42 protein-coding genes and 1 pseudogene are annotated in these 52,859 nt (G+C 66.2%); 24 read left to right on the top strand and 19 right to left on the bottom strand.

Annotated features, from left to right (window positions below; all coding sequences use genetic code 11):
* Positions 1 to 18: 18 nt before the first annotated feature.
* The 3 genes from HY699_08595 to HY699_08585 all read right to left on the bottom strand — a co-directional run bounded on the left by HY699_08595 (position 19) and on the right by HY699_08585 (position 2,413).
* Complete coding sequence (locus HY699_08595) at positions 19 to 267, bottom strand: phage integrase N-terminal SAM-like domain-containing protein (GenBank protein ID MBI4515858.1); 249 nt, start codon at positions 265 to 267, stop codon at positions 19 to 21.
* A gap of 758 nt (positions 268 to 1,025) precedes the next feature.
* The gene (locus HY699_08590; GenBank protein MBI4515857.1) at positions 1,026 to 1,208 is read right to left on the bottom strand and encodes a hypothetical protein; all 183 of its coding nucleotides are present in this window, start codon (positions 1,206 to 1,208) and stop codon (positions 1,026 to 1,028) included.
* On the bottom strand, positions 1,205 to 2,413 hold the full coding sequence (locus tag HY699_08585) for a M24 family metallopeptidase (protein ID MBI4515856.1): 1,209 nt from the start codon (positions 2,411 to 2,413) through the stop codon (positions 1,205 to 1,207). The genes HY699_08590 and HY699_08585 overlap by 4 nt, the downstream gene beginning before the upstream one ends.
* A gap of 104 nt (positions 2,414 to 2,517) precedes the next feature.
* Here HY699_08585 and HY699_08580 point away from each other — a divergent pair, with 104 nt between their 5' ends.
* Entirely contained in the window at positions 2,518 to 3,570 is a 1,053-nt protein-coding gene (locus HY699_08580; GenBank protein ID MBI4515855.1) for a ribonuclease Z, read from the top strand.
* Between the two features lie 11 nt (positions 3,571 to 3,581).
* On the opposite strand, the gene HY699_08575 is transcribed toward HY699_08580, so the two are convergent.
* From HY699_08575 to HY699_08565, 3 genes are all read right to left on the bottom strand, one after another.
* Entirely contained in the window at positions 3,582 to 4,646 is a 1,065-nt protein-coding gene (locus HY699_08575) for a lipoate--protein ligase family protein (protein MBI4515854.1), read from the bottom strand.
* A 96-nt stretch (positions 4,647 to 4,742) separates the two neighbouring features.
* A complete protein-coding gene (locus HY699_08570; protein ID MBI4515853.1) occupies positions 4,743 to 6,242 on the bottom strand; it encodes a carboxypeptidase M32 in 1,500 nt (499 codons plus the stop codon).
* Positions 6,243 to 6,274: 32 nt separating this feature from the next.
* Positions 6,275 to 7,462, bottom strand: a complete 1,188-nt coding sequence (locus HY699_08565; protein MBI4515852.1) for an acyltransferase — start codon at positions 7,460 to 7,462, stop codon at positions 6,275 to 6,277.
* A 175-nt stretch (positions 7,463 to 7,637) separates the two neighbouring features.
* Here HY699_08565 and HY699_08560 point away from each other — a divergent pair, with 175 nt between their 5' ends.
* The 9 genes from HY699_08560 to HY699_08520 all read left to right on the top strand — a co-directional run bounded on the left by HY699_08560 (position 7,638) and on the right by HY699_08520 (position 18,951).
* Positions 7,638 to 8,675 carry a radical SAM protein gene (locus HY699_08560; GenBank protein ID MBI4515851.1) on the top strand — a complete coding sequence of 346 codons (1,038 nt, stop codon included), beginning with the start codon at positions 7,638 to 7,640 and terminating at the stop codon, positions 8,673 to 8,675.
* Positions 8,676 to 8,698: 23 nt separating this feature from the next.
* Positions 8,699 to 9,844, top strand: coding sequence for an acyl-CoA dehydrogenase family protein (locus tag HY699_08555; GenBank protein ID MBI4515850.1), 1,146 nt, complete (start codon positions 8,699 to 8,701; stop codon positions 9,842 to 9,844).
* A gap of 160 nt (positions 9,845 to 10,004) precedes the next feature.
* Entirely contained in the window at positions 10,005 to 11,459 is a 1,455-nt protein-coding gene (locus HY699_08550; GenBank protein ID MBI4515849.1) for a cobalamin B12-binding domain-containing protein, read from the top strand.
* Between the two features lie 120 nt (positions 11,460 to 11,579).
* On the top strand, positions 11,580 to 12,602 hold the full coding sequence (locus HY699_08545; protein MBI4515848.1) for an LLM class flavin-dependent oxidoreductase: 1,023 nt from the start codon (positions 11,580 to 11,582) through the stop codon (positions 12,600 to 12,602).
* 32 nt (positions 12,603 to 12,634) lie between these two features.
* Positions 12,635 to 13,666 carry an alcohol dehydrogenase catalytic domain-containing protein gene (locus HY699_08540; protein ID MBI4515847.1) on the top strand — a complete coding sequence of 344 codons (1,032 nt, stop codon included), beginning with the start codon at positions 12,635 to 12,637 and terminating at the stop codon, positions 13,664 to 13,666.
* A 69-nt stretch (positions 13,667 to 13,735) separates the two neighbouring features.
* Complete coding sequence (ettA, locus tag HY699_08535) at positions 13,736 to 15,418, top strand: energy-dependent translational throttle protein EttA (protein ID MBI4515846.1); 1,683 nt, start codon at positions 13,736 to 13,738, stop codon at positions 15,416 to 15,418.
* A 45-nt stretch (positions 15,419 to 15,463) separates the two neighbouring features.
* Positions 15,464 to 16,549: a chorismate synthase gene (gene aroC, locus HY699_08530; protein ID MBI4515845.1), complete on the top strand. Its 1,086-nt coding sequence runs from the start codon at positions 15,464 to 15,466 to the stop codon at positions 16,547 to 16,549.
* Between the two features lie 66 nt (positions 16,550 to 16,615).
* Positions 16,616 to 17,797 (top strand): acyl-CoA dehydrogenase family protein, encoded by a 1,182-nt coding sequence (locus HY699_08525; GenBank protein ID MBI4515844.1) that lies wholly within the window; start codon positions 16,616 to 16,618, stop codon positions 17,795 to 17,797.
* 32 nt (positions 17,798 to 17,829) lie between these two features.
* Entirely contained in the window at positions 17,830 to 18,951 is a 1,122-nt protein-coding gene (locus HY699_08520; GenBank protein MBI4515843.1) for an acyl-CoA/acyl-ACP dehydrogenase, read from the top strand.
* 5 nt (positions 18,952 to 18,956) lie between these two features.
* On the opposite strand, the gene clpA is transcribed toward HY699_08520, so the two are convergent.
* The gene (gene clpA, locus HY699_08515) at positions 18,957 to 21,218 is read right to left on the bottom strand and encodes an ATP-dependent Clp protease ATP-binding subunit ClpA (GenBank protein MBI4515842.1); all 2,262 of its coding nucleotides are present in this window, start codon (positions 21,216 to 21,218) and stop codon (positions 18,957 to 18,959) included.
* 18 nt (positions 21,219 to 21,236) lie between these two features.
* Positions 21,237 to 21,551: an ATP-dependent Clp protease adapter ClpS gene (gene clpS / locus HY699_08510; protein ID MBI4515841.1), complete on the bottom strand. Its 315-nt coding sequence runs from the start codon at positions 21,549 to 21,551 to the stop codon at positions 21,237 to 21,239.
* Between the two features lie 90 nt (positions 21,552 to 21,641).
* Between clpS and glpK the strand changes: the two genes are divergently transcribed.
* The 6 genes and pseudogenes from glpK to HY699_08480 all read left to right on the top strand — a co-directional run bounded on the left by glpK (position 21,642) and on the right by HY699_08480 (position 29,456).
* Positions 21,642 to 23,105 carry a glycerol kinase GlpK gene (glpK, locus tag HY699_08505; GenBank protein MBI4515840.1) on the top strand — a complete coding sequence of 488 codons (1,464 nt, stop codon included), beginning with the start codon at positions 21,642 to 21,644 and terminating at the stop codon, positions 23,103 to 23,105.
* 107 nt (positions 23,106 to 23,212) lie between these two features.
* A pseudogene (locus tag HY699_08500) lies at positions 23,213 to 23,442 on the top strand (AAA family ATPase).
* Positions 23,443 to 23,797: 355 nt separating this feature from the next.
* A complete protein-coding gene (locus HY699_08495) occupies positions 23,798 to 25,162 on the top strand; it encodes a sulfatase (GenBank protein ID MBI4515839.1) in 1,365 nt (454 codons plus the stop codon).
* Positions 25,162 to 26,307, top strand: coding sequence for a UDP-N-acetylglucosamine 2-epimerase (non-hydrolyzing) (wecB, locus tag HY699_08490; GenBank protein ID MBI4515838.1), 1,146 nt, complete (start codon positions 25,162 to 25,164; stop codon positions 26,305 to 26,307). The genes HY699_08495 and wecB overlap by 1 nt, the downstream gene beginning before the upstream one ends.
* The gene (locus HY699_08485) at positions 26,304 to 27,575 is read left to right on the top strand and encodes a nucleotide sugar dehydrogenase (protein ID MBI4515837.1); all 1,272 of its coding nucleotides are present in this window, start codon (positions 26,304 to 26,306) and stop codon (positions 27,573 to 27,575) included. The genes wecB and HY699_08485 overlap by 4 nt, the downstream gene beginning before the upstream one ends.
* Before the next feature lie 213 nt (positions 27,576 to 27,788).
* Entirely contained in the window at positions 27,789 to 29,456 is a 1,668-nt protein-coding gene (locus HY699_08480; GenBank protein MBI4515836.1) for a matrixin family metalloprotease, read from the top strand.
* A 54-nt stretch (positions 29,457 to 29,510) separates the two neighbouring features.
* On the opposite strand, the gene HY699_08475 is transcribed toward HY699_08480, so the two are convergent.
* On the bottom strand, positions 29,511 to 29,960 hold the full coding sequence (locus tag HY699_08475; GenBank protein MBI4515835.1) for an SRPBCC family protein: 450 nt from the start codon (positions 29,958 to 29,960) through the stop codon (positions 29,511 to 29,513).
* 230 nt (positions 29,961 to 30,190) lie between these two features.
* On the opposite strand from HY699_08475, the gene HY699_08470 reads away from it, so the two are divergent.
* The 3 genes from HY699_08470 to HY699_08460 all read left to right on the top strand — a co-directional run bounded on the left by HY699_08470 (position 30,191) and on the right by HY699_08460 (position 32,356).
* Positions 30,191 to 31,078 carry a HAMP domain-containing histidine kinase gene (locus HY699_08470; protein MBI4515834.1) on the top strand — a complete coding sequence of 296 codons (888 nt, stop codon included), beginning with the start codon at positions 30,191 to 30,193 and terminating at the stop codon, positions 31,076 to 31,078.
* 124 nt (positions 31,079 to 31,202) lie between these two features.
* On the top strand, positions 31,203 to 31,817 hold the full coding sequence (locus HY699_08465; protein MBI4515833.1) for a YceI family protein: 615 nt from the start codon (positions 31,203 to 31,205) through the stop codon (positions 31,815 to 31,817).
* Positions 31,818 to 31,912: 95 nt separating this feature from the next.
* Complete coding sequence (locus HY699_08460; GenBank protein ID MBI4515832.1) at positions 31,913 to 32,356, top strand: host attachment protein; 444 nt, start codon at positions 31,913 to 31,915, stop codon at positions 32,354 to 32,356.
* A 19-nt stretch (positions 32,357 to 32,375) separates the two neighbouring features.
* Here HY699_08460 and HY699_08455 read toward each other — a convergent pair whose 3' ends face one another.
* From HY699_08455 to HY699_08445, 3 genes are all read right to left on the bottom strand, one after another.
* Complete coding sequence (locus HY699_08455) at positions 32,376 to 33,389, bottom strand: 2-oxoacid:ferredoxin oxidoreductase subunit beta (GenBank protein MBI4515831.1); 1,014 nt, start codon at positions 33,387 to 33,389, stop codon at positions 32,376 to 32,378.
* Positions 33,390 to 33,394: 5 nt separating this feature from the next.
* On the bottom strand, positions 33,395 to 35,263 hold the full coding sequence (locus HY699_08450; protein ID MBI4515830.1) for a 2-oxoacid:acceptor oxidoreductase subunit alpha: 1,869 nt from the start codon (positions 35,261 to 35,263) through the stop codon (positions 33,395 to 33,397).
* Positions 35,264 to 35,450: 187 nt separating this feature from the next.
* The gene (locus HY699_08445; GenBank protein ID MBI4515829.1) at positions 35,451 to 37,022 is read right to left on the bottom strand and encodes a ribonuclease E/G; all 1,572 of its coding nucleotides are present in this window, start codon (positions 37,020 to 37,022) and stop codon (positions 35,451 to 35,453) included.
* Positions 37,023 to 37,379: 357 nt separating this feature from the next.
* On the opposite strand from HY699_08445, the gene HY699_08440 reads away from it, so the two are divergent.
* The 3 genes from HY699_08440 to ftsY all read left to right on the top strand — a co-directional run bounded on the left by HY699_08440 (position 37,380) and on the right by ftsY (position 42,834).
* A complete protein-coding gene (locus HY699_08440) occupies positions 37,380 to 37,994 on the top strand; it encodes an HNH endonuclease (GenBank protein MBI4515828.1) in 615 nt (204 codons plus the stop codon).
* Between the two features lie 89 nt (positions 37,995 to 38,083).
* On the top strand, positions 38,084 to 41,671 hold the full coding sequence (gene smc / locus HY699_08435; protein MBI4515827.1) for a chromosome segregation protein SMC: 3,588 nt from the start codon (positions 38,084 to 38,086) through the stop codon (positions 41,669 to 41,671).
* Complete coding sequence (gene ftsY / locus HY699_08430; GenBank protein ID MBI4515826.1) at positions 41,596 to 42,834, top strand: signal recognition particle-docking protein FtsY; 1,239 nt, start codon at positions 41,596 to 41,598, stop codon at positions 42,832 to 42,834. Before smc ends, ftsY begins: the two co-directional genes overlap by 76 nt.
* Here ftsY and HY699_08425 read toward each other — a convergent pair.
* The 7 genes from HY699_08425 to HY699_08395 form a co-directional block, all read right to left on the bottom strand.
* Entirely contained in the window at positions 42,800 to 43,744 is a 945-nt protein-coding gene (locus tag HY699_08425) for an MBL fold metallo-hydrolase (protein ID MBI4515825.1), read from the bottom strand. The genes ftsY and HY699_08425 overlap by 35 nt on opposite strands.
* Positions 43,745 to 43,764: 20 nt before the next feature.
* Positions 43,765 to 44,868 carry a glycine oxidase ThiO gene (thiO, locus tag HY699_08420; protein MBI4515824.1) on the bottom strand — a complete coding sequence of 368 codons (1,104 nt, stop codon included), beginning with the start codon at positions 44,866 to 44,868 and terminating at the stop codon, positions 43,765 to 43,767.
* A 49-nt stretch (positions 44,869 to 44,917) separates the two neighbouring features.
* Entirely contained in the window at positions 44,918 to 45,280 is a 363-nt protein-coding gene (locus tag HY699_08415) for a hypothetical protein (protein ID MBI4515823.1), read from the bottom strand.
* Between the two features lie 205 nt (positions 45,281 to 45,485).
* Entirely contained in the window at positions 45,486 to 46,691 is a 1,206-nt protein-coding gene (gene rnd, locus HY699_08410) for a ribonuclease D (protein MBI4515822.1), read from the bottom strand.
* 258 nt (positions 46,692 to 46,949) lie between these two features.
* Entirely contained in the window at positions 46,950 to 47,363 is a 414-nt protein-coding gene (locus HY699_08405) for a PIN domain-containing protein (protein ID MBI4515821.1), read from the bottom strand.
* Positions 47,360 to 47,596 (bottom strand): CopG family transcriptional regulator, encoded by a 237-nt coding sequence (locus HY699_08400; protein ID MBI4515820.1) that lies wholly within the window; start codon positions 47,594 to 47,596, stop codon positions 47,360 to 47,362. Before HY699_08400 ends, HY699_08405 begins: the two co-directional genes overlap by 4 nt.
* A 50-nt stretch (positions 47,597 to 47,646) precedes the next feature.
* Positions 47,647 to 50,385 (bottom strand): MMPL family transporter, encoded by a 2,739-nt coding sequence (locus tag HY699_08395; GenBank protein MBI4515819.1) that lies wholly within the window; start codon positions 50,383 to 50,385, stop codon positions 47,647 to 47,649.
* 1,016 nt (positions 50,386 to 51,401) lie between these two features.
* Here HY699_08395 and HY699_08390 point away from each other — a divergent pair.
* On the top strand, positions 51,402 to 51,827 hold the full coding sequence (locus HY699_08390) for a GxxExxY protein (protein MBI4515818.1): 426 nt from the start codon (positions 51,402 to 51,404) through the stop codon (positions 51,825 to 51,827).
* Positions 51,828 to 52,195: 368 nt separating this feature from the next.
* Positions 52,196 to 52,402 carry a hypothetical protein gene (locus HY699_08385; GenBank protein ID MBI4515817.1) on the top strand — a complete coding sequence of 69 codons (207 nt, stop codon included), beginning with the start codon at positions 52,196 to 52,198 and terminating at the stop codon, positions 52,400 to 52,402.
* The last annotated feature ends 457 nt before the right edge of the window (positions 52,403 to 52,859 follow it).

The raw sequence follows: 52,859 nt of genomic DNA, 5'->3' as shown, positions 1-52,859 counted from the left end.
GCCAGACTCAGTGGACCATCACGGCGGGCGGGGGCAGGAGTTCCAGCACTTGCAGCGGCCCGCCGCAGTTGGGGCAGGTGCGCACCGGCGCGGCATCGGGGCCTGGTTCTGCGTCGAGGCGCTGACGTGTCGGTCGACGGCCAGCGCGGTAAGGAACTGCGTGATCTCCTGCTTGCCCATCTCCGCGGGGTGGCGCTTGTGGTGGAAGAAGATGTAGCGCTCGATCCAATGCACGTATGCCTCCTGCCTGCGCCGGGGCTTCGGCAGGCAGGCCTCGGTGCGGAAGACTCAAGGACCGCAGGCAGGGATACCTGCGCCACTGGCGGATGGCGTCGCGCACTTGATCGAGCAGCTTGGGTTTGGGTGGGTCAGGGACCGCAGGCAAGATGCCTGCGCCACCGAGGGACTGAGCAGCTTGGGCTTCGGTGGGTCAGGAACCGCAGGCAAGATGCCTGCACCACCGGGAGGAAAGACCGCAGGCAAGATGCCCGCGCTAGGCTGCGTCGAAGGGCCTACACCACCATGGTCAGCAGCCGTGGCGCCACTGCGCCCCGGCACCGAGGGGCTGGCTCCCTCCAGTACGGCGCGGGCAGAGAACGGGAAGATCGGCGGAGAAGCGGAGCCCTGTCAGCCTCTGCGGCCCTCGGCGGCCTCTGTGGTGAGTAGGGTTTCGCGGTTCGCGTCTTGCCCGCGACGATGTAACGCTTCGACAATGAGGGGCCGGCTCTCGGTCTGGCTTTTCTCCAACACGGAGACCCTCGGCGTTCACTCACGCGGAGCCGCGGAGACGCGGAGGCGCGGAGTCGAGACCCCTGCCACCGAACCCACCGAAAGCTCGGACTCTTCTGACAACGGATTAAGCGGATGGAAAGCATTTCACGGGCCGGAGAAGGCTTCGAGGCGATCCGAGTCCGCTCAATCCGCTCAATTCGTCGTACAAGACGTGGCACGGGTGCCGCGTTCATAACCCGGGCGAGTCTCAGGTCGGGGCAGGGAAGGGAAGGGTTCAATGAGGATGTCGCTCTTCACGGCGTCGCCGTTGGCTCAGCCTCTGTCGCCGTCGGCAGCACGACGCCCGAGCCCGGTAAGACCAGATCGTCACCACCACACGAGGTGAAAAGCACTCCGAGGCAACTGAGCAGCACGAGGACGGCGGCTCCGGCAGCGATGCGTTCCCAGAAATTTGCGTGCTGGCGAGCTACGTTCATGCGACCCTCATCTTCGGAGCGAGTAGCGGCACAACGGCGGTTTGCGCCGGCATGCCGGTAACCTCGGCGTCGCGCTCGGAGAGGTATACGTCCACTTCGCTGCGCACGCCGAACCGCCCCGGCAGGTAGATTCCCGGCTCGATCGAGAAGCAGGTGCCGGGAATCAGGCGGCGGTGATCGGGGCTCTCGAAGCCGTCGATGTTGGCGCCGTTGCCGTGGACCTCGACGCCGATCGAATGCCCGGTGCGATGGACGAAGTAGTCGCCGTAGCCGGCGCGGCGAATGACCGAGCGGGCCGCTTCATCGACATCTGCGCCGCAGAGTGAGCGCTGCGAGCGCGCTGCCTCACTTACCAGCATGACGGCGGCATCGCGGGCCGCGCGCACCACCGCGAACACGTTGGCATATTCATCCGGCACGCTCTCGCCCGCATAGCCGGTCCATGTGATGTCTGCGTACACCCCGCCTGGCTCCTTTGCCCAGAGGTCGATTAACACAAAGCTACCGCGCCGAATAGCCGCGTTGGTGGCGGGCTCGGGTTGGTAGTGAGGGTTAGCGCTATGGCTGTCGACCGCGACGATTGGGGGCTTGCTCGTGAGCAGGCCTGCGCGAGCAAAAGAATCGAGCATGAATGCTTGCGCGCCCAGCTCGGTCGACTGGGTGCCGGCGTTGATGGCGGCGGCGATGTGGGCGAAGGTGTCATCGACCGTTTGGCGCAACCCGCGGGCGGCGCGGCAGTGGCTGGCGTATTGCGCCGGGCTCCATACCGCCTCGCAGCGCTGCATGAGGTCGGCCGAGGAGACCAACTCCACGCCGCAGCTGCGGACCAGCTCGACGGTGCCGGCATCGACCCGGCTGACGTACGGAATGGCATTGTTCGGCGAATACTGCATCGCCACTCGGCGACAGCCGCGCAGCAAGCCGCGCAGGCCGTCGTGGAGATCCTGCCACGTGCGATAGACGATCCGCTCGCCCGGCAGGTCTGCCAACGCCTCGGGCTCGACCGCCGATACCAGCGCCCGCGGATGACCGCTGGCCGGCACTAGGTAGAACCAGCGCCGCGTGAGTTCCGCCTGCGGTAGACCGAGTACGCGATAGGCAAGGGCATCGCTGCCGCGAAAATCGTAGAACAGCCAAGCATCAATCCCGGCCGCGTCTGACTGCGCGTGCAGAGCCGCTTGGATGGCTGCAATCGAGCTTGCCATAGATCGCGGCTTATCGGCCGCCGGTGGGCGAGTCAATCGGCACCGCCGTGCTGATTTGGCGCTACGAGGTTTGCGCCGGCGGCGCGCTGCCGTATGATGGCGGCGTGAAGACCGCATTCGTTCCCCGGCTGGTCAACGGGCCGTTCGGCGACCCCGGCCTGTATATCCACCAGCGCTGGCGCGGGCGCGCCCTGCTTTTCGATCTCGGCCGCATCGAGCGCGTACCGGCGGGCGACCTGCTGCGCGTCACCCACGTGTTCGTCTCGCACACGCACATCGATCACTTCATCGGCTTCGACCATCTGCTGCGCTTGTTTTTGGCCCGCCCGATCCGGCTCGAGCTGTTCGGGCCCCCGGGCATCATCGCCAACGTGCGCGGTAAACTGGCCGGCTATACTTGGAACCTGGTCGACAACTACGAGTTCGTGCTGACGGTCAACGAGGTCGGGCTGGATCAACGCCTGCGCTGGGTACGCCTGCCGGCCGCAAGCGCGTTCGAGCCCGCCGCCGAGGGCGAGCGGGCGTTGCCGAGCGGGCCGGCGGTCCTGCTGCAGGAACCGCAATTCAGCGTCTCGGGTGTGCTGCTCGATCACCGGATCCCGTGTCTCGGGTTTGCGCTGCTCGAGAACCGTCATCTCAACTTGCGCACCGAAGAGCTGGAGAGGCTGGGGATTCCGCCGGGTCCGTGGCTGGCGGCGCTCAAGGACGCGCTGCGGCGTGGTGCTCCGGAGCAGACCGCGATCGTGGCGCACTGGCGTGAGAACGGCACGGCGCAACAGCGCTCGTTCTCGCTGGCCGAGCTGCGCGACCGGCTGATCGTCGATACCCCGGGGCAAGCGATCGCCTATGTCACCGATACCGTGTTCAGTCAGGACAATGCCACGCGCATCGCTGCACTGGCAGCGGGCGCGGACATCTTCTTTTGCGAATCCCTTTTCGTTGACGAGGATCGCGAGCAGGCGGCACGCCGCTACCACATGACCGCGCGCCAGGCCGGCACGCTGGCGCGGCTGGCGCGAGTTAAGCGCCTCGAGGTCTTCCACTTCTCGCCCCGCTATGAGGGCGATGCCGAGCGCCTGCGCGCCGAGGCCGCAGCGGCTTTTGCCGGCACGATCCCGCCCGACGAACCGGTCGATGGCCTGCTCGCCGAGCCGTGAGCGCCGCCGCGCTACGCGGACAGCCCCCGCATGATGGTGTCGGCAATGGCGCGGGCTTTACCGATGCCGAGGATGAAGTGCTCCGGGTTGGCGAAGATCTCGGAGGCGACGGCATCGATGGCTCGCCACTCTGCTGGGCACAATCGCAACTCGTGTTCGAGACGCGCTAGCGACGGCGAGTTGGCGATGAAGTCGCCGTTGAACTGAACCTCCTTGATGAAGCGGTCCTGTTCAAGCGAGAAGTGGGCTTCGAACACGCCCAGTTGTACCCACGCCGACACCGCGTGGTCGAGGTCGGGCCGCGGGTGGCGTTGTTGCAGCCAGGCCTCGGGCTCGAATTCGCGCGCCGCCAGCGCCTCGATGGCCTGCACCTCGAGCGGGTTCAGCCGATGCGGGGCGAGCGTGAGGGCGAATTGTTTTTCGTAGCCGCGCTGCAACATCTCGGCGACCTCGACGACGCTCAGCCGGCTGCCCAGTTCGCGGGCCAGGCAGGTGGTGCTGTCGGGAGTGAGCATCTCCGCCTTGATCACCCCGGCGCGGTCAACCACTTCGAGCATTTGCGGCAGCAGACTGAAGTCGCGGGTGTTGGCCAGCAGCGCCTCGAACAGCAGCGCGCCGTGCTCGTCGGTCTCGAAGGAGACCATGCCGAGAATGCGCCCGTCGACGGTCACGAAATCGCGCCCAGGGTAGAAGGCGGGAATGTGCACGAGCTTGCAGGCTTCAAGTATACCGCGCACGTAGCGGTTCATCACCTGATACGGCGCCAGCGCAAAAGGCTCGCTGGAAAAGAGCGCCGAGCGGTGCGGCAGCACCAACGAAACACCGATGAAACCCTCGCCGAAGGGCAGGGCGCGGCCACCGGTGAGCCGGCGCAACAAGCGGACATCCCGCGGGCCGGTGTCGGGAGCCAGATGATAACGGCCTAGTGCCAGCACGTCGCCGGGAACGGTGTAGACCCGCAGCACGGCGTTGCGCGTGCGCGAGGCGCGCTGCACCGCATGCATGAAGTGCCGGTCCGCGGCCAGACTGTGCGGCGGCGCCACCTCGGACTCGACGATCAGGTCGGCGTTCTGCATCGGCTCCGCGGCCTCATAGCACACCTGCAAGCAGAAAGCGGAAAGCAACGGCACGGGCGAGCAGCGCCGCTCACCCGGCCGGCTGGCCGCAGGCCTTCAGTTGGCCTCGAGCCACTCGAGCTTGCGAGTCAGGTGCGCCAGCAACGGCCGCGCCTCGGGCGCGCTGCCGGTGACGCGCCGGACCAGTTCGGGGGCGCGCCAGCTTTGACCATGCCGCTGTACCCGTTCGCCCAGCCATGTGCGTAGGGTGCCGAAATCGCCGGCGGCAAAGCCTTCCTCCAACCGGCCGAAGTCGCGCTGGGCGGCCTCGTATAGCTGCGCTGCGTACAGGTTGCCGAGCGCATAGGTCGGAAAATACCCGAACAGCCCCTCGGCCCAGTGCACGTCCTGCAAGACACCGTCGCGATCGCTTGCCGGCGTGACACCGAGGAAGTGACGCATCTTCTCTTCCCAGGCCGCCGGCAGGTCGGCGGCTGCAAGCTCGCCGGCAATCAGCGCCTGCTCCAACTCGAAGCGTAGGATGATGTGTAGGTTGTAAGTCAGCTCGTCGGCCTCGGTGCGAATCAACGACGGCCGGGCCTCGTTAGCCGCCAGCAGTACCGCGCGCGGTCGGCGCGGGCGCAGCTCGGGAAAAGCCTGCACCGCCAACGGCAGCAACCAGCGCCAGAAGGCCTCGCTGCGCCCGACCAGGTTCTCCCACAGCCGCGATTGCGACTCATGCATACCCATCGAGCAGGCAGTGGCGCGCGGAGTGCCGCGCGCGGTCGCATCGAGACCTTGCTCGTAGAGCGCGTGCCCGACTTCGTGCAGGGTCGAGAACAGCCCGTAGCGCAGGTCGCTCTTGCTTAGGCGCGTGGTGATGCGCACGTCGTCACCAACCTCGGTGGTGAACGGGTGGGCGGACTCGTCGAGGCGGCCGCGGGCGAAGTCGAAGCCGATGCGCTCGGCTACCATGCGGTTGAAGCGCCGCTGTGCCGACAACCCGAAGGCGCCGCATAACCCGCGGCCGTCAACCGGGCGGCGCTCGCAGCGCTGGTTGAGCCGAGCGATCAGCGGCAGCAAGCCGTCGCGCAGAGTGTTGAAGACTTGCGCCAGTAGTGCGCTGCTGGCGCCGGGCTCGAAGCCTTCGAGGAGCACATCGTAGGCCGGCCTCCCGGAGTCGATGGCGGCGGCGACGCGCCGCTCGATCGCGATCAATCGGTCGAGGTACGGCCGCAGGGCTGTGAAGTCATTGTTGCTGCGGGCGTTCACCCAGACAGCGTGCGCTTCACTGCGCAGCGTGGCCCGCTCCCGCACCAAAGCCGTGTCCAGCCGCCGCTTGCGATCGATGCGCCACTTGGTTTCGCGCACGTCGACTTGCTGGCCGAACTCGAGCTGATCGAGTTGGGCGGCGAGGGCATCGACCAGCTCCAAGAAGCGCGGCTCGGTTTCGCGCTGGTGGACGACGGCAGCGAGCGCGCCGATCTGGCGTGCGCGGCCGGCGGTCGCGCCCGAGGGTAGCTGCGTCTCTTGATCCCAGTGCAACAGCGAGAGGGCACCTTTGAGGTCGTGGACCTCACGCAGATGGTTGATGAGCTCGGCAAACGGTTCAGCCATGGCAGCGGTGAAGCTGACAGCAGCGGTACTTGTCAAGCTGTCGAGCCAGTGGCCAGCGCGCCGGCGCGCGACGGCAACAGTCGATCGCGCAAACGCAAGGAGGGGCGCTCGACGATGCGGGCCATGGCTATGCCGCCCGCGATGCTGGCGCCCAGGTACAACACCGACACGGCGAGGTAGGCGATGGTCGGGGATGCCTGAGCTAGCACGCCGTGACGCCGCATCAGCTCGGGCAACCACCACTGCACCGGCAGGTGCCACAGGTAGATGGAGTACGAGTAGACGCCGATCTGAGCCAGCGCGGCGCTGAGCCGAGACGCCGCGGCCCCGCTTGGTTGCCGCGCGCCGGTGTGTATGAGCACGAGCAAGGCGGCAGCGAACCCGAGCGCAATCGTCGTCAACCCGACGGTGGCCAGAAACGGCGAGGACGGCAGCGACCACACCAATGCCGGGGCGACGAAGATCAGCGCCCCCAACACCATGAGCCGCCGCCAGCGCGCGGCGAAGCGCAAGAGCTTCTCCCGCTCGAAGTGGTAAGCGTAACTCAGCAGCACGCCCCACAGCAGTGAATCGAGCCGCAGATGCGTCGGGTACAGATGCGTCTTGTGCGTGTAGGCGCTGTGCAGGCTGGTGGCGATCCTTAATCCAAGCGCAGCCACGGCGACGGCGAGTGCCAGTGGCACGATGACTCGGAACGGATTACGGCTCCCGCCACGACTCCACCGTAAGCTTAGACCGACGACTGCTGCCAACAGGAAATAGAAGTGCTCCTCGATCGCCAGCGACCAGGTGTGGCCCCAAATCGCCGGGCCGTAGTTCTGGAGGTAGAGGGCCTCGTACAACCACCCACGCACGAAGACGAAGTCAGCCGGCAGCGGCGCCGCCAAGCTTGGCCAGCGGCTCCACAGTAACGCGGTCGCCAGCAGCAGAACGTAGAACGGCGGGTAGATCTTGAAACCGCGGCGCAGCAAGAAGCGCCCGATCTGCACGCTGCCGTGGCGTTGGAACTCGGTGAAGAGCAGCCCCGAGACCAAGAATCCGCTCAGCACGAAGAACAGATCCACGCCGGTCCAGCCGATCCGATGCCACGCCCCGCAGAGCAGTCGCACCGGTGCGGCCACGCTCGGCGCAGCCAACTCGAGGTGGCGCCCGAGCACGAGCAAGATCGCGACTCCGCGCAGGATATCGAGTTGCGGGACTCTCCCGCTTGCATCACCCACGGCGGCGCTCACTAATCACCTTGTCCGGCGCGCAGCAAGGGGGACCGGCGAAGGCGGGCGTGCAAAAGGCTGGACAGAATTGGCAATGTGTTGGTAGGCTGACCCCGGTTGGCAGGTTGAGCCGCGGGGCGCGGCGATGCCCTCGCGGCAGTCGGTTCGCACTAGAGGAGCCCGCATGGACCCATTCCTTGAACTCCAGATGTCGGCCGGTATCCGGCGCGCCGCGGCTAAGCTGCGGCCGCTGGTGTTGAACCTGGAGGTCACCGACGCCTGCGGCGGCTCGTGTTCGTATTGCTTCTCGTCGTCGGTTGTGACCAATCGCTCCCACATGCCGGCGGCGAAGATCAAGGAAGTGATTACCGACGCCGCCAGCCTCGGCGTTCGCCACGTCACCTTGCCCGGCGGTGATCCGCTGCTGCATCCGGACTTCCAGGCGATCATGGAGTGGATTGGCGGGGAGATGCAGCTGCATGCCTTCGCGGTCACCAGCTCGATCATCTCCAAACCCAAGGCGCAATTGCTCGCCGACCTGCATCGCCGTGGCTACCTCCACATGGTGGGGATTCACATCGACAGCATCGATCCCGAGATCTACGCCAAGGTCCATCATCGCGCCGACACATTGCCGCTCAAGTTGCAGGGATACCAGAACCTTCTCGATGCCGGCTTTCCTAACGCCAGCGTCGTAGCCTGCCTGTGCCTGACCAGCGAATCGGTGAAAACCGCCGAGCAGACTCTGGATTGGTTCCACGAGCGCGGCGTCGGTTGGATCAACCTGTTGCCGTTCAAGCCCTACGGCTTCGGCGACGGCAATAAGCATCTGGAGCCGACCAAGGCCGACCTCAAACGCGTGGCCGAGCACCGCGCCAAGCTGCGCGGCCGCGAGTGGCTGCAGATCGGCACCATGGAGTGCTCCAAGTTCTTCTGCAAGACTACACTGTTTGTGACCTTCGAGGGCCATGTCATGCCATGCGCGTTCTTTCGCGAGACCCGCTACGGCAACGTCTTTGAGGAGCGGCTGGTGGACATCTTCCACCGCCACAAGCGTGCGTTGCTGTACGACTTCGAGGTGCAGGGCGCCTGCGGCACCTGCCAGCACAGCGACGTCTGCTTCGGTTGCCGCTCGACGGCGCAAACCTACAGCGGCGACGTCACCGCCTCCGATCCGAAGTGCTGGTTGAACCCCGACTCCCCTGAGCTGATGTTCAATTGATTCGCCGGGACGTTCAGGCCGCGATGAAGTTCCAAGCGATTGATTATGCCGAGACCGACGAGCATCGGATGATCCGCGCGACGGCGCGGGCGCTGGTGGCGGAGCACCTGGCGCCGATTGCCGCCGCGCTCGACCGCGAGCAGCGCTTCCCGGCCGAGGTGGTCAAGGTGCTCGGCCAGCACGGGCTACTGGGGCTGATTGCCGGCGAAGAGTTCGGCGGCGGCCAGCGCGACTTCATCGGGGCCGCGATTGTGGCGGAGGAGATCGGTAAGGTTTGCACCGGCACCTACACCTCGACCTCGGGGCACGTGTTGGCCGTGCACTGGATCGATGCCTATGGCCGCCCGGAGCAGAAGGCGCGCTATCTGCCACGGCTGGTCACGGCCGAAGCGCTCGCCGGCATCGCCATCACCGAACCCGAGGCCGGCTCCGACGTGGCGGCCCTGCGAACGGCGGCGGTGCGGGCGGGTGACTGCTTTCTGGTTAACGGCGGCAAGGTGTTCATCACCAACGGCTCCGTGGCCGAGGTGTTGGTGTGTCTGGTGCGCACCGGCGGTGCCGGCGCCAAGGGCCTGAGCACGCTCATCGTCGAGACCTGCACGCCGGGTTTTTCCGCTTCACGCCCGTTGGAGAAGTGCGGCAACCGCTGCTCGCCCACGGCTGAGATCAGCTTCCGGGACTGTCGAGTACCGGCCGCCAACCTCTTGGGCGGCGAAGGCGAAGGGTTCAAGCAGGTAATGCAGCTGTTCGCCTTCGAGCGAGCGCTGGTCGGGGTGGTGTGCGGCGCTCTGTGCGAGGCCGCGCTCGAACAGGCCGTGCGTTATTGCCGCGAGCGGCGGCAGTTCGGCCAGGCGCTGATCGAGTTCCAGATGGTGCAGCAGCTGCTGGCGGAGATGACCGTCGACCTGCAAGCCACCAAGTCGCTGACGCGCGATCTATTGCGCCAGCTGGCAGCCGGCGCCGACGCCGGCGTCGCCGCCGCGATCACCAAGATCTTCAGCGCCGAGGCGGTGCAGCGTGTCACCTCGAACGCGGTGCAGTTGCTCGGCGGCTACGGCTACACCCGCGAGTTTCCGGCCGAACGTTGGTACCGCGATGCCAAGCTGTTTGCCATCGGCGGTGGCACCACCCAGATTCAGAAGCTGATCGTCGCCCGCGCCCTGGCTTGAAGTACCCGGCGCGGTCGGGCGACGGTGGCGGGTGGATGAGATTGCGCCACCCTCTTGCTGCTGCGCTGGGCTCTGGGCTAACGTCGCTCACATGGGCGCGGGCGCAAGGCCGAAGACACTGGTCCTGTGCGAGCCACCGTATGTCTTTTGGGACCGCAGCATGGATCGGCTGCGCGAGGGCGAGGAGACCATCCCCGGCATGGGCGTGTTGATTCTCGCCGCGGTGGCGCGCACGCACGGCTACCGCGCTCACTTGATCGACGCCAAGGAACAGGGACGATCGCCGCAGGACGTGGCCCGAGAGATCGCGGCGCTGCGGCCGGACTACTTGGGGCTGTCGGCGACGACCATCTCCGTGACCAACGCCGCTCGCATTGCCGAACAGGTCAAGCAGCTTGTCCCCAGCGCGATTTCGATTCTCGGCGGCGCGCACGTCAGCGCCATTCCCGAGCGCACGCTGGCAGCCTTTCCCGCCATTGATTTCGGTGTGGTGGGCGAGGGCGAGGTGGCGCTCTTCGAGTTGCTCGCCCGCCTCGATCGCGGGCAAGCGGTCGACCAGGTGCCGGGTCTGGTCTATCGGTGCGACGGCCAGATTCGCGCCAATGCGCGCGCGCCCTACCTCGATGACCTCGATGCCTTACCTGCGCCGGCGTGGGATCTGCTGCCGGACTTTCCGCACCGCTTCCAGCCGTCGCTGTTCAGTTACCCGCGCACGCCGGTGGCGACTCTGATTACCTCGCGCGGCTGCCCGTTCTCGTGCGCGTTTTGCGACCGCTCGACCTCGGGCAAGAAGGGCCGCATGCACGGCGTGGATTACGTCGCCGGCTTGTGCCGAGACCTGGTTGGGCTCGGTGTGCGTCACATCATCTTCCTCGACGACCTCTTCACCGTGCGCAAGCAGCGCGTGGTGGAGCTGTGCCAGGCGTTCCTCGATCACGGCTTCGAGTTTTCCTGGAGCTGCAACAGCCACCCCAATCTGCTCGACTTGGCAACGCTGAGGCTAATGAAGCGCGCGGGCTGCTGGCAGATTGCTTACGGGATCGAGTCGGGCTCGCAGCGCGTGCTCGACGTGGTGAAGCGCGAGGTCCGCATCCCGAAGATGCGCGAGACGCTGCGCCTGACGCGAGCGGCCGGCATTCGCACCAAGGGCTACCTGATGGTTGGCCACCTGAGTGAGGGGCTCGATAGCCTGGCCGAAGATGCGGCCTTCCTCAAAGAGGTCGAACTCGATCTCTGTCAGATCACCAAGTTCACGCCTTACCCGGGCACGCCGGCGTACCCGACGATTCGCGAGCACGGGAGGTTCGACGAAGATTGGGAAGAGATGAACGCGATGAACTTCCTGTTCATCCCGCGCGGCTTGAGCGAAGAGGTCCTCGAAACCTATTTTGATCATCTCTACCGCATCTTTTACAGCCGCCCCGACGTCCTCTGGGGTCTGGTGCGGCTGCTAGTGCAGGAGCCCAAGTACCTCAAGCGGCTGGCGGCGTCGGCGGGCGTTTACGTGCGCGGTAAGTTCGCCGCCGGCCGCTACCGCATCGGGCGCCTGCCGCCGCAGTATCGCGCCTCGCTGGCAGCCGCAGGTGGGGCCGTGAGCGCACGGGCTCCAAGGTGATGCCGAGGAAGGGCGATCTGTTGTCAAGATCGAAAGCGTGCTACAGCGCGCGGCGCCGGCTGCGGCCACGCTTGAGCCCGCTGGCGCGGGCGCGCCGTATAGAAGGAAAGGACTGCAATCATGCCGAGGAAGCATCGATACTGGGGCTTGCTGGCGCCGATGCCCGCGGCGATCTTGAGCATGGCGGCGCGGCAGTGCGAGGATCTCGGGCTCGAGGGAATCTGGGCGCCGCAGTTGTGGAGCCCGGGATTCATTCCCTTGGGGACCGCCGCCGCGGTCACCTCACGCGTCAAGCTCGGCACCGGGGTGGTGCACGCCTTCTCGCGCAGCCCCTTGGAAACCGCTTGCTCCGCCCTCGACCTCGACCTCATCAGCGGCGGGCGCTGCGTCCTCGGCATCGGGCCGACCGTGCGCTGGTGGAACGAAGACTGGCACGGCGTCCACTACGGCAAACCGATTCCGCACCTGCGCGAGGCCGTGCAGGTCATCCGCTGGATCATCCGGCAGGGCTACACCGGCGAGCTGGGCAAGTGGGAGGGCGAGTACTACCAGCTGAATCTCGACCGCTTCCAGCCGTTGACGCCGCCCGTTCGCAGCGACATCCCAGTCTACATCCCGGCGGTGTACGAGGCGGCCTGCCGCCTGGCCGGGGAACTGGCCGACGGTTTGCCGGGCCATCCCATATGGTGTGAGCGCTGGATTCTCGACCGCGTCGCGCCCGCGGTGGCGCAGGGGCTGAGCCGCGCCGGGCGCGAGCGCGCCGAGTTCGACTTGAACATCTGGCTGTTCGTGGCGCCGGGGCCGGATAAGCGCGAGTGTCTCGCTGACGCGCGCGCCAGCGTCGCCTTCTACGCCTCGTTCACGCAGTATGAACGCTATTTCGCCGCGTGCGGCTTCGGCGATGCAGCGCGGGCGATCGGCCGGGCCGCCGCCGCCAAGGATCAAGCAGCGATGCTGCGTTCCTGTCCCGACGAGATGGTGGACCACTTCGCCCTCACCGGCGGCATCGACGACATCCGTCCGCGCCTCGAACGCATCGGCGCCGCGGCGGATTCGTTCACCTTGTGCGTGCCGTTCTATGGGCTCGGGCCGGACAAGGTCCTGGCCTACAACCAGCGCATCGCCGAGGCGTTCTACGCCTGAGCGACAAGCCTATTCAGCAGGGAGGAACAGCAATGGCAGATAACTTGGTGTGCGTGAAGGCCGATACCAAACAGGTGGCGATGCAGCGGATGCCGATCCCGACCCCGGGGCCCGGCCAGGCGCTACTCAAGACGCGCTTGTCGACCATCTGCGGCAGCGACATTCACCTGGTCGACGAGCTACCGATTCCGCCGGGCATGCCGATGGGGCACGAGGCCGTGGCCGAGCTGGTTGATGCCGGCGAGGGCGTTACCGGCTTCAGCATCGGCGACCGTGTCATCGCCTCGTGCCTGTACGGCTGCGGCGTCTGTGCCCGCTGCCAGGAGGGCAACCAGCAGGTCTGCGAAAATTACAATGCGCCGCTCAATCTCCTCTTCGGCTGCCAAGGCGAGTACTACTTGGTCAACAGCGCGGCCTTGAACATGGCCAAGGTGCCCGACGACCTCGACGACGAAGGGGCGCTGTTTGCCACCGACATCATGTCGACCGGGTTCGCCGCCATCGAGAACGCCGGGCTGCGATTCGGCGACAGCGTGGCGGTGTTTGCGCAGGGACCGGTGGGCTTGTGCGTGACCGCGGCCGCGCGTGCGCGCGGCGCCGGCTTCATCATCGCGGTGGAAGCGATTGCAGAACGGGTCGCCGTCGCCAAGCAACTGGGAGCCGACGTGGTGGTGGCACCGGCCGCCGCGGCCGACGAGATCATGCGGCTGAGCGGTGGCAAGGGCGTCGATGTTGCGGTCGAGGCCTTGGGCAGCCAAGTCACGCTCGAAAACGCTTTTCGCGTCACCCGCTTCGGCGGCGTGGTCTCGAGTGTCGGCGTTTACGGCGCCTTCCCAACCGTTTCGCTTCCGACTGACGGCGCGTTCTTGCATCGGCGCTTCGTGACGACGCTGTGCCCGGGTGGCTCCGACCGCTTGCGGCGGCTGATGGACCTGACGCGTTACCGCAAAGTCGACCTGCGGCCGTTGTTCACCCATCACATGAAGCTGTCCGAAACGGTGGCCGCTTACGACCTCTTTCGCGACCGCCGCAACGGCGTGATCAAGATCGCTCTGCGCCCGTAAGCGCGGAGGTGCAGCCGTCTGGGCGCCTCTACCTTCGACGCAACCCGCGAAAGGAACCTCGACACACGTATGGCGCAGTTCATCTTCACTATGAAGGACCTTCGCAAGGTCACGCCGCAGGGGAAGGAGATACTCAAGGGTATCTGGCTGTCGTTCTACCACGGCGCCAAGATCGGTGTGCTCGGTGCCAACGGCGCCGGCAAGAGCACCCTGCTGCGCATCATGGCGGGCGGCGATCGCGACTTCGCCGGTGAAGCCTTTCCTGCCGACGGCATTACCGTCGGCCACCTGCCGCAGGAACCCCAACTCGACCCCGCGAAGAGCGTGCGCGCGGTGGTGGAGGAGGGGGCCGCCTCGACCCGCGCACTGCTGACGCGCTTCGAGGATCTTTCCATGCAGCTTGGTGAGCCGATGGCCGATGACGAAATGGAGAAGCGGCTCGCCGAGCAAGGCCGGCTGCAGGACGCCATCGACGCCGCCAACGCTTGGGAGCTGGACCGTACCCTCGAAGTGGCGATGGACGCCTTGCGCTGCCCCGCCGGCGATACCAGCGTGGCCACGCTCTCGGGCGGCGAGCGCCGCCGGGTGGCGCTGTGCCGCGTCTTGCTCCAACAGCCCGACTTGCTGCTGCTCGATGAGCCGACCAACCACCTGGATGCCGAGTCGGTGGCGTGGCTCGAACGCCACCTGCAGGAATACAAAGGCACAGTCGTTGCCATTACCCACGACCGTTACTTCCTCGACAACGTTGCCGGCTGGATCCTCGAGCTCGATCGTGGCGCCGGGATTCCCTGGCAAGGCAATTACTCCTCGTGGCTCGAACAGAAAGAAAGGCGTCTGGCGCAGGAGGAAAAGGAGACCTCCGCGCGCCAGCGCACGCTGCAGCGCGAGCTGGAATGGATTCGCCTGGCTCCGCGCGCGCGCCAGGCCAAGGGTAAAGCCCGGCTCTCTCACTACGAGCAGTTGCTCGCCGAGGACGAAGCCGCCGACCGGCGCCAAGGCGCAACCGAGATCGCCATCCCACCGGGACCGCGGCTGGGCGACCTCGTCATTGAAGCCAAGGGCGTGCGCAAAGCCTACGGCGATAATCTGCTGATGGACAACGTCAGCTTCCTGCTCCCGCGCGGTGGCCTCGTCGGTGTGATCGGTCCGAACGGCGCCGGTAAGACGACCCTGTTCCGTATGATCACCGGCCAGGAGCAGCCCGATGCCGGCACGCTGCGTATTGGGGAGACGGTGGCGCTCTCCTACGTCGATCAGTTTCGCGACCGCCTCAACGGCGAGCGCAGCGTGTGGGAGGAGATCTCCGATGGCGGCAAGGAGCTGATCATGGTCGGCAAGCGCGAGGTCAACTCACGTGCCTATGCCGCCTCCTTCAACTTCAAGGGGCCCGACCAGCAGAAGAAAGTGCAGGACCTCTCCGGCGGTGAGCGCAACCGCCTCCACCTCGCCAAGCTGCTCAAGAGCGGCGGCAACCTGTTGTTGCTCGACGAGCCTACCAACGACCTCGATGTCGATACCCTGCGCGCGCTCGAAGAGGCGTTGCTGAGCTTCGCCGGCTGCGCCGTGGTCATCAGCCACGACCGCTGGTTTCTCGATCGCATCGCCACCCACATGCTCGCCTTCGAGGGCGACAGCCAGGTGGTCTGGTTCGAAGGCAACTACCAGGACTACGAAGCCGATCGCCACCGCCGCCTCGGCACCGCCGCCGATCAGCCACACCGGATCAAGTACCGTAAATTGACGGCATGAGCCGGCGCTTGTCGCATCGCGCCCGCTGGCCTAAAGTAGGCCGCGATGGGCTCGACGTTCGGACAGCTGTTTCGCATCACGACCTTCGGTGAATCGCACGGCGGCGGTGTTGGCGTGGTGGTCGACGGCTGCCCGCCGCGCTTGGCCCTGAGCGTGGAAGAGATTCAGCACGACCTCGACCGGCGCCGGCCGGGGCAAAGCTCGATCACCACGCCGCGCGACGAGCCGGACCGTGCTGAGATCCTGTCCGGCGTCTTCGACGGGCAGACCTTGGGAACGCCGATTGCCATCTTGGTGCGCAACCAGGATGCCCGGCCCCGAGCCTACGAGGAATTCAAGGATACCTATCGCCCGTCGCATGCCGACTACACTTACGAAGCCAAGTACGGCATCCGCAATTGGCAGGGCGGCGGCCGCGCCTCGGCACGGGAGACCGTCGGCCGCGTGGCTGCCGGGGCAATTGCCCGCAAGCTGTTGGCGGGCGCGGCCAACGTCGAAGTGCTCGCCTACGTAACCCAGGTGCACAGCATTGCCGCCGAGATTGATTCGGCGCTGGTGACTCGGGCTGCGGTGGAAGCCAACATGGTGCGTTGCCCCGAGCCGCAAGCGGCGGCCGCCATGATCGCCCGTATCGACGAGGCACGCCGGGCCGGTGATTCCCTCGGCGGCATTGTCGAGTGCGTCTGCCGCCGTGTTCCTGCCGGGCTCGGCGAGCCGGTATTCGACAAGCTTGAAGCCGACCTGGCGCGTGCCATGCTGTCGCTGCCGGCGGCCAAGGGCTTCGAGATCGGCAGCGGGTTTGCCGGTAGTACCCAGCTTACCGGCAGCCAACACAACGACCCGTTTACCGTCGCGGACGGCCGAGTGCGCACCACCAGCAATCGCTCCGGCGGCATCCAGGGCGGCATCAGCAACGGCGAGGACATTGTACTGCGCGTAGCGTTCAAGCCGACCGCTACGATTCGACTGCCGCAGCAGACCGTCGATCGCGCCGGCCGTACCGTCACACTGGCGGCGCAAGGCCGTCACGACCCCTGCGTACTGCCGCGTGCGGTGCCGGTGGTGGAGGCGATGGCGTGCCTGGTGTTGGCGGATCACTTCTTGCGCCAGCGCGGTCAGTGCGGCCGCTGACAGACGGCCCGCAATCGCCTCTGTGACTCGATATCCATCGGTTGTGTCAAGCTCTGGGAGGTTTGCATGAAGTTGGCCTACAGCCCGCAGCACGAAGCCCTGCGCCAGGAATTGCGGGCGTATTACAAGCACCTGCTTACGCCCGAGGTTCTGGTCGAGATCAGTCGCGGCGAGGGCGTGGGCCCGACGGCGCGCAAGATCGTGCGCCAGATGGGCGAAGACGGCTGGCTCGGCATCGGCTGGCCGACCGAGTACGGCGGCCGCGGCATGACTCCGATCGAGCAGTTCATCTTCTTCGACGAGTCCATGCGCGCCGGCGCACCGGTACCGATGCTGACGATCAACTCGGTGGCGCCGACCATTATGCAGTTCGGCTCGATGGAGCAGAAGCAGTTCTACCTGCCGCGAATCCTCAAGGGCGAGATCCACTTCGCCATCGGTTACACCGAGCCGGACGCCGGCACCGACCTGGCCGCGCTCAAGACCCGCGCCGTGCGAGACGGCGACCATTTCGTCATCAACGGCCAGAAGGTCTTCACCAGCCTGGCCACCGACGCCGATTACATCTGGCTGGCCGTCCGCACCGATCCCGAAGCGCCCAAACACAGGGGCATTTCCATCATCATCGTGCCCAGGGAGGCTCCGGGCGTGCGCGTGGTGCCGATCAAGAACATGGGCAACATGAACACCAACCAGACCTTCTACGACGACGTCCGCGTCCCCGCCGCCAACCTCGTCGGCAAGCTCAACGGCGGCTGGAAGCTGATCACCAACCAGCTCAATCACGAGCGCGTCACCCTGTGCAGCTCGGGTCTGATTGAAGGCCGCTTCGAGGACGTGGTGCGCTGGGCCAAGCAAACCCGGCTGGCCGACGGGCGGCGCGTGATTGATCAGCCGTGGGTCCAGCTCAACTTCGCCCGCATCCATGCCCGGCTGGAGTTCTTGCGGCTGATGAACTTCAAGGTTGCCTGGGGCGCTGAGCAGCAACAGCCGCTCAACCCGGCGCACGCTTCGACGATCAAGGTGTTCGGCACCGAGTTCTACCTCGAAGCCTGCCGGCTGCTGCTCGAGGTCCTCGGCGCCACCGCCACGTTGCGTCCGGGCTCGCCGGAAGCCGTGCTCAACGGTTACATCGGCGCCTTTCTGCGCGGCATTCACATCCTCACCTTCGGCGGCGGCACCAACGAGCTGCAGCGCGACCTGATCGCGCTCTTCGGTTTGGGCATGCCGGTGCAGCCGAGATTCTAGGGCGCCACACCCTCTGTGCTCGGGAGACGGCAATGGATTTCTCGCTGACGGAAGAACAACGTGCTCTCAGTGCCCTGGCGGCGCAAATCATCGGCGACCGCTGCGCGCCGGAGCGCTTGAAAGCGATCGAAGCCAGCGGCGCGGGTTATGACGGCGAGCTGTGGGCGGAGCTGGCGAAGGCCGGCTTGCTCGGGGCGGCACTGCCGGAGGCGGCCGGCGGTAGCGGCGGGGGATTCGTCGAAAGCTGTCTGCTGCTGGAGCAGCAAGGCCGCCGGGTCGTCATGCTGCCGCTGTTGCCCGCGCTGGTCTCGGCGGCAATGCCGCTGGCGCGCTTCGGGTCGAGTGAACAGCAGCGGCGCTATCTGCCGGGAGTTGTTGCCGGCAGCACACTGCTGACGGCGGCGCTGAGTGAGGTAACCGCCGACAGCCGCAGCCCGGCCACGGTCGCCACGGCGGAGGGCGACCACTGGCGGCTTACCGGCGTCAAGGTGGCGGTGCCGCTGGCGCAGCAGGCGGCGGCGGTGCTGGTGCCGGCGCGCACTGCGGGCGGTGAGATCGCGGTGTTCATCGTCGACCCGCAGGCCGCGGGGGTTACGCTGGCGCGCCAGGAGACGATGAACTGGGAGGCACACTCTCGCTTGGAGCTGTCGGCTGTGAAGGTCGGGCGGGAGAGCGTGCTAGGTTCGATAGGGCAGGGGGCCGCAATCCTCGACTGGATCGTCGACCGCACCACCGCCGGACTCTGCGCGATTGCCTCAGGCGCTTGCCAGGAGGCGCTGCTGCTAACGGCGCAGTATGCCTCGAACCGCAAGCAGTTCGACAAGCCGATCGCGATGTTTCAGGCGGTGGGCCAGCGCATGGCCGACGCCTATATCGACAACGAAGCCGTCAACCTCACCATGTGGCAGGCGGCCACGCGCCTGGCGGACGAGATGCCCTCGGCCAAGGAGATCGCCACGGCCAAGTACTGGGCGGCCGAGGGCGGCAGCCGCATCGGGCACGCCGGTTTGCACGTTCACGGCGGCATCAGCATCGACGTTGATTATCCGATGCACCGCTACTTCCTGTGGCTGAAGCAGATCGAGTACACCCTGGGCGCCGCCACGCCGCAGCTGGCGCAGCTGGGCGCGCTCATCGCCGCCGCGCCGCTGTGAGCGCGCTACGCCGGCACTGCTACTGGTGCCGGGTAGTGGAAGGTCAAGCCGTCGCCGCCGGCGTCGATTTCGACGGTGCCGCCGTTTTGCAGCCGGCCGAAGAGGATCTCGTCCGCCAGCGGGCGCTTGATTTCGGTTTGAATCAAGCGCGCCATCGGACGCGCGCCGAAGAGGGCATCGTAGCCGCGGCGCGCCAGCCAGGCGCGGGCCTGCTCGCTGACTTGCAGGAACACGTTGCGGCCGTTGAGCTGCATGTCCAGTTCGATCAGGAACTTGTCCACCACGCGGGCGACCGCTTCGGCGTCGAGCGAGCTGAAGGTGATCATGGCATCGAGGCGGTTGCGAAACTCGGGGCTGAAGAGGCGCTCGAGCACCTGCTTGTCCTTGCCGGCGTTGCTGCGGGTGCCGAAGCCCACCGGCGTGGCGCTGATCTCCTGGGCGCCGGCGTTGGTGGTCATGATCAGAATCACGTTGCGGAAGTCGGCCTTGCGGCCGTTGTGGTCGGTGAGCGTGGCGTGATCCATCACCTGCAACAGGATGTTGAACAGATCCGGGTGCGCCTTCTCGATCTCGTCGAGCAACAGGACGGCGTACGGGGTGCGGTGAACGGCGTCAGTGAGCAGGCCGCCCTGATCGAAGCCGACGTAGCCCGGCGGGGCGCCGATCAGCCGTGACACGGTGTGTTTCTCCATATACTCGCTCATGTCGAAGCGGATGAACTCGACCGCCAGGACGCGGGCGAGTTGGCGGGCGACCTCGGTCTTGCCCACGCCGGTCGGACCCGAGAACAGGAAGCTGCCCACGGGTTTTTCGGGGTGGCCCAGCCCGGAGCGCGACAGCTTGATGGCGCTGGCCAGCGCGCCGATTGCAGCGTCTTGCCCGAAGACGCTCAGCTTCAAGTCGCGTTCGAGGTGCTGCAACTGCTCGCGCACGTCGACGCTGACCGTCTTGGGCGGAATCTTGGCCATGCGGGCGACTGTGGCCTCGATGTCTTCGCGTGTGATTGAGTCGGGTCGCGCCGCCGGTGGCAGTATCTTCATGGCCGCACCGACCTCGTCGATGACGTCGATGGCTTTGTCGGGTAGAAAGCGGTCGTTGATGTAGCGCGCCGACAATTCGGCCGCGGCGCGGATGGCCTCCGCGGTGTAGCGGACGCCGTGGTGCTGCTCGTAGTGCGGCTGCAGGCCTTCGAGGATCCTGCCGGTGTCCTCGACGCTGGGCTCGGCGACATCGATGCGCTGGAAGCGGCGGGCGAGCGCGCGGTCTTTCTCGAAATGATTCTTGAACTCCTGGTAAGTAGTGGCGCCGATGCAGCGCAGCTCGCCCGCACTGAGCGCGGGTTTGAGCATGTTGGAGGCATCCATCGAGCCGCCGCTGGTGGCGCCGGCGCCGACGAGGGTGTGGATCTCATCGACGAACAGGATCGCCTGGGGTTGGCGCTTGAGCGCTGTCAGCACGCCCTTGAGGCGCTCCTCGAACTGGCCGCGGAACTTGGTTCCCGCCAGCAGCGCGCCCATATCGAGCGAGTAGATCGCCGCGGTCTTCAACGGCTCCGGCACCTGGCTGGCGGCGATGCGCAACGCCAGCCCCTCGACCAAGGCGGTCTTGCCGACCCCGGCATCGCCGACGTAGACGGGGTTGTTCTTGCGCCGCCGGCAGAGCACGTGGATGGTGCGCTCGAGCTCGCTGGCGCGGCCGATGAGCGGGTCGATCTTACCCTCGCGCGCTTTTTGCACCAGGTTCACAGTGAACAACGCCAGCGGGTCGCGTGCCGGGCCGGCCTCGGGTTGCTCCGCCTCCGGGTCGTGCTCTTCTGCGGGGTCGGCTTCTTGACCCAACTTCGAGATCCCGTGGGAAATGTAATTGAGGATGTCCAGCCGTGTGATGCCTTGGCGTTGCAAGCAATACACCGCTTGTGACTCCGGTTCGCGCATCATCGCCACCAGCACGGTGCGGCCGTCGATCTCGCGTTTGCCGGCGGCTTGCACGTGCATGGCGGCGCGCTGCACCACGCGCTGGAAGCTCAGCGTCTGCTGCGGGTCGGCCGGCTCGCTCTCGGGCAAGGGGCGCACGTGGGTGGCCCAGAAGGCTTCGAGGTCACGCTTGATCGCCGCCAGGTCACCGCCGCAATGGCGGATGACTTCGGCACAGTCGTGCTCGTGGAGCAGGGCATAAAGCACGTGCTCGAGGCTGAGGTACTCGTGGCGGCGCTGCTTGGCTTCCATCAATGCCAGCGCCAGCGTGGCTTGCAGTTCGCGGCTGATCATCGCGTGCGCCCCTTTCCCCTATGCCGGCTCCATGCTGCACTGTAGTGGGTATTCGTGCGCCCGGGCCAAAGCCAAGACTTCGGCGACCTTGGTCTCGGCCACCTCGTAACTGTACGTGCCGCAGAGCCCGATGCCCTGGCGGTGTACGTGCAGCATGATCTGGGTCGCCTCCGGCAGCGGCTTGTGGAACATCAGCTGGAGCACCTGTACGACGAACTCCATGGTGGTGAAGTCGTCGTTGTGCAGCAGCACTTTATACAAGCGAGGCTCGTCGACCTTCCTCTCGGTTTCGGTGACGACCCCGGTGTCGGACTCGGTGTCCCGCCGCGCCATGGCGCCAATGTTAGTGCCGGCGATGCGCGCGAGCAAGATGCGCCGGGCGCTTTCGCGGCGCCGGTGGTCAGGCTATGGTGCGGAGCCACGATGAGCGCCGCCAACGCCACCCTGCTCGCTGTTGATGCCGGTACCACCGGCGTGCGCGCGTTGCTGTTCAACGACCGCAGCGAGTTGCTCGGCTCGGCTTATCGCGAGGTGCTGCCGAGCTACCCGCAGCCCGGGCTGGTCGAGCACGATCCCGAGCTGATTTGGCGCACCGTGCAAACGGTGATCGCCGCGGCCTTGCAGCAAGCGGGTCCGGCGGCGGCGGCGAAACTCGCCGCCGTCGGGGTGGCGAATCAGCGATCTACCACCGTGGTCTGGGAGCGCGGCAGCGGCCGGCCGGTGTACCCGGCGATCGTCTGGCAAGACGGGCGGACCAGCCAGCGGGTGGACGAGCTGCTCGACCAGGGCATCTACTCTAACACCATGGCTTCGGCGACCAAGCTGGAGTGGGTGTTACGCCACATCCCCGACGGCTTCGCCTGGGCGGAGGCGGGTGAGCTGTGCTTCGGCACGATTGACAGCTGGCTGGTGTGGCAGCTGAGCGGCGGCGCGGCCCATGTCACCGATCACTCGAACGCCTCGTGCACCGGCCTGTACGACTTCGCGCTCGGTGCTTGGGATGAGTCGGTGCTGGCTGCGCTGCAGATCTCTGCGCGCATGCTGCCGCAGATCCATTTCTCCAGCCAGCTGCACGCCACCGCTGCCGTAGCGGTGCTGCCGTCCGCGGTGCCGATTGCGGGAATCGCCGGGGATCAGCAGGCGGCCATGTTCGGCGAACTCAACCTCGAAGCGGGTAGTATCAAGATCACCTACGGCACCTCAGCGATGGTGGACGTGCACGTCGGCGATTTTCCGGTGCTGTCGCAGCGTGGGGCCTATCCGCTGGTGCTGTGCGGGCGAGCCGGCCAGCGGCCGTACTGTTTGGAAGGGACGGCGATTACGGCGGGGGCTGCGCTCCAGTGGCTGCGCGACGGGCTTGGCATCATTGCGGATCCCGCCGACAGCGCGGCGGTGGCCGCCAGTGTTCCCGACAGCGGCGGGGTGTGGGCAGTGCCGGCCTTTCAAGGCTTGGGTACGCCCTACATGGATGCGAGCGCGCGCGCCGTGATCGGGGGCTTGTCGCGGGCCAGCACCCGTGCGCACGTGGTGCGGGCGATGTTGGAAGGCATTGCCTACCGCAGCCGAGAAGTGATCGAAACTTTGCTCGAAGATGCGGCGACGCCACCGCCGCAGGTACTGCGCGCCGACGGCGGCGCGGCGGCGAACGACTTTCTGCTGCAGGCGCTGGCCGACACACTCGGCATACCAGTCGAGCGTCCGGCAGTGGTACAGGCCACGGCGTTGGGAGCGGCCTACCTCGCCGGGCTGGCCGTGGGTGTCTGGCAAGACCTCTACGAGCTACGCGACCGCTGGCGCTGCGGCGGCCGCTTTGAGCCGCGCCTGAGCGCGGACGCGCGCGACAGCCGCTTTCAGCGCTGGCGCAAAGCGCTGGCGGCGGCGCATTAGTTGATTTGGCAGCCGGTTCCAGAACGTCGGGCCGCGTCGCTATTTGTGCGTAACGGTGCAGCCCTGCGGCGCGGTACCTCAAGTGCGATCTCCCGAGCGTTGCGGAACTGCTGCGTGACCCGGAGTCTAAGCGTCGGCCAGCGAGGGCACCGTCGTCTTCGACGAGGTGCATCAGCTGCCTGATCCGAGCCGGCTGCTGAAGATCGGGGCCGATGCCTTTCCACATCTGAAGATCCTCGCCACGGGTTCATCAACCCTATCGGCGACGAAGAAGTTCCAGGACTCGCTCACGGGTCGAAAGCGTGAAGTCCAACTGCTTCCCGTGGTGTCTTGGTAGAGCACCAGCGCCATGCCCTGTTGATAGGGCGGCTCGACGCGCACGTTCCAGTGCTTCTTTGCCGCCGCCCACAACGCCACCCACCGCCCATCCGCAGCGATCCCGCCCGCGCTCACCAGCAGGTGCAAGTGCGGATGCGTGAGCATCAAGCGATTCCACGTATGCAGCGTCGTCGCTCTCCCCGCATGTCTTTCAGCCAGGGTAGGCCATGGTTGGGGTGAGGGGCGCGTGGGTTTCTGGCACCACCAAGTGGCACTTCGGTGACAAATCACTGACTGGCAAGCGTGCACCAGCAAGACGCATGACCGTTGACCGGCCCGGCGGGCCTGTGTAGAGCCGTGGGCGGCTGGTAGGGATGAGAACCGCGAAGAGTGGGGTGATCACGGCGCTGGCGCTGTCAGCAGTGTTGGCGTGGTTGGCCTGGCCGGCGCCGGGTCCGAACGTGTTGCTGATTACGGTCGATGGGCTGCGGCCGGACCGGCTGTCGTGTTACGGCGGCGCGGTCCCGGTTCCCAACCTCGACTGGCTCGCGGCTAACGGCGTGCTTTTCCAACACGCCACCACCGATGTGCCATGGACGACGCCGGCCCTGGCCACGATCATGACCGGAGTCGGCGCCAACCGGCATCAATTGCGTCTACCCGAGCAGCGCCTCTCCGAGCGGTTTGAAACCTTAGCGCAGCGGCTGCAAGACGCCGGCTGGACAACCGCGGCGGTTGTCGGCGCCTATCCCGCCGATCACACCACCGGTCTGGCGCGCGGCTTCGGCTATTACGAGGACCGCTACAATGCACCGATGGAGTACCCCAAGGCCAGAATCCCGCGCCTGCCCTCTGAGAGCTTTGATGATGCCGACGCGGCGCGCAACTACCACGCGCGCAAGGCCACGGCCGACAGCCGGCGCACCGACGAGGCGGTCACCGATGCGGCGATCGGCTGGCTCAAGCGCCACGGCCGGCGGCGCTTCCTGCTGTGGGTGCATTACTTCGGCGCCCAGGAGCAGCGCGACCAGCTGCGTGCCGCCGAGATCGAACGCGAGACGCTGGTGCGCCAGTACCCCGAACACGTGGTGCGCGTGGACCGCGAAATCGGCCACTTGATCGACAGCCTGGATGAACGCGGTTGGAGCGATGACACGCTCGTCGTTGTCCTTGGCTCGCACGGGCAAGACCTGCGCGAGCACTTCTTCGTCGGCCACGGCGCGAACGTCTACGAACCCGGGCTGCGGCTGCCGTGGGTGATGCGATTTCCCGGGCGCTTCCATTCCGGGCAACGGGTTGCCGCCGCGGTGCAGACGGCAGACGTGCTGCCGACGATCCTGGCTCGGCTCGGGGTCGGGGCGCCGGCCGGGTTGAGCGGGCGCGACGCGCTGGCGCCTGATTATGTTGCCGGCGACAGCTATGCGGAAACCTACCTGCCCGCGACCGCGGTGCTGAGCACTGCGGTACCGTTTGAGGGGCAGCAGGTGCGCCTCGGCTTCGTGGCTCGGGCGGTTCGTAGCGGCTCGTGGAAGCTCATTCGCAGTGAACCCTCAGCGCTGCTCGATACCAAGGCACCGCCGCCGGTGCCGGCGGCGCTGCCCGCGCTCTTCCTGCGCGAGGAGTTATACGATCTGGCCAACGACCCGGGGGAGACGCAAAACCTGTTGGCGGCGCAGCCGCAGATCGCCGCGCGGTTGCGCCAGCGCCTGCGTGAGTTCACTGCAAGGGGAGAAGGCTGATGGCGCAAGCGCGGATTCTCGTGGTGTTCGGCACCCGGCCGGAGGCGATCAAACTGGCGCCCGTGATCGACGCGCTGCGGGCAGCCGGCGAGGTGCGGGTGTGTGTCACCGCGCAGCATCGCGAAATGCTCGATCAGGTGCTGCGCGTGTTCGGCATCCGGCCTGACCACGACCTCAACCTGATGCAGGCGGGGCAATCACTCGGGGATCTCACCGGTGCGGTACTGACTGGACTGCGCCCGGTGCTGGCGGCGGAGCGCCCGCAGCTGCTCGTCGTCCAGGGCGATACGACGACGACGATGGCCGCGGCCCTGGCGGCCTTCTATCAGCGAGTGCCGGTCGCCCACGTCGAGGCCGGCTTGCGTACCGGCGATCGCTGGAGCCCTTTTCCGGAGGAGGTGAATCGGCGCCTGACCGCCGCGCTGGCGGACCTGCACTTCGCTCCCACGCCCGGCGCGCGCGACAACCTGCTGGCCGAAGGCATTGCGCCGCAGCGCATCAGCGTAACCGGTAATACCGGCATCGACGCCTTGCTGGCGGTTACACGCCGCTTGCGCAGTGGTGAGCTGGACGGGTGTATCCCTGACGCGATCGAGTGCGCCAGTGCCGGACGCCGCCTGATTCTCGTCACCGGGCACCGGCGCGAGAGCTTCGGCGCCGGCATGCACAACATCTGCGAGGCCCTGCGTGCGGTTGTGGCGCAACACCGCGACGTCGCGCTCGTCTATCCGGTGCACTTGAACCCGCATGTGCGTGAGCCGGTGCAGCGCTTGCTGGCGGCGGTGCCGGGCATCGTCTTGAGCGAACCGCTGGAATACCTGCCGTTCGTGGCGCTGATGCAGCGGGCCGAAGTGCTGCTTACCGACTCGGGGGGAATCCAGGAAGAGGCCGCGGCGCTGGGCAAGCCGGTGTTGGTGATGCGCGAGAAGACCGAGCGGCCCGAAGGCATTGCCGCCGGCGTGGCGCGGTTGGTGGGGACCGATCCGGTGCGGATTGTCGACGAAGTCACCCGCGCGCTGGCGGAGCAGGCCGCGGGCCGCTGGCAGGCGCCGGGCGGCAACCCCTACGGCGATGGGCGCGCCGCCGAGCGCATCGCGGCGGTGGTGCAGGCGTTCTTCGGCGAAGCGGGCACGGCGGAGCCATGAAGACCGTTTGTGTACTCGGGCTGGGTTACGTTGGGCTGCCCACGGCCGCGATGCTGGCGGCCGCCGGGTATCGCGTGGTCGGTGTCGATACCGATGCGCGCGTGGTGGCGCGCTTGGCCGCCGGTGAACCCCACCTCGATGAGCCGGGCCTGGCCACCGTGGTGCGTGCTGCGCTGCGGTCGGGCAATCTGCGCCCGGCCGTGCAGCCGGCAGCGGCGGACGTCTTCGTGATCGCGGTGCCGACTCCGTTGATTCGCGAGGGCGCTCTGCCGCGAGCTGATCTGGAAGCGGTGCGGACGGCGGCGGCGGCGATCGTGCCGTGCCTACAAGCCGGCAACCTGGTGTTGCTGGAATCGACTTCCCCGCCGGGGACGACGCGCGGCGTACTGGCAGCCGCCATCGAACGTGGCGGGCTGGTTGCCGGCCGCGACGTTGACGTCGCCTACTGCCCGGAACGGGTTATCCCGGGAAACATCTTGAAGGAACTGATCGCCAACGCGCGGATCGTCGGCGGCTTGACGCCGCGCTCGGCCGAGCGGGCGGCTGAGTTGTATCGCAGCTTCGTCGAGGGCGAGATCATTTGTACCGATGCCACCACCGCCGAACTCGTGAAGTTGATGGAGAACACTTATCGTGACGTCAACATCGCCCTGGCCAACGAGCTGGCGCGTATGGCCGAGGAGCTCGGCGTTGACGCCGGCCGCGTCGTCGAGCTGGCCAACCACCACCCGCGCGTCCACTTGCACCGCCCCGGCCCCGGAGTCGGCGGCCATTGTATCGGGGTTGACCCGTGGTTTCTGGTTGAACGCTTTCCCGCCCGCACCAAACTGATTCGCGCCGCCCGCGAGATCAACGACCAGGTGCCGTCGCTGGTCGTAGAACGGGTGCGGCGGTTGGTTGCGGGCGTGGTACGGCCGAAGATCGCGTTGCTGGGATTGGCCTACAAGGGCGACGTCGGTGATGTGCGCGAATCGCCCGCGATCCGGGTGCGCGATCTGCTACGAGAGCTCGGCGGGGTTGTCGTTGCGGAGCATGATCCGCACGCCGGCGACCGGCGTGACGAGGCCGCACTCACGTCTTGTTTGCAGGACGCGCATCTGGTGCTGCTGCTGGCCCCGCACACGGCCTATCGCCGGTTGCGGCCGGCGCAGGTGGCGAGCCTAGTGGCGCGACCGCTGGTGCTCGATACCCACGGCCACCTCGATCGCGCAGCCTGGCGCGCGGCCGGGTTTCAAGTCGAAGTGCTGGGTGCCGGCGGCGCCGACTGAGCCCTTTTCCTTCTGCTATGCGAGCCGCTTGAGCGCTCTCGCCAGCGCCACGCACTGCTGGCGACATGGAGATTGGTGCGCTTTCGTCGCCTTGGCGGCGAACGCCATTTTCCCGCCGTAGTTGTTTTCGCTGCGATCGCGTAACTGCTTGATCCGAAAAGAGTTGTTGGCCGGCAAACCCGTGGCACAGGGCTGGCACTAGCACCTGTCACCATGTGCTTACGGACTTTCAAGGCTGCGCTCAACGGTTCGCTGGTGCTCGCGCTCGTTCTGGCCTTTGGCCAGCGCGCTCGGGCCACCACCTTCGTGATGATGAACGAACAGGAGCTGGCGGCTCAGTCGGTGGCAGTGGTGACGGGCTCGGTTACCGCTATCGAAGCGCGCATGGAGGAGACCAGCGGCGCGATTCATACCTACATTCGGATTGCTCCTACAGAAGTCATCGCCGGCAACCTGCCTGAGGGTGAGATTGTCCTGCGTGAAATCGGCGGAGAGCTGCCGGGCGCCGTCGAGCGAGTCTTCGGCAGTGCGCAATACTCACTGGGCGAGCGCGTCCTGGTGTTCTTAAGCCAGAACCGCGACGGCACCCTGCGGACGACGGCGATGGCCATGGGCAAGTACACCATGCGCCTCGGCAAGCATGCTCGCATGCTGACCCGGTCCCTCGGTGAGGGCGTAGCGGTGATGCCGCGCACGGGCGGCCGCGTGGTCACCGATCCGGCGCCGGAGAACTTCAATCTCGATGAGTTCGTTCAGCGAGTGCGCGAATCGGCGCCGGCGCTCGGAGCGGATACTTACGGGCCGCCGGTCGTGATCCGGCCCGGTGAACTGAGTCAGGCCAAAGGCCAGGCGCAGTTCGCCGCTTTCACCTACTTGGGCTCGCCTTCGCGCTGGTTCGAAGCCGATGCCGGTCAGGCCGTTCCGTTCTTGATCGACTGGACGGGAGACAGCAAGATCGGCGCGGTGGATTCGCGCTACGCCATGAATCAGGCGATGGCGGCGTGGTCGAATGTACCGAATACCACACTGCGGATCAGCGACGGCGGCGTGACCGACCCGGTGCCGTTCAGTGGTTGCACCGGCGGCAGCCGCCTGATTTTCAACGATCCCTTTGGCGACGTTACTGACCCGACGAATTGTGGCGGGGTTCTGGCCATCGGCAGCTACTGCGCCACCTCGGCAGAAACTCGCATCGTCAACGGCACCACCTTCCGCCGCATCGTTATGGGCAAGGTTACATTCAACAACGGCTGGGAAAACTGCTCGTTCTGGAACAGCTGCAATCTCGCCGAGGTCGCCACCCACGAAATCGGGCACGCGATCGGTCTCGGACACGCCACTGATAGCGCTTCGACTATGGCGCCGAGCGCGCACTTCGACGGCCGTTGCGCCGCGCTCGGCACGGACGAGGTTGACGCCGTCAACTTCATCTATCCGCAAGGCGCCGCGCTCACTGCGACCGCCACCCGGCCGGTCCCGACTGCGACACCGACCCCTACCGGCACCTACACCATCGCCCCGACCCGCACCGCTACCCGGACCCAGACGGCGGCAGCCCGCACCGCCACTCCGACCCGGACGTGGACTCGCGTTCCGACCCGCACTCCGACCCGCACGGCTACCCGCAGGCCTACCGCTACCGCGACCCCGGCGGGCGCGTGGGTGTCGACCCAGACCCCGACGCGCACCGCCACGCGGCGTGCGACTCGCACCTCGACCCGTCCCCCGACTCCAACCCCGACCTCCACCCGGCGGCCGACCCGCACCCCAACCGCCGTTGGCTTGGCTGGGGCGGCCAATTCGTTCGATGGGCAGCTTGGACTGGGATGGGCTAGCAGCTTGCGTCACGCCTTCGCGGTGCTCGCCGACTCGTGGCGCTAGCCGATCCCCCGAGGCTCGCGTAGACCGCGTCGATCAGGGACTGCCCGCCCGGGTTCAACAACACGCGCTTCGTTCGCAGTGATGTTTGATGGCTTCCAGGGACGCCGCCACCGTGGCCTGCGTGCGCGGGCCGAGGTAGCAGTGCTCGACCACTACGCCGACCAACGGGATCGGTACGCGCACCAGCATGGCGGCCGTCAGCCGGCAGCTGCCGGGGTGCGGTGCCAAGGTGTAAGTCTCGTCGAAGCGAAACGGTCCAACTCCCAGCAAGGAGCGCAGCGTGCGCTCCGGCACCACCGCCTGTGGGCGGTCGTGTAGGGTGCGAAACGGTCCGTTGGTATAACGCCAGCGTACGTGCTGGCCAGGCCGGGGATAGTCCGGCGGTGCATCGAGTGCAGCCGCCACGCCGGTATCCCACTGCACCACCTCGGCGGGGTCGCACAGCGCGCGCCAGACGCGCGCGGGGGGTGCGCCGATGTCGACCGAGACGGTGAAGGCATACATTGAAGAAGCACCGAGTCGCGCGGACTACATCGCATACGATGCGCTGGTAGGGAAGGGCGGGCGCTCCCGGTTGAGGGGGTTCTTCGTTGCTATTTTCCTGACGTTCCTTCTCGATCCGTTGCCTCGCCAACATCGGTTGCGAGTCCGCGTGCCGCAGCGGTGTCCGGCAGTGCGGCCGGCGCGGTTGGCACACCGGCTGCGTGCGCTAAAGCGGGAGAAGGTGATTGGCAATGGGAGCGCAAGGAATTTCGAGCGAAACAATCTGTGCGGAGAAGGCGCCGCTGGCCCAGTCCAGCCTCGATGTTCAGCGCCGGCTCGACAACGCCACGACGCAGCTCGCACATCACACGCAGGAGCTGCGGCGGGCGGTCGAAGCGGCACGCCGGCGGGCGCGAGAATTGGCCGACGCCAACGCGCGCTTGCGCATTCTTGATCGCTTGAAGACGGATTTCCTGGCGTTCATCTGCCATGAGCTGCGGACTCCGCTGACGCACCTCTCGGCGATCGACTTGATCGATGCCGCCGCTGACGATCCCGGCCAGGTCAAACTGCTACAGGTCGTTCGCAGCGGCTACGAGCGCTTCGAGAATTTCATCCATCACGGTCTGGAATACTTTCGCTGGCTCAGCGCGGAACGGTTGGAGCCGAACGGCCACACCGATCTGGTGGAGGTGGTCCGGCGAGTGTCGGCCGACATGCCGGCGCTGGCTTCGGCGGCCGTGCAACTGCGGATCATTGCACCCGCGGACCCGGTGGTGGTCGGAGCCGAGCAGGGGCACGTGGCGCACTGCGTGTCGATCTTGCTCGACAACGCGGTGAAATTTTCGGCCGAGGAAAAGAGCGTGCGCGTCATTATCCGACCGGCGCGAGAGCGGGCACTGCTGAGCGTCGTGGATCGAGGTAAGGGATTTCCGCCGGAATTAGCACAAGAGCTTTTCCGACCCTTCACCATTGCCGACACGATGCACCACAGCGCCGGCAGTGGCCTCAGCTTGGCCCTAGCCAGCGCCATCGTGCAGGCGTACGGCGGCAAGATCTGGGCGGAAAGTCCGGGACCGGGCCAAGGCGCCATATTCACGATGCAGCTGCCGGTGCCGGCGATCGCCGCGGCGCAGTGAGCACGTCGGCGGCGCTCTGGCTCCCGTTAGTACACGCGACATCTTGCGTTTTGCAGCGCCATCTGGCGCTATACAGCCGACAACGCTTCTGGACGGCCGCGGGATTGCGGCCAGGAGGATGGGTATGCGACGAAGTGTGCTCGCGGCGGTCGGCATTGTAGCTCTCGGTCTCCCCGCGCTCGGGCGGGCCTCGACTTGGGAGATCGATTCGGCCCACACCAGCGTCCAGTTCGCCGTGCGCCATCTCATGGTCTCGACGGTACGCGGCACCATGGGCAAGGTCAGCGGCGTGGCCAAGACGAACGACGCCGATGTGAACAAGTCGTCGGTCGAAGCCAGCATCGATGTTGGCGGCATCAGCACCCGCGAGGCCAAGCGCGACGAGCACCTCAAGGGCGCCGACTTCTTCGAGGTCGCGAAATACCCGGCGATTACCTTCAAGTCCAAGCAGATCACCGCCGCCGGTACCGACAAGTTCAAGATTACCGGTGACCTTACCATTCGCGGTGTGACCAAGGAGGTGGTGCTGGACGTGGAAGGCTCGCCCAAACCGTTCAAGGACCCGTTCGGCAACGTGAAGCTCGGCGGCCTGGCCCGCACGACGATCAATCGTCAAGACTTCGGTGTGTCGTGGAGCAAGCTGCTGGACAGCGGCGGCCTGGCGGTGGGCAACGACGTAGAGATCACCATCGACATCGAGTTGATTCAAAAGGCCGATGACGCGGCGGCGAGCCGCTGATCGGTGATCTGACGAGGCCGCGGTTTTGACCGACTCAGCTGCCGCGGGTATGGTCGCAAGCTAATCGGGTAATTGGCCAAGCAAGCGGGTGAGCGATGAATAACGAGACCTGGATCCTCATCAGCGATGCCAGCCGCGCGCGGCTCTTCAGCACCTCCGGGAAGTTGAAGCCGTGGGCACTGGTGCGGGAATTCGACCATCCGGAAAGCCGGGCGAAGGGGCTCGAGATCATGGCCGACAAGCCCGGGCGAGTGAAGCAGAGCATGGGTTCGGGCAGCCGCCCGGCAATGGCGCCGCCGACGCCGCCGAAAGAAGTCGAGGCCGAGCACTTCGCGCAACAACTCGCCGGGGTCCTGGCCGACGGACACGGGCACAACGCCTATGCGCGGCTGATTCTGGTTGCTCCGCCCTGGTTTTTGGGGCTGCTGCGCAAGGTGCTCAGTGCGCCGGTGAGCAAGCGCATAGTCGCCAGCCTGGATAAGGATTACACCCAGCTGCACCAGCGCGATCTGCCGGAGCGTCTGGCGGAGGTACTCTGACGCGGCCGGCCGTCGCGATTCAGTTGACCACCCAGCAGTCGCCGCGGCTGAAGAGCTCGTCGAGGTCTCCGGGGCCTTGTTTGAGGCGGGCTTGCTGTACCTGCTGCGCCATCGCCTCTTCGTAGACCGGTCGCGACACCGCGCGGAATACCCCGATGGGGGTGGGAAACTGCGGCGGCCGCATCGCGCTGAGCAGCGTCGCCAGCACCGGGTTGGTCTCGTCGTAGGTGATGACGTCGTCGCCGGTGGCGCCGGCGCCGAGCTGGACCACCTCGAGCGAATGCCCGCGCAGGCGGATGCCCTTGTCGCGTTGTTTGCCGAAGATCAGCGGCTTGCCGTGCTCGATCACGAGCTGGGTGTCGGCCTTGGTGTCCTTATCGGTCAGCGAGGCGAACGCGCCGTCGTTGAAGATGTTGCAATTCTGCATGATCTCGACGAAGGCCGTGCCCTTGTGCTCGTAAGCGCGGCGAATCATGTCCTGCAAGTGCTTGGCCTCGACGTCGATGCTGCGGGCCACGAATGTACCTTCGGCACCCAGTGCCACGGAGATGGGGTTGAACGGATGATCCACCGACCCCATGGGCGACGACTTGGTGACCTTGCCGAGCTCGGAAGTCGGCGAGTACTGGCCTTTGGTCAGGCCGTAGATGCGGTTGTTGAACAGCAGGATGTTGAGGTCGAGATTGCGGCGCAGCGCGTGGATGAGGTGATTGCCGCCGATGCTGAGCGCGTCGCCGTCCCCGGTGACGATCCACACCGACAGGTCCGGCCGGCTGGCCTTGAGGCCCGAAGCGATTGCAGGGGCGCGGCCGTGAATGGTGTGGAAGCCGTAAGTGTTCATGTAGTACGGGAAGCGGCTAGAGCAGCCGATCCCGGATAAGAAGACGAAGCGCTCGCGCGGAACACCGAGTTCGGGCAGGACTTTCTGCACCTGCGCCAGGATGGCGTAGTCGCCGCACCCCGGGCACCAGCGCACGTCTTGATCGCTGACGAAGTCTTTACGTGACAGCTTGGGAGCTGCTGGGTTACTCATGGTGCTTACGCCTCCAACAGGCGGTGAATCCGGCTGATGATCTCGGCCACCTTGAAGGGCTGGCCTTGGATCTTGTTCAAGCCGATTGCGTCGATGAGATATTCGGCCCGGATCAGCCGGACCAACTGGCCGAGGTTCATCTCGGGGACCAAGACATGCTCGAAGCGCTGCAAGATGTCGCCGAGATCCGGCGGCAGCGGATTGAGGTAGCGCAGGTGCAGGTGTGAGACCGCCCGGCCGCTCTGCTGCAACTGGCGCACGGCCGCGGCGATCGAGCCGTGGGTGCTGCCCCAGCCCAGCACCAGCACTTCACCCTTGGCCGGGCCGTGCAGCGTGCTGGGCGGGATTTCACGCGCGATCCCGGCCACCTTGCGGGCGCGCAGGCGCACCATCTGCTCGTGGTTGGTCGGGGAGTAGCTGACGTTGCCGGTGATGTGTTCCTTCTCGATACCGCCGACGCGGTGTTCGAGTCCGCGAGTACCCGGTCTCACCCATGGTCGCGACAGCGTCTCGGGCTCCCGCAGATAAGGAAAGAAGCCGACCGGGTCGGTGCGGAATTCCACCGCTATCTCGGGCAAGTCGCTGGCCTTCGGCACCCGCCACGGTTCAGCGCCGTTGGCTAGGTAACCGTCAGTGAGCAGGATCACCGGCGTCATGTACTTGAGGGCGATCTGCGCGCATTCGAAGGCAGCCGCGAAGCAGTCGGCCGGCGTTGCCGCCGCCAATACCGGCACTGGTGACTCGCTGTTGCGGCCGTAGATGGCCATCAGCAGATCGGCTTGCTCGGTCTTGGTCGGCAAGCCGGTGCTGGGGCCGCCGCGCTGGACGTCGACGATGACCAGTGGCAGCTCGACCGACACCGCCAGGTTGATGGTCTCGGCTTTCAAGCACATGCCCGGGCCGCTGGTGGTGGTGATTGCCAGCGCGCCGCCAAAGGCCGCGCCCAAGGCCGCGCCGACGCCGGCGATCTCGTCTTCGGCCTGGTAGGTATAAACGTCGAAGTTCTTGTATGTGGCCAGCTCATGCAAGATGTCACTGGCCGGCGTGATCGGATAGCTGCCGAGGAAAAGCGGTAGGCCGGCGCGCCTGGCAGCGGCGACGAAGCCCAGGGCGGTGGCGCTGTTGCCGGTGAGGTTGCGGTAGCGGCCGGGTGCGATGCGCGCCGGGGCCACCTCGTAGGAGGTGCGAAACAGCTCGCAGGTGTCGCCGTAGTTGTAGCCTGCCTTGAGGACGCGGATGTTCGCCTCGACCAACTCCGGTGTCTTCTTGAAGCGCTGCTCGATGAATTCAATCGTGGACTCGATGGGACGGTGGAACAGCCAAGAGGTGAGCCCGAGGGCAAAGAAGTTCTTGCACCGCATCATCGTGCGCGTCGGCAAGTTCAGATCCTGCAGCGCCGCGATGGTGAGCTTGCTCACATCAACCTGGAAGACCTGGTAGCGGTCGAGCGATGAGTCGGTCAGCGGGTTGCTTTCGTACTCGGCCTTCTTGAGGTTGGGCTCGCTGAAGGTCTCACGGTCGACGATCAGGATCCCGTTGGGCTTGAGGTCCGGGAGATTGACCTTGAGCGCGGCCGGGTTCATTGCCACCAGCACGTCGGGGTTATCGCCCGGCGTGAACACCTCGCGGCTGGAGAAGTGCAATTGGAAGCCGCTGACGCCGGCGAGTGTGCCCGCCGGGGCGCGAATCTCGGCCGGGTAATCGGGCAGCGTACTGAGATCGTTGCCCGCCAATGCGGTTTCGGTGGTGAACTGTGCGCCGGTCACTTGCATGCCGTCGCCGGAGTCGCCGGCGAAGCGGATCACCACGCCTTCGCGTTCTTCGACTGACTTGGCGGTGACGACTGCGGTGGCCGCCTCAGAGGCTGCGGACATTTCTCTCCTTCATTCTTGCCCAGCTCGCCGGGCATGCCGGCGCCGGCCATAATCGGCGCTGCGGTTACATATACTCGCCGAACGCCGGCTTCTCAATATTGGCGTGGCCGCCCGACTCTCCGTCCATGAATGAATTGGCCTGTAGGCCATGATTAGCGGCTTAACTCCCAGCCCCCCCCGCGGGCCGTTAAGCCGCGGCTTCGACTGCGGTGACCTCGCAGGCGCGATCGCTCAGATCGCTGGCGCCTTCGATGACGATCTTAGTGCCGAACTCGTTCTCAATCGCCTGGAGTGACCCCGACTCCGTGGTGGTCAGGAATTGCGCCACGCGCACCGGCACGCGGAGGTGCAGCCGCTCGATCCGCGGGTGGGCGGCGGCCTCACGGCGGATGCGGCGCAGCACCTCGTTGGCCACGGTCTCGGCGCTGCGCACCAAGCCGCGCCCGTCACAAATGGGACAGGGCTCGCCCAGCAGCTGCAGCAGGTTTTCGCCGCGGCGCTTGCGGGTCATTTCGACCAGGCCCAGCTCCGAGATGTGTAGGATGTTGGTACGGGCTTTGTCTTTGCGGACGGCGTCGCTCAAAGCGTCGTATACCTTCTTGCGATTGACCGGCTTCTCCATGTCGATGAAGTCGATGATGATCAGGCCGCCGATGTTGCGCAGCCGCAGCTGCTCGACGATCGTCTTGGCGGCCTCGAGGTTGGTCTTGAGCACGGTCTCTTCCTGGGTGGTCTTGCCGACGTAGCGGCCGGTGTTGACGTCGATTGCGGTGAGCGCCTCGGTATGGTCGATGATGATGTAGCCGCCCGACTTCAGCCACACGCGCCGGTCGAGCGCCTTATTGACTTGGTTTTCGATGCCGAAGCGGTCGAAGATCGGCTCGCGCTCGGTGTAAAGCTCGACGCGGTCGGTGAAGCGCGGCATGACCGCTTCGAGGAACTCGACGATGCGCCCGTGATCACGGCTGTTGTCGACGCAGACGCGCTGAATATCGGCGGTGAAGAGGTCGCGGATGGAGCGCAGGATGAGATCCATGTCGTAGTGGAGCAGAGTCGGGGCGCCGCCGCTTTCGCTCTTCTTCTGGATGCGGCCCCACAAGCGCAGCAAGAAGCGCACGTCGCCCTGCATCTCGCGTTTGCTCAGCCCTTCACAAGCCGTGCGAATGATGAACCCGGCGGTGGGTGGGCGCAACTCCTCGACTGCGGCCTTCAGTCGCGCCCGCTCCTCGGGGTCCTCGATGCGCCGCGACACGCCGACGTGATTGGTCAGCGGCATGTAGACCAAGTGCCGGCCGGGAATGGCGATGTGCGAGGTCACCCGCGCGCCCTTGGTGCCGATGGGGCCGTTGGCGACCTGAACGATGATTTCCTGGCCCTTCTTCAGCAGCGTCTCGATCGGCGCACGCGGTGGCGGCTGGGCCACGGGCGCGGCTTGCGGCGCCGCGCCGGATTCAGCGACCGCCACCGCCGGGGCGGCCGCCTTCGGCGAGCCGTTGTCGTCGTCGTACTCGACTAAGGCGTCCTCGCTGCTTTCAGGGTAGAAATCCGCCGCTCGCAAGAAGGCCGCCTTCTCAAGCCCGATGTCGACGAACGCCGCTTGCATCCCCGGTAACACGCGGGTGACCCGCCCCTTGTAGATGTTCCCGGTGATGCCGCGTCCGCGGGTACGCTCGATGAAGATCTCCAGCAGCCGGGAGTCCTCAACCAGAGCGACCCGTGCTTCCTGCGGGGTCGAATTGATGACTATTTGGCGTGGCACGGGCGTTAGGCCAGTCGGCGGGGCCGGCCCGTGGGCACCACCGGTCGTCCGGTCTGACGGCCGGCTTCCCGCTTGCCCTTCCGAAGTGATGTGATGCCCGGCTCAGCCCGGCTCCCGGGCGCCTCGTGCATTAAGCAGCTGATAGCCATAGCCCCTCCACAACAACCCAACCGCAGCCATCATATGGGCTAGGTTACCAGCGCGCAAGTCTGTAGTGCTTTCCCGAAGGGGTAACGCAGCCCATGTTCCTGCCAAATTAGGTGCTATGGATCTTAGCATGAGCCGTCACATTGTTGACTTCTGCGCCGGCGGCAGATACGCTGGCACGCAAATCGTAGCGGCTCTGATGGTTCGGGAATGTCTGCAACCGCCAGCGTACTTAACAGCAAGGTTCTAGTTCTTAATCGCTCCTTCCTGCCGATTCACATCACTTCGGTTCGTCGGGCATTTGCCCTGCTTTATCAGGGGGTTGCCGAGGCCGTGAACGGCCAATACCAGACCTTCGACTTCGACAGCTGGAGCGAATTGTCGGCCTCGGTGCACGACGACACGATCGGGATGGTCGATCGCGTCATTCGTGTGCCGCGGGTGATTCTGCTGGTTGCCTACGACCGGCTGCCGCGCCGGCAGGTGCGCTTCAGCCGGTTCAACATCTATGCCCGCGACCGCAACACCTGCCAGTACTGCGGCCACAGGTTTTCGCGCTCCGAGTTGAACCTCGATCACGTCGTGCCGCGCTCGCAGGGGGGAACCTCGCGCTGGGAGAACGTGGTTTGCTCCTGCCATGCCTGCAATCGCCGCAAAGGGGGCCGGACCCCGGATCAGGCTGGCATGCGTCTGCTGCGGGCGCCCCGGCGGCCGGAGTGGACGCCGTTCATGATGCAGACCTTTAGCTTGCGACACTACGAGGAGTGGGTGCCGTTCCTGTCCACCGTGGATGCCTCGTACTGGAACACCGAATTGCAGGAGTAAGTGGCCGGGCTCGCGTGGGCGGGCCGGTTGTTTTCTTGACTCAGTGAAGAACGCTGTGAAATACTCGATCGTGGGGTGGTGGTGATGAGATGCGGATCAAGCAGCTTGAGTTAGTCGGCTTCAAGTCGTTCGCCGAGCGAACGGTCCTCAGTTTTCCTTCGCGCATTACCGGCATCGTCGGGCCCAACGGCTGCGGCAAGTCGAACGTGGTCGACGCCATCCGCTGGGTGCTGGGGGAACAGAGCCCCAAGCACCTGCGGGGTGCGGCGATGGAAGACGTCATCTTCAACGGCAACGAGCGCAATGCGCCGCTGGGCATGTCCGAGGTCTCGCTGACCTTCGAAAACACCGGCCAGACGCGCGCGACCGGTGAGCCGCTCGACCCGGACATCGATGTCTCGACGATCCCGGCGCATTTCCGTGATCTGGCGGAAATTATGGTAACGCGCCGTTATTTTCGCTCCGGTGAATCGGAGTATTTTATCAATAAGACCGCCTGCCGGCTCAAGGACATCACCGAGCTGTTTCTCGGTACCGGCATCGGCAGCAAGGCCTACGCCATCATCGAGCAGGGGCGGGTCGAGCAGCTCGTCAACGCCAAGCCGGAGGACCGCCGCTTGTTCATCGAGGAGGCGGCCGGGACCACGCTTTATCGCAGCCGCAAGCTGGCCGCCGAACGTAAGATGGAGCGTACGCGCGACAACCTCGCGCGGGTCACCGACATCCTCCACGAGCTCGAGCGCCAGATCCAATACTTGAACCGCCAGGCGAAGAAGGCTGAGCAGTATCGCGCCCTGCAAGACGAGATTCGCACGCTCGAGCTGGGCTTGAGCAGCTGGCAGTGGCGGCAGCTGGGCGTCGAGATCGAAGCACTCGAACAACGGCGGCTCGAGCTGTTGGCGGATGAGGAGCGGCTGCAAGAGCAGATTGCCTCCTCCGAGCAAACCCGCGAGCAGGCGGCGGCGGCGCTGGCGGCGGCCGAGTCCGCCCTGGCCGAGCGCCGTGAAGCGCTCGCCGTGCTCGATGCCGAGCGCGAGAGCCAGCGCCAGCGGATCGAATTGATGCGCCAGCAGCTGCACGAGCGGGAGCGGCGGCTGGCGCGCTTGCACTCGGAGCGTGAAGCCAGCGCCAGCCGCGCTACGGCACTGGCGCAGGAAGTGAGCGCGGCCGAGCGCGAGCGCGACGAATGCGCCCGGTGGCTGTTGTTCGAGGAAGGCGAGCTGGCGAGCAAGGAGGCCGAGATCGAACTGGCGCGTTCGGCTCAGCGAGCGGCGCACGCTGCCGTCGAGGAGGCCAAGGCTGCGCTGGTGGCGCTGGCGACCCGTATGGCTCAGCTGCGCAATGACTCGGCTGCTGCCACACGCCGGCGTGAAGACGCGCAAAGGCGCTTATTGCGGCTGCAGGAAGAACGGCAAGCGCTGGCCGGCCAGCTCGAAGCCGCCGAACGTGATCTGGCCACGCGCCGGCACGACGTCGTCCTGCTGCAGCAGCGTTTGCAGACTGCCGCCGGTGAGAAGGAGCAGCGCGTGGCCGGGCTGCGCCAACTGGCTGAAGACCGCCGCCGGCTCGAAGGTGAGCTGAGTGGGCGGCGCGCCGCCTGCGTGCAGGTGCAGTCGCGCCTGCGCTCGCTGGCGGATATTCAGCGCAACTACGAAGGCTATCACGCCGGCGTGCGCTCGATCATGGCCAGCGAACAACCCGCCGACGGCGTCCTGGGAGTCGTAGCAGATGTGATCGATGCCCCGCGCGAATACGAGCGGGCCGTCGCTGCGGTGCTCGGCGATCGCTTGCAGTACATGATCGTCGATGAGGCCGAAGCCGGCGTCGGTGCTGTGGCCACGCTGCGCGAACAAGCCTCGGGCCGCGGCAGTTTCGTTCCGGTGACGCCGCGCCCGGTGCCGCTCGACGGTCTGGGTGCTGCGGGCATGAACGGTAGCAGCTCGCGGCTGCTCGATCTGGTGCGCGTGGATGAACGCTATCGCCAAGTGGTCGAGATGCTGCTGGGCGAGGTGGTGCTGGTGCCCGATCTGCGCGCCGCGCTTTCGCTCTGGCGCCAGAACGGCCGTTACGTGACCATGGTGACGCCCGACGGCGACGTCATCGACGCTGCCGGGGTGATTACCGGCGGCAGCGCCGAGCCGATTGAGACCGAAATCCTGGCGCGCCGGCGCGAGCTGCAAGAGCTGACCGAACAGGCGGCCGAGCTGGAGCTTCGGATCACCGCTGGTGATGAGGCGCTGGCCGCAGTCTGTGAGCGCATCGGCGACCAAGAGGCGGCGCTGGCCGCCCTCGATCGCGATTTGCACGCCGCCACCCTCGAACTGGTGGCGGCGGAAAAGGATGTCGAACGTCTGGAGCGCGAATGCCCGCGGCTGACCGACCGCCTCGAGGTGCTGCGCTTCGAGGCCGAGGCGCTGGCCGCGGAGGACGAGCGGGCCGCGGGTGAGCTCGAACAACTGCAGGTGGCTTTGCTGGAGCTGGCGGAGAGTGAACAGGTCGGCGACGGCGAACTGCGCCGCCGGCAGGCGGCGGCGGAAGCCGCCGCGGCTACGGCGGAAGCCTTGGGTGCGGAGGTGACCGCAACCAAGGTGCGGGTGGCCGAGCGCCGCGAGCGCCAACATGCGGCGGCGGCGGCGCTGAAACGCCTCGCCGCTAATCGTGAAGAGCTGGCGGAGCGCGAGCGCTCGCTGGCGGTGGAAGCGCAGGAAACCACCCGCGAACGCGCCTCATTGCAGCAAACCCTAGAAGAGGCCGAAGCGGTGGCGAGCGAGCAGGAGGCGCGCCGCGCGCTGCTCGATGAACAGGTGGTGGGTGCGCGCCAGGCGGTCGAGGGCGCCGCCGGCGCGGTCGGTGCGAGCGAGCAGGTGCTCAGTGCCGAACGCGCCGAGCTGGAGCAGCGGCGCGACACGCGCACGCAAACGGACATCGCCTTGGCCGAACACCGGCTCCAGGGCGAGCACCTCTGCGCTACCGTGCGGGAGAAGTACAGCGTCGAGCTGCCGCAGGAAGCGCCTAATTACCCGCACCAGCCCGAGGAGGGTGCGGCCGAGCGCTTGCAGATCCTGCGCGAACGAGTGGCGCGCATCGGCGAGGTCAACGTCAGCGCGATCGACGAGCTGCGCGAACTCGAAGAACGGGCGCAGTTCCTGCGTACCCAAAAGGAAGATCTTGAACGTTCGCTGGCGGATCTCGAACGTACCATCCAGCGCCTGAATCGGGCTTCGCGTGCCCGCTTCGCCGAAACCTTCGAGAAGGTGAACGAGCGCTTTCAGGTGGTCTTTCCGCGGCTGTTCCGCGGCGGCGAGGCGCGGCTGGTGCTGACCGACGAGCACAATCTGCTCGATAGCGGCGTCGAGATCATCGTGCGGCCGCCGGGCAAGCGGCTCGATACGGTCAGTTTGCTCTCCGGCGGTGAGAAAGCGCTGGTGGCAGTTAGCCTGATTTTCTCGCTGTTCTTGATCAACCCGACACCGTTCTGCTTCCTCGATGAGGTGGATGCGCCGCTGGACGATGCCAACATCAGCCGCTTTACGCAGATGGTGCGCGAGATGAGCGAGACCTCGCAGTTCATCGTCATCACGCACAACAAGCGGACGATGGAATGCGCCGAGAACCTCTACGGCGTCACCATGCAGGAGCCCGGGTTGTCGAAGGTGATCTCGGTGGCGATGCGGTAGAGGTTGCCGGCGCCGGCTTCGCGCCGGCGGCAGGCGATCGCGGTACTACAGGAGTATGCAAGCGTCTCCCCGCAACGGCGCGGCCGCCAGGCCGGTGCCTCGGCAGTTGTGCTAGCGTGAACCAGCCGAGTCCAGAGTTGCTCTTGGGCGCCGCCGCGGCGGTGTTGCTGGTCTCGCTCCTGATCGCGGTGCTGTCGTGGTGGCGGCGAAGACCGTTGCCCGCTGCGCCGCCCGCGGCGGCGGCAGCGGCTGAGCCGGCGAGCCCGTGGACGGCGTTCCGCGCCGGGCTGAGCAAGACCCGCGCGCTCCTCGGCGCCCGCTTGCGCGAGACCCTCGGGCGCGATCGCACGTTGGCGGCGTGGCTGGACGACTTGGAGGAGGCTCTGATTCTGGCCGACGTCGGGCTGGCGACCACGCAGCGATTGATCGCCGCGTTGCGCCGGCACCCCGGGCTGGACTCGGCGACGGCCGTGCTCGAAGCGCTCAAGGCGGAGATTCGCGCGCTCCTCGGCGATAACCCGCCCGAGCGACCCACGGCCAAACCGCTGGTGATACTCGTTGCCGGCGTCAATGGCGTCGGTAAGACCACCAGCATCGGCAAGCTCGCGCACCGCTACCGCAGCGCAGGTAATTCCGTGCTGCTGGTGGCGGCCGACACTTTTCGCGCCGCCGCCAGTGAGCAACTGGAAGTGTGGGCAGAACGGGCCGGCTGCGATCTGGTGAAGCACCAAAGCGGCGCCGACCCTTCGGCCGTCGTGTTCGACGGCTTGAAGGCGGCGCAGAGCCGGGGCGCGGACGTCGTCATCATCGACACCGCCGGCCGCCTGCACGTGAAAGCCAACCTGATGGAGGAGCTGAAGAAGATCGTGCGCGTCATCGGCCGTGAGATTCCCGCCGCGCCGCACGAGTCGTTTCTGGTGCTCGACGCCACGACCGGGCAGAACGCCCTCAGCCAAACGCGCCTGTTTCAGGAGGCCCTGCCGCTCACCGGCGTTATTCTTACCAAGCTCGACGGCACCGCCAAAGGCGGTGTGGTACTCGCGGTCAAGAGCGAATTGCAGCTGCCGATTCGCTACGTCGGCCTGGGTGAAGCGCTTGATGACCTGCGGCCGTTCGAAGCCGAGGCCTTCACCGCGGCCCTGTTCGAGCCGGCGGCGGCGTAGGCACACCGGAGCTATGCCGAAACACTCCCGGTTCCATTTCTACAACGGCGCCCGCGGCGGCCAGCCGCCGTAAGTGTTGCTCGATGGTGTGCTGCTCGGCCATGTCGATGAAAGGAAGCTCTGCCTGCGGCGGGTAGAGAAAGCGCCGGCGCACCATCTCGGCGAGTGTATGGGGCTCGCGCAAGAACTCCACAATCGCCTGGTCGCGTTCGGTAATCTTGGCGGTGAACGCCGCCAGGCGCTTTTCGTACACCGCCGGGTCTTCGATGACGCCGACGTGATGGGCCGACACCCAGACGCGGGCTTCGATGGCACGCACGCGCTCGAGTGAGCGCGCAAAATCATCCACGCTCGACCAGGCATCGCCGTAGTACGGCCCGAAACCGCTCAGATCGATGTCGCCGAGAAACAACACCCCCTCGGGCTCGATCAGAAAGGCACAGTGCCCGCGCGTGTGCCCGGGGAGGTGAAAGGCGCGCACCCGCACGCCGCCGAGCTCGAACACCGCGCTGTCGTCGAACTCCTGCGTGTCCGGCCGTGCGCAGTAGTGGAAGTGGTCGATGACATAGTCGCGCATGCCCGGCGTCAGTTCGGCACCGTAGCCGTAGATCGCCATCAGCCCCTCGACGCTGCGCATGCCGATGGCATCTTCGCGATGGGCGAAGACCTCTGCTTCAGGAAACACGAAGACGCCGGCGATGTGGTCCTCGTGCGCGTGGCTAACCACCATGACCTCCGCCGCGCCGCGCAGCTCCTTGGCCCGGGCCGCCACCGCCAGTGACGGGTCGATGATCAGCCGAGCGTCGCGCCCCCGCACCAAGACAGAATTGCCGTGTGGATACTTGCCGTTGTTGGCGCCGAGCAAAACCGTCACCCGTCCAAAACTGCGATCCGCGCTTGCCTGTGTCATCTCTGTTGCTCCGATCGCTGCTACCGTGGCCGATAGGAGAAAGGCTGGAGCGGTAGGCTGGTGGCGTTAGTGGTTAGCAGCTCGGTGACCAGCTGGCCGGTGACGGGAGCGAGCAGGACGCCGTTGCGGTGGTGACCGGTGGCGAGGATGAGGTTTTCAAAGCCACGCACGGGTCCGATAATCGGCCGGCGGATGGTGGGGCAGGGCCGCAGCCCCGCCCAGCGGCGCACCACCGGTGCGTCCGCCAGCGCCGGCATCATCTGCAGCGCTCGGCGTTTGAGCAGAGCGGCACCGGCCGCGGTGACTTCGACGCAGTCGGTGTACTCGACGGTGCTGCCGACATGCAACTCTCCGTCAGCACGCGGAATGAGATAGCCGTCATCCCAAGTGACGAAGTGATTCGGTAGCTGGCTGGGCCGCAGTGCCAGCATTTCACCCCGTGCCGGGCGCAGCGGCACGCGCACCCGCAGCTGGGCGGCGATCTCGACCGACCACGTGCCCGCAGCCAGCACGACCGCACCCGGGCAGATCCACTCGTCAGCGCTGCGCACCCGCAACACACGCGTGCCAGCGGTTTCGAAGCCCGTCACCGGCGCGTTGAGTCGCACCTCGGCGCCGCGCCGTCGCGCCGCTTCTGCCAGCGCGGCGGTGAGGCGTTCGCTGTTGATGCAATGCTCGCCCCCGAAGCGAGCCGCCACGCGCACTTCCTCTGAGAGCAACGGCTCCATCTGCCGGGCCGTGCCGGCATCAAGCAGCTCAGCGTCGAACTGCTGCTCCCGCCGACGCTGGACCAGCCGCTGCAGCTCGTCGCCCTCGCGCCCGCTAAACCCCAGCTCCAGCAGTGCGCCTTGCCTGTACTCGGGGTCGATCCCGCTCTCCGCTCGCAGCCGGGCGACGAGTTCGGGAAACAGTGCCGCACTGCGCCGGCGCAGCTCGAAGAGGACGCCACCCGGAGCATGGCTGCTGGCGACGGCGAGCAGGCCCGCGGCGGCGTTGGTTGCGCCGCTGCCGAGCGTGGCGCGCTCCAGCAGCAGCACGCGCAGCGAGCACTGGTGCGTGAGCGTGTACGCAATCGCACAGCCGATTACGCCCCCGCCGATGATCAGCACGTCCGGCTGGGGCATGACGGATCAACGGTTCAGCCGGCGCTGGAAGAGCAGGCCGCCGGGCCTCTCAGCGGCCGGTGTGCCATGGGCCGAAGCGGAACGACTCGCTCCCCCGCAACATGTTCGGGGTGAGGTAGGGAGAGCCGCTCAGCACGTTCCACACGTCGTCAGCGGCGTCGGTGTTGCCGGCCGTGAGCCAGCCGGTTAGTCCGCTGAGGGCGATACCGACGCTGCTCAGCGCCAGCCGAGCGGGCACGTAGGCGACGTTGATACCGGCGGCCAACAACGCGGTGGCTGGACTCGGCGCCCGGTCGGCTACCACCGGCGCTTGCTCGGGTAAGGGCTGGTACATTTGGGCGTACGCGCCCGGCACAGCCAACAACAACGAGAGCGCCAGCACGCATCGGGTCAGAGCGGTTCGTCTCTGCATTCGCAAGTCCTCCCGCTGACTAAATACCGCGACCGCGTGCCGCTGTCACGCGCTCGGTGCGGAGCTTCTCAGACGTTGGAGAAGACAAAGAATCAACCACCGAGGCACGGGGGGGCACAGCAGCTCGCAATCGCTCGGCTGCGGCCGTCGTTCCGGTTCATTCCGCAATCCGCGATCCACGGCCGCAATCCGAAGTCCGAAATTCTCAGCGGCGCACGGGCTCGAGCCGCAGCCGGCGCGTCTCCGACTCGACGCAGACGGTGGCCTGGCCGTTGAGCAGGCGTAGCAGCTGCTCGCCGGCGATCTCGCGCCGCCAGCCTTGCAGCACTGGCAGCTCCAGCGCGGGGGGCGTGCCATGGCGGATGGCAAGTTGCTCCAGGTCGCCGGTGGTCGCCAGCAATGTCGGTGCGATGTGGGCGTGCTCGGCGCAGCTGCGCAACACCGCTTGCAGCAGCTCGACCAAGCCCGTCGGCGCGCTCTCGTGGCCGTGGCGTTGAGGTGACTCGGGCCATTCATGTTTTGGAAGAGCGAGGGCCCGTTCGACAGCGGCGACGATGGCGGTGCCGCTGCGCTCGAGTTCGCGCGAGTACAAGCCGCGCAATTGGCGCAGTGCGGCCGGTGTCGTGGGGGCGCGGCGAGCCAGCTCCACCAGCAGGTCGTCCTTCATCAAGCTGCCGCGCGGTTTGTTGCGCTGGCGCGCCTCTTCCTCGCGCCAGGCCGCCAATTCGCGCAAAATGGCGAGCGCCTTACCGCGCAGTGCGCCGCGTCCGCGCACGCGCAGATGGGCCTCGCGGGGCGACAGCCGGCCGGCCGCGGCGCTCTGTTCCAGACGGCGGAATTCCTCGCTTACCCACGCCGTGCGCTGTAGCTCGTGCAGGCGCTGACGCAGCTGGTCGTGGAGCTGCGGCAGGTAGCGGACATCGTCGGCGGCGTACGCCAGCTGCGCCGCGCTCAGCGGGCGGCGCGTCCAGTCGGTCAAGGTCTCAGTCTTCTCGACGGTTACGCCGAGCAACCGTTCCACCAGCGGCGCATACCCCGGTTGCGCCCCATAGCCCACCATTGCCGCCGCCACCTGCGTGTCGAACAACGGCGCCGGTACCTGCTGCGTCAGCAGGAAGAACAGTTCGAGATCCTGCTGGCCGGCGTGGAATACCTTCTCGATGCGCTTATCGAACAGCAGCGGTAAGAAGGGATCCAGCCGCTCCAGAGAGCGGCAGTCGAGCACGGCGCACACCTGTTCGGTGGCCACCTGGATGAGTTCGAGCTGCGGCAGGTAGGTGCGCTCGCCGACGAATTCCGTGTCGACGCCTAAGCGTTCGCTCTCTGCTAGGTGCTTGCACAGCTCGCGCAGCGCGCCGATTTCTTCGATAAAGACGAATGCGCGCTCGCGCGTCGGTGCGGATCGAGGCATGCCATGGTCTCCGTGATGACTGGTCACGCTTACACGGCGGGTTGCGTTCCGTCCAGTGGCCGGCGCTGAGTTCGGCCGAATTTGCCGGACGCGCGTCGCGCTGGTGTCGTTCCTCGCGATTCGTCAGTCCGGTGGCCCGCCGCCGGGGGGCGGCCGAGGCGACGAGTAGAACCTGTTCGCGGAGCGTGATGCCCGCCGCGGTGGGTAGTGGGCGGAGCGGCATTGCGGCGCGCAGCAAAGGGCTGGCGACAATCCGTCCTACAGGTCCCGTGGCAGGAGCTTCAACCGGCGGTGGAGCTGCACCGTGCCGAAGTGGCGGAGATCCAAAGTGGCGATGGCCTCTGCTTGCCGGCGCTCGGCGATCGCCATGACCACGGTGTCAACCAAGCCCAGCTGCAACGCGCGGTATTTCCGGTTCAGCTCCTGCGCCCGATCCAGGTCGGCTTCATTGCCCCACTCGACCATGAACGCTCCCGCCGCCAGGTCATCGAGGAAGGCTTGGGCGACCCCCGCTCCCAGCTGGCTGTGGGCCAGGTAGTCCACCTCCGGCAGAACCGCCCACGGTAGTAGCCACGCCGACGGCCGCTTCTCGAACAGCTCCCGTAGGGTCACGTGGTGTCGGTCGTCGGCATCGAGCAGGGCCAGGACCGCGCCGGTATCGGCGACGATCATCGCGCGCGGCCGATGCCCTTGAGCAGCTGCTCGGCCCGCTCGCTGAGATTGCGCTTGCCGCTGCGTCCGCTGCCGAGGCTGCGGGGAACGGCGGTACCGCCGCCGCGCGCGTACACTGCCACCGCCTCACGCACCAACTCGGCGGGCCTGCGCCCTTGACGGCGGGCCATGGTCTTGAGCCGCTGATAGTCCTCGGCGTCGAGATAGACGGTGGTCTTCTGCGGAGGGTTCATGTGGTTGCCATATATGGCACATTGGGGCGCAATGCAACGCGCGGCTGGCTTCAATCCGTACCGGCGCGGGCGCTGCCGGCCGGCCTGCGCGCCAGGGCGGCGGTGGTGTTTTCGAGCCGATCGCTGAGGATGCGGGTGAGGTTGAAGAACACGGTGGCGGCAATGCGGGGGTAGCGCCGGCGCAAGCGCTGCAAGAAGCGCTGGTCGAGGACGAGGTACTCCAGGTCGTCGGCTACTACCACGTCGGCCGAGCGCGGGCGCTGGCGTACCAGCCCCATCTCGCCGATGACCTCGCCGCGGCCAAGGCTACGGATGACGCGGCGGTCGTTTCCGCTGCGAACCTCGGCACAGCCGCTGAGTAGTACGTACAGCTCCGGCTTCAGCTCCCCGCGCCGAGTGATGAAGGCGCCGCGCGCGGCGGACTCTAGGTGTCCCATAAGCACAACCAGTTTCGCCTGGAACGGACGCAAGCCGGCGAACAGCGGGATCTGCCGCTGGGGCTCGGGACCGAGCTTGAGAAACAGCAAGTCCCACAGCGTGATGATCTTGGTCGTGGTCAGCAGTGCCGGCGTCAAGAACAGCTCGACGGCGAGCGCGATGATCATGGTGGCACCGGCGAGCAGGCCGAAGTGCATCACCGGCTGGAAGTTAGACAAGCAGACGATGAAGAACCCGGCCGACAACGCCAGTGCGATGAAGAAGGCAGCCTGACCCGCGGAGCCCATGGCTGCGATGATGGCTTGCTCCTGGCTTCCGGTGCGGCGCAGCGCCTCGTTGAAGGCGCTCAGCAAGTGGATGGTGTCGTCAATGGCGACGCCGATGGCGATGGCGGCGATCATGCTGGTTGAGATGTTCAAGCTGATTCCGCTCCAGCCCATCAGCCCGAACAGGACAACCGTCGGCACTATATTCGGGATGAGCGCCAAAAGCCCCACCCGCAGGGACAGAAACATCAACGCCAGCAATGCAAAAAGCACCACCAGCTCCTGCCACAAGCCGGTGACTTGGCCCCACGCCAGCGCGTCCGCCGACTGGTTGAGCAACACCGCGGTGCCGGTCGGGCGGACGGTGATGCGGCCGGGAAAATGCTCCGCGGCAAACGCCCGCACGCCCGCGACGAACTCACGTACGTCGGCCGAGCCTGACAACTTGGTGCGTACTATGATGTTGGCCCGCGACGCGTCCGAACTCAGCACCGGCCGGAGGTCGTCCGCCTCGGCCAACATCAGGATCTGATCGACCTCGCTTTGCGAGTCGGGTAGGGCGGTGAGCGCATCAGCTTGCAGCGCGCGGCGCACCAGCGCCAGGTAGTCCAGCACCGACATGGTCTTGTCCACCCCCGGCTGTCGCTCGATGAACTGCTGCAGCTCGTGCATGGCAGCCAGCACGTCCAGGCGCGTAACTGCCTGTGGTGCGTGGCCGTCGATGACGACGGAGATCGGCTGTGTGCCGGCGAGCCGGCCGGCGATCAAAGCGTTGTCGGTGCGGATCCGGCTCTGCGGGTGGAAGAAACCGAGGTAGTCGGTTTCAACCCGAATTCGGCCGATTCCCCACAGGCTGATGCCGATGACGATGGCGTTGGCCAGTAAGACCGCGCGGCTGTGTCGCACAGAGAAGGCGCCGATGCGCCGGAGCAGGCTTGCCAGTCGGTTGCCATCGTCTTCACGGTGCGCAGGAATTGCGCGTGGCAGCGGCAAGAGCACCAACAGCGCGGGAACCACCGTGAAGGCCGCGAGCACGATCACCGTGATGCCAAAGACACTGTAAGCACCGAACTCGCGTACGCCGCGAATCGGGGTGAAGACCAGCGTGCCGAAGCCGATCAGTGTGGTCGCGGCCGCAATCGCCACCGGCAGGCGTACCCGGGCCATCGTCTGGGCGACGACTACTTGCGCGGTGCGCCCCGGCTGCGCTTCGGCGTAATACTCGCTGATCAAATGGATTCCCGAAGCGATGCCGATCACCATCAGTAGGGGGTTCAACACCAGTGTGCCCATGTTGATCGAGGTGCCCAGCAACACCATCAGGCCGCTGGTCCAGACCACGCCGATGATCACCGTCGACAGCGGAATGAGCACGCCGCGCGGAGTACGAAAGGCCAAGCTGAGCACGACGACCACGAGCAGCAGCGACAGCGCGGTGAACGTGCGCGTGTCGCTTTCCATCAGGCGTGCCCCGTTCGCTTTGATGGTCGGGATACCGGTGAGAGCGAACTGCTCGGGCCCCGGCAGTTCGGCTCGCAGCGCGCGCATTTGTGGTTCGATGCCGCGCGCCAGAAACAGCTCATCGGTCATCGACTCGAAGACCACGGTGATGCCGGCGGCGCGCCCGTCGGGCGAGACGATGTTCTTGAGGTAGAGCGGGTTGGCCAGCACCGCAGCGCGCAGCTCGGCCGCCTGTGCCGGCGTGCGCGGCAGCTGTGACATCAGGCGGCCAGCGCTCAGGCCGGAGTCGCTCATGGTGATGCCCTTGACGGTGGTCAGGCTCACGACCTCGCGCACCGCTTCAATCTGAGCCAAGCGTTGCGATAGCGTGTCGATCTTGGCGAGCGTAGTCGGAGCGAACACGTCGTCGGCAAACACGCCGATGACGGCGATCTCGTCGTCGCCGAAGTCGGCCTTGACGCTGTCGTGGTAGTGCTTGTCCGGATCATTTGCCGGCAGCAGGTCGTCCATCGAGCTATCCACCCGGATGGCGCGGGCGAAGAAGCCGAAGAACGCCGTCAGCGCGAGCATAACCGCCAAGGTCAGGCGCGGGGCCCGAAGCGGGATGGCGAACAGGCGACTCATCAACTTCAGCCGCCGGCCGGTTGGTGTTGCGGGCTCATGGTGACCGGCTCATACGCCGGGCGGCCGGGCGCGACAAGGGCAGGGCCGCGGCGAAGTCGTTCGCGAAGGGGGCAGCGCCGTCTGCAAACACGAATCTGCGCGCCACGGCAAGACTTCCGGAGACGGTCGCTCAGCGCGCGGCTGCCCCAACCAACCCTGATCTCCGTCAGCGCCGATCCCGGCAAAGGTTTCTCCCGGCCATTCCGCGATGACGAAAGTGAGCCGCGAGGTTCGTACAGGCGGCACGAATACGAAGCGTGAGCGAAACACCCACCGCTGTGGTAGTTTCGAGTAGACGCCGGCCCCATCCACGAGAGGGGAATTATTTTCCTTGACACGGTCGGCGCGCTTGGACTAACTGTCGCGGCGTTCGAGACAGCATTCGTCACCTGCTGTCATGCCAGCCGTTTTCGTCGACTGGGCCGCTGATCCAGGAGGGGATATCGCCCTTGATGCCTGAGATGAGTCGCCGCTCGCACAGCAACCCGGACCCTCGGGGCGCCAATCCGGGTCCCATCAAGAAGTTCCCGGATGACCCGGACATTCGGGTCGATCTGGCGGAGAGCTTCCGCCAGGAAGTGCGAACGCGGAAGCTGTCCCGCATGGCGAAGCGGGTGCGATCGCCCCGCGGAGAGCGGCTGCACCCCAGCTCCCTGTCCCGCTACCTACAAGGCAAGCTGGCGCCGACGATGACCGTGGCACGGCGCCTGCGTCAGGGTGTAGACGAGCAATACCGAGGTGTCGATATAGAGCACCTACTTAGCCCCGGCTCGCTTCGGCGCCGGCCGGCGCGGCCGGCCGATGTCTTCTTGCGCAAGGATGCGCTTCAGGCTCTCCTTCCGCGCCCGATGCAAGAGCTCGGGCAACGGCTTGCCCTTAAGGTACTTGGCGAAGTCCTTGAGTGCCATACGCCAACGGCTACCAGCGGCTGCGGCGACAGTCAACGCGATTCTCGCGGGCGCGTGAAGGGGGTTGCGATGCAGACGGGAGAATCACGAAAGCACGACAGCTCGAAAGCACGAACCGAGAAGTCGGTTGGCCATGACTTCGAGGCCCTGTCGGGACGAATCCTCGACGCGGCGGTGGCAGTTCATAGAGCTTTGGGGCCGGGCTTTCTGGAGAGCGTTTACGAGAATGCTCTCGTGGTTGCCTTCGAGCACCGAGGCATCCGCTTCGAGCAGCAGCGCGAAGTGCGCGTCTCGTTCGAAGGGGAGGAGGTGGGGCTGCATCGACTGGATCTGCTCGTCGAGGGCGAGATCGTTCTGGAGATCAAGGCCGTCAAGGCGCTGGAGGACGTCCATTTCGCCCAGCTCAAGTCATATCTGAAGGCCACCCATCTCCACATCGGCCTCCTGCTCAACTTCAATGCCCCGACCCTGATTGTGAAACGAGTGGTGCTGTGATGGCTGTGGGGAGTTTTCGTGTTGTCGACCTTTCGTGCTGTCGTGATCGCCTCCGTCGGACCGGAGCATCACGAAAACACGACAGCTCGAAAGCACGAACCGGGGAGTTGGTGGTCATGACTCCGTGTTTTCGCGTTGTCGTCCTATCGTGGTGTCGTGATCGCAGGGCTTCCGTTGCAGAAGTTGGGTGTTCAACGTCGCGTTTCTGCAACGGGCCACGGTTCCGGCGCCTTGCATTGCTCTACGAAGATGCGCTGTAAGGAAGGAATCGTGAACTACGGCCGGGCGCCGCCGGGTGCAAGCGGAGGGGGACGGAGGTTCAGGATGGAGATGTCAGGTAACCGACAGCCGAAAGGGGGAACGGAACGATGACACGCATCATCACGATTGGACTTCTGATGGGCTGCCTCACCGTCTTGGGCGGCTGCAGCTACGGCGGCGTCGCGACCAGCGGCGATGGCTCCACGCTCTACGTAACGCGCAACGGGGGCTTCTTCGGGGCGGGAAGAAGGGTGTTCGTGTGCAAACCAACGGGGGACAGGGTGAACTGCGTCCCGGCGCCGGACAGCCCGTGAAGGCGATCATGCAACCAACGCTAGCCGAGCGGTGATCGCTCCGGCCAGCCGTTCAGGCTCGGCTGCGGTCTGGCGCGAGTAGCGACCCCAGCGGTCGCTGGTGATTTCCCGTTTCACCAAGGCGGGATGCACCAGCACTCGCCTGACGCGCAGCCGGGCACCTGAAGGGCGTTGCGATGCGGAGCGGAGAATCACGAAAGCACGACAGCGCGAAAGCACGAATCGAGGAGTCCATCGGCGAAGGGTTCGACACGGTCCCTCGTCCCGCTTTCGTGTTGTCGTGCTGTCGTGATCGCAGTGTTTCCTTGCAGAAGTGGGGTATTCAACGTCACGTTTCTGCAACGGGAAGTAGGTCCGATTCGTTGCGGTGGGGTGGGTGAATGAGCTGTAAGGAGCGGAGTCGAGCGATATCGAATGGGGGCGTCGAGGAGTTTTCTCATCAAGGAGGACTCGTATG

The sequence above is a fragment of the Deltaproteobacteria bacterium genome, assembly GCA_016210005.1.
GTDB lineage: Bacteria > Desulfobacterota > Binatia > HRBIN30 > JACQVA1 > JACQVA1.
This window is presented reverse-complemented; position numbering and strand designations above follow the sequence as displayed.

Bases quoted from the DNA above. Each gene is read 5' to 3' on its own strand.
- HY699_08590 (MBI4515857.1), bottom strand. From the start codon at position 1,208: ATGAACGTAGCTCGCCAGCACGCAAATTTCTGGGAACGCATCGCTGCC.
- HY699_08585 (MBI4515856.1), bottom strand. From the start codon at position 2,413: ATGGCAAGCTCGATTGCAGCCATCCAAGCGGCTCTGCACGCGCAGTCA.
- HY699_08575 (MBI4515854.1), bottom strand. From the start codon at position 4,646: ATGCAGAACGCCGACCTGATCGTCGAGTCCGAGGTGGCGCCGCCGCAC.
- HY699_08570 (MBI4515853.1), bottom strand. From the start codon at position 6,242: ATGGCTGAACCGTTTGCCGAGCTCATCAACCATCTGCGTGAGGTCCAC.
- HY699_08560 (MBI4515851.1), top strand. From the start codon at position 7,638: ATGGACCCATTCCTTGAACTCCAGATGTCGGCCGGTATCCGGCGCGCC.
- HY699_08555 (MBI4515850.1), top strand. From the start codon at position 8,699: ATGAAGTTCCAAGCGATTGATTATGCCGAGACCGACGAGCATCGGATG.
- HY699_08550 (MBI4515849.1), top strand. From the start codon at position 10,005: ATGGATCGGCTGCGCGAGGGCGAGGAGACCATCCCCGGCATGGGCGTG.
- HY699_08545 (MBI4515848.1), top strand. From the start codon at position 11,580: ATGCCGAGGAAGCATCGATACTGGGGCTTGCTGGCGCCGATGCCCGCG.
- HY699_08540 (MBI4515847.1), top strand. From the start codon at position 12,635: ATGGCAGATAACTTGGTGTGCGTGAAGGCCGATACCAAACAGGTGGCG.
- ettA (MBI4515846.1), top strand. From the start codon at position 13,736: ATGGCGCAGTTCATCTTCACTATGAAGGACCTTCGCAAGGTCACGCCG.
- aroC (MBI4515845.1), top strand. From the start codon at position 15,464: ATGGGCTCGACGTTCGGACAGCTGTTTCGCATCACGACCTTCGGTGAA.
- HY699_08525 (MBI4515844.1), top strand. From the start codon at position 16,616: ATGAAGTTGGCCTACAGCCCGCAGCACGAAGCCCTGCGCCAGGAATTG.
- HY699_08520 (MBI4515843.1), top strand. From the start codon at position 17,830: ATGGATTTCTCGCTGACGGAAGAACAACGTGCTCTCAGTGCCCTGGCG.
- clpA (MBI4515842.1), bottom strand. From the start codon at position 21,218: ATGATCAGCCGCGAACTGCAAGCCACGCTGGCGCTGGCATTGATGGAA.
- clpS (MBI4515841.1), bottom strand. From the start codon at position 21,551: ATGGCGCGGCGGGACACCGAGTCCGACACCGGGGTCGTCACCGAAACC.
- glpK (MBI4515840.1), top strand. From the start codon at position 21,642: ATGAGCGCCGCCAACGCCACCCTGCTCGCTGTTGATGCCGGTACCACC.
- HY699_08495 (MBI4515839.1), top strand. From the start codon at position 23,798: ATGAGAACCGCGAAGAGTGGGGTGATCACGGCGCTGGCGCTGTCAGCA.
- wecB (MBI4515838.1), top strand. From the start codon at position 25,162: ATGGCGCAAGCGCGGATTCTCGTGGTGTTCGGCACCCGGCCGGAGGCG.
- HY699_08485 (MBI4515837.1), top strand. From the start codon at position 26,304: ATGAAGACCGTTTGTGTACTCGGGCTGGGTTACGTTGGGCTGCCCACG.
- HY699_08480 (MBI4515836.1), top strand. From the start codon at position 27,789: ATGTGCTTACGGACTTTCAAGGCTGCGCTCAACGGTTCGCTGGTGCTC.
- HY699_08475 (MBI4515835.1), bottom strand. From the start codon at position 29,960: ATGTATGCCTTCACCGTCTCGGTCGACATCGGCGCACCCCCCGCGCGC.
- HY699_08470 (MBI4515834.1), top strand. From the start codon at position 30,191: ATGGGAGCGCAAGGAATTTCGAGCGAAACAATCTGTGCGGAGAAGGCG.
- HY699_08465 (MBI4515833.1), top strand. From the start codon at position 31,203: ATGCGACGAAGTGTGCTCGCGGCGGTCGGCATTGTAGCTCTCGGTCTC.
- HY699_08460 (MBI4515832.1), top strand. From the start codon at position 31,913: ATGAATAACGAGACCTGGATCCTCATCAGCGATGCCAGCCGCGCGCGG.
- HY699_08455 (MBI4515831.1), bottom strand. From the start codon at position 33,389: ATGAGTAACCCAGCAGCTCCCAAGCTGTCACGTAAAGACTTCGTCAGC.
- HY699_08450 (MBI4515830.1), bottom strand. From the start codon at position 35,263: ATGTCCGCAGCCTCTGAGGCGGCCACCGCAGTCGTCACCGCCAAGTCA.
- HY699_08440 (MBI4515828.1), top strand. From the start codon at position 37,380: ATGTCTGCAACCGCCAGCGTACTTAACAGCAAGGTTCTAGTTCTTAAT.
- smc (MBI4515827.1), top strand. From the start codon at position 38,084: ATGCGGATCAAGCAGCTTGAGTTAGTCGGCTTCAAGTCGTTCGCCGAG.
- ftsY (MBI4515826.1), top strand. From the start codon at position 41,596: ATGCGCCGAGAACCTCTACGGCGTCACCATGCAGGAGCCCGGGTTGTC.
- HY699_08425 (MBI4515825.1), bottom strand. From the start codon at position 43,744: ATGACACAGGCAAGCGCGGATCGCAGTTTTGGACGGGTGACGGTTTTG.
- thiO (MBI4515824.1), bottom strand. From the start codon at position 44,868: ATGCCCCAGCCGGACGTGCTGATCATCGGCGGGGGCGTAATCGGCTGT.
- HY699_08415 (MBI4515823.1), bottom strand. From the start codon at position 45,280: ATGCAGAGACGAACCGCTCTGACCCGATGCGTGCTGGCGCTCTCGTTG.
- rnd (MBI4515822.1), bottom strand. From the start codon at position 46,691: ATGCCTCGATCCGCACCGACGCGCGAGCGCGCATTCGTCTTTATCGAA.
- HY699_08405 (MBI4515821.1), bottom strand. From the start codon at position 47,363: ATGATCGTCGCCGATACCGGCGCGGTCCTGGCCCTGCTCGATGCCGAC.
- HY699_08400 (MBI4515820.1), bottom strand. From the start codon at position 47,596: ATGAACCCTCCGCAGAAGACCACCGTCTATCTCGACGCCGAGGACTAT.
- HY699_08395 (MBI4515819.1), bottom strand. From the start codon at position 50,385: ATGAGTCGCCTGTTCGCCATCCCGCTTCGGGCCCCGCGCCTGACCTTG.
- HY699_08390 (MBI4515818.1), top strand. From the start codon at position 51,402: ATGCAGACGGGAGAATCACGAAAGCACGACAGCTCGAAAGCACGAACC.
- HY699_08385 (MBI4515817.1), top strand. From the start codon at position 52,196: ATGACACGCATCATCACGATTGGACTTCTGATGGGCTGCCTCACCGTC.